The organism is Microbulbifer pacificus, from assembly GCF_033723955.1.
Classification (GTDB): Bacteria; Pseudomonadota; Gammaproteobacteria; order Pseudomonadales; family Cellvibrionaceae; genus Microbulbifer; species Microbulbifer pacificus.
In genome coordinates, this window is sequence record NZ_CP137555.1 from 3,195,758 (window position 1) to 3,253,428 (window position 57,671).

Here is a 57,671-nt window from a genome sequence, read left to right on the forward strand (position 1 = left end):
AGGCCGCCAAGCTCGAGAACATGTTTGCGAACATGGAAGCCGGCGAGAAGAAGGTGCTGCCGGTGGTCCTCAAGACCGACGTTCGCGGCTCTCTGGAGGCAATCCAGTCCGCACTGATGGATATCGGCAACGAAGAAGTTTCCGTAACCGTGGTGTCCAGTGGCGTTGGCGGTATCGCCGAGAACGACGTCAACCTGGCGCTCACCTCCGGTGCCATCATTCTCGGGTTCAACACCCGTGCCGATGTGGCCGCGCGCAAGCTGGCGGAAAACGAGGGTGTGGAAATCCGCTACTACAGCGTGATCTACAATCTGTTGGACGAAGTGAAGCAGGCGCTGTCCGGCATGCTGGCTCCGGAAGTACGCGAGGAAATCGTGGGCATCGCCGAGGTGCGCGACGTGTTCCGTTCGCCGAAGTTTGGCGCCATTGCGGGCTGTATGGTTACCGAGGGTATCGTGCACCGCAACAAGCCGATCCGTGTACTGCGCGACAACGTAGTGATCTACCAGGGCGAGCTGGAATCCCTGCGCCGCTTCAAGGACGACGTTTCCGAAGTCCGCAACGGCATGGAGTGTGGTATTGGCGTTAAAGACTACAATGACGTCAAACCTGGTGACCAGATCGAGGTCTACGACATCATCAAGGTAGCCCGCGAACTGTAACTGTTCTCTCTTCCCCCTGAATGCGGACTTCCGTGTTCAGGGGGAATTGCCATTCTCAATAGGTAATCAATGGCCAAAGAATTCCACCGCGCCGACCGGGTCGCCGACGCTATGCGTCGCGAGCTGGCCCAGCTGATTCAGCACGAAGTGCGCGACCCACGGGTTGGCATGGTCAATGTCAACGACGTGGAAGTGAGCCGTGATCTCACCACCGCCAAGGTGTATGTGACCCTGGTTGGCGAAGACGATCCCAGCAAGATTGAAATTTCCATGACGGCGCTTAACAAAGCGGCCGGTTTTCTGCGCAGCCAGCTGGCGAAAGAGATCCAGATTCGCACCATTCCCCGTCTGCACTTCCGCTATGACGAAACCTCCGTGCGCGGCCAGCACCTCTCGGCGCTGATCGACAAGGCGGTGAAGGCGGACCAGAAGCACTCTGAGGCAGGCGACGATCAGGTCGATGAGGATCGTGGCGAAGATAAAGGCCACCGAGAAGAAAGTAACGACTGATGGGCCGCAGACCAAAATGGGGCCGGCAGGTCGACGGCGTGCTGTTGCTGAACAAGCCCGCCGGGATCTCTGCCAACGATGCCCTGCAGAAAGCCAAACGTCTCTTCTTCGCCAACCGCGCCGGCCACACCGGTGCGCTGGATCCGCTGGCGACCGGCGTGCTGCCGATTTGCTTCGGCGAGGCGACCAAGTTCTCCCAGTACCTGCTGGATGCGGACAAGCGCTACCGCAGCACCTTCTGTTTCGGTATGACCACCGAGACAGGCGACGCCGATGGCAATGTGGTTTCCACCACGGATGCCTCAGGAATTACCGAGGCCCAGGTGCGCAAGGCGATGGAGGCCTTCCGCGGCACCATCAGCCAGGTGCCGTCGATGTACTCGGCGCTCAAGTACAACGGTCAGCCGCTGTACAAACTGGCGCGCCAGGGCATTGAAGTGGAGCGGGAACCTCGGAAAGTGGAAATTTATTCCTACGAGCTGCTGACGTTCATCCCCGCGGCGGACTCTCCCGACAAGCTGCCCCGGGCGGAAGTAGAGGTGCACTGTTCCAAGGGCACTTATGTGCGCAGCCTCGCCGAGGATCTGGGCAAGGCGCTGGGCGTTGGTGCGTTCGTGGAGAAGCTCCACCGCAGTGCCGCCGGTCCCTACCACGAGGACGATGCGGTCACGCTGGAAGAGCTGGCAGAAGAGCGGGGGGAAGATCGCGCAGAATTGCTCGATCACCACCTGTTACCGGCGGATTCTCCCGCCTCCGCGCTGCCCAAAATGATCCTTACAGACGACTCGGGCTACTATCTGCGTCAGGGGCAGCCGGTGATGGATCTGCAGGTCTATCGTTTGGGCGATGAAGGTGATATGGTGCGCCTCTTCCTGGAAAGTGGTGAATTTCTGGGCGTTGGAGAAATTACTGATGACGGGCGGGTCGCCCCCCGCCGGTTGGTGAAATAATCGTTTCTTTATCTCGTCATTCCGGACTTGATCCGGAATCCATCTGGATACCGGCCTGCGCCGGTATGACGGAGTGAAGGCGAGCGCCGCGGGTTAGCCCGCAAACGTAATTAGCTGATCTGTAAACATGCACGGGTCAGCCGAATTTTCAAAGCATGTTACGAACGAGGTAATTCGTTATGGCACTGTCTGCATCTGAAAAAGCAGCCATCCTGAAAGAGCACGGCCAAGCTGAAGGTGATACCGGTTCTCCGGAAGTTCAGGTTGCCCTGCTGACCGCCAACATCAACAAGCTTCAGGGTCACTTTGCTTCCCACAAGCAAGACCACCACTCCCGTCGTGGTCTGATCCGCATGGTAAACCAGCGTCGTAAGCTGCTGGACTACCTGAAGCGCAAGGATCTGAACCGTTACGCACAGCTGATCGCCAAGCTCGGCCTGCGTCGCTAAGACCCTGCAATGCCCGCCTCTGGCGGGCATTGTTCTTTTTAGCTGTAAAGAATTAACGAATTTTCAGGGGATAGCGATGTTTTTCCCCTGGGAACGCCGAGCGGCCAAGAGCCTTGGCTCGGCAAACTCGTCTGCGTGTGCAGGCGAACACAGTAGGGGCTGTTGGAATGGGCCAGCAGCCGTAAGGAAACAGGAAAGATACTAGTGAATCCAGTAACCAAAACATTCCAGTACGGAAAAGACCAGGTCACCATCGAAACCGGCCGCGTCGCGCGCCAGGCTACCGGTGCGGCGCTCGTCACTGTGGGCGAAACCGTTGTTCTGTGTACCGTTGTCGGTGCCAAAGACGCCAAAGCCGGCCAGGATTTTTTCCCACTGTCTGTGCATTACCAGGAAAAGGCCTACGCGGCTGGCAAAATTCCCGGTGGCTTCTTCAAGCGTGAAGGCCGCCCGTCTGAAAAAGAAACCCTGACTTCCCGTCTGATCGACCGTCCGATCCGTCCGCTGTTCCCGAAAGGTTTCATGAACGAAGTACAGGTTATGTGTACCGTTCTGTCTGCGGAAAAGGACGTTGATCCGGATATCGCCGCCATGATCGGTACCTCCGCGGCACTCGCCATTTCCGGTATTCCGTTCAGTGGCCCGATCGGCGCGGCGCGCGTGGGTTACACCGAAAAAGACGGCTACATCCTGAACCCGGGATATAAAGCACTGAAAGAGTCCGAGCTGGACATGGTGGTCGCAGGTACCAAAGACGCCGTACTGATGGTGGAATCCGAAGCCGCCGAGCTGCCGGAAGACATCATGCTGGGTGCGGTTCTGTTTGCGCACCAGGAAATGCAGGCGGTGGTTAAAGTCTGTGAAGAACTGAAAGCCGAAGCTGGCAAGCCCACCTGGGACTGGCAGCCCGAAGCCGCCAACGAAGAACTGAAGTCCGCACTGGAAGGCCAGTTCGGCGAGCAGGTGAAGGAAGCGTACCGCATCACCGACAAGCAGCAGCGCACCACCCGTCTGGGCGAACTGCGCAATGCCGCTGCGGCTGCACTGGCCACCGAAGAAGTGGACGAAGCTACCGTAAAAACCTACTTCGGCAAGCTGGAGAAGAAAATCGTACGCGGTGCTGTGGTGCGCGGTGAGCCCCGTATCGACGGTCGCGACACCAAAACCGTGCGCCCGATCAGCGTGGAAGTGGGCGTGCTGCCGAAAGGCCATGGCTCTGCGCTGTTCACCCGCGGTGAAACCCAGGCGCTGGTTGTTGCCACCCTCGGTGCCACCCGCGATGCGCAGATCATCGACGCCCTGGAAGGCGAGCGCAAAGACTACTTCATGCTGCACTACAACTTCCCTCCCTACTCTGTAGGTGAAGCGGGACGTGTAGGCGCAACCGGTCGCCGCGAAATCGGCCACGGCCGTCTGGCCCGTCGCGGTATCGCCGCTGTGCTGCCGAACCCGGAGAGCTTCCCCTACACCCTGCGTGTAGTTTCCGAGATCACCGAATCCAACGGTTCCAGCTCCATGGCTTCCGTGTGTGGTTCCAGCCTGGCGCTGATGGATGCGGGCGTACCGCTGAAAGCACCGGTTGCCGGTATCGCCATGGGTCTGGTGAAGGAAGAAGACGGTTTTGCGGTTCTGACCGACATCCTGGGTGACGAAGACCACCTGGGCGACATGGACTTCAAGGTAGCCGGTACCGCTTCTGGTGTGACTGCGCTGCAGATGGACATCAAAATCGAAGGTATCACCGAAGAGATCATGGAGACTGCTCTCGAGCAGGCACTGCATGCCCGCCTGCACATCCTGGCGGAAATGAACAAGGTGATCGGCGCTTCCCGCGAAGTGGTGAACGAGAATGCTCCGCGCTACGCGACCCTGAAGATCCATCCGGACAAGATCCGCGACGTGATTGGTAAAGGCGGCGCGACCATCCGCTCCATCACCGAAGAAACCGGTGCTTCCATCGATATCGAAGACGACGGTACCGTAAAAGTCTTTGGTGAAGACGGTGTAAGCCTGGAAGCGGCGGTTACCCGCATCGAGGAAATCACCGCGGAAGCCGAGATCGGCGCAATTTACGAAGGTAAGGTTGTGCGCATCGTCGACTTCGGTGCGTTCGTGAACTTCCTGCCGGGTAAAGACGGTCTGGTACACATCTCCCAGATCGCCGAAGAGCGCGTCAATGCGGTTACCGACTACCTGAGCGAAGGCCAGCTGGTCAAGGTCAAGGTGCTGGACGTAGACCAGCGCGGCCGTATCAAGCTGTCCATCAAGGAAGCGACTGCCGATCAGGCGGACGAGGCCACTGGCGAAGAGTAATCCTTGTCAGAAGCAGCCAGCCCGCTTGCGGGCTGACGGAAACGGTGGCTATATGCCACCGTTTTTTTTTATTAAATCTGGGGGAAGGGCGTGGAAGTCTTATTGCTCTATTTACTGGTGGGTATGGGGGCCGGAACCATCGCCGGACTGTTCGGTGTTGGCGGCGGGCTGATTATCGTACCTGCACTGGTGCTGATGTTCTCCGCCCAGGGTATCGCCCCGGAGATTCTCACCCACATGGCGGTTGGCACCTCGCTTGCCACGATTATCGTCACCTCCATCAGCTCCGTGCGCACCCACCACGGCAAACGCGCGGTGGACTGGAAAATCTTCGCCACCATGGCGCCTGGCATATTGCTCGGTTCCTGGCTCGGCGGTATGACCGCGGACTGGCTCTCCGGCGCCTGGCTGCAGTTCCTGATTGGTATTTTCGCCGTGGTCATCGGGGTGAAAATGTGGATCGACGGCCTGCGCAAGGTGCAACTGCCGACCGATGGCAGTCGCCTGCCTGGCAAGGCCGGGCTGACCCTGGCTGGAGCGGTAATCGGCTGGGCGTCGGCGATCTTCGGTATTGGTGGGGGCTCACTTACCGTGCCGTTCCTGTCGCGCTGCCATATCGTCATGCAGCGTGCGGTTGCCACCTCTGCTGCGTGTGGCCTGCCGATCGCGATTGCGGGTGCATTGAGTTTCGCGGTGCAGGGCTGGAATAATCCCCAGCTGCCAGCGTGGAGCACAGGCTACATCTACTGGCCGGCCTTTGTTGGCATCGTGCTCGCCAGTACCTGGTTCGCCCGCCTCGGCGCGAAGCTGGCCCACAGGCTCTCGCCGCAACTGCTGAAAAACTGCTTTGCCGGACTGCTGTTTGTAATTGGTGTGCGCTTTATCTGGCAGAACTACACCGTGCTATTCAGCTGATTGGCCTGGTGGCAGTAATAAAAAAGCCGCTGTGGTTTCCCGCAGCGGCTTTTTTTGTGCAGTCAGTTTCCGCGATTAGCGAATACCGCACATACCTTTTTTCAGCAGCGGCGAGATGACAATCATCAGCGCACCGACGCCGAGACCCCACCACATTAGGTACTCGTAGAGACTTGTGTAAGTGGCCAGGGTGGAGGCCATATCGCTACCGCCTTCCTGAGGCATGGCCGCCATCTTGCCGATGCGGGTCGCCACGGTTTCAGACAGGGCAGTAGCCAGGAACCAGGTACCCATACTCACGCTGACGACCTTGCCGATAGACAGCTTGGTTACCGCAGACAGGCCCACCGGAGAGAGACACAGCTCACCGGTGGTGTGCAGCAGGTAGGCCAGTACCAGCCAGATCATCGCGACCTTGCCGGCTTCGGTGGGGAAGGCCGCGCCCAGAACCAGTGCGCCGAAGCCGAGACCGGCCTGAATGATGCCGAGGCCGAATTTGACCGGAGTGCTGGGTTCCCAGCCGCGCTTGCCGAGCCACACCCACAGGGCAGCGAACGGAATCGCCAGCAGCATGATGAAGCCGGCATTCAGGGAGCCGAACATGGAAGCGCGGATCTCGCCGTCACCTACGGTGCGGTCGAGTACGCGGTCCGCGTACAGGGTCATGGAGCCTGCGGACTGCTCGAACAGTGCCCAGAACACGATGGTGGAGGTGATCAGCACCATCAGCACCACGGTGCGGGAGAACTCCTCGCTGTAATGGCGGGCAAAGCCGTAACCGATGAAGGCAACCAGGCCGAGCAGCATGCAACCGAGCCATACATCCACGTTGGTGAAAGCCCAGATCAGGCCGAGAGCAGCAGTGGCCGCGGCCATGCCAATGGCAATCATGTCCTTGCCCTTGCTGTCTTTATGCAGCATGGAGAACAGGATCAGGCCAACAATGGCCACAATCAGCAGGCTGTTCTGCGCCAGGTGCACCACCGGCTCGCTCTGAACCAGGAACCATACCAGCGCCAGGGAGGCGATACCGCCCAGGTACACGGCCCATTCCTTGTTGATCGGGCCGACGGCCTTTTCCTTCAGGACTTCAGGGCGGCTGGGCTCGGCCAGGCCATCCAGGTATTTCTGTCCCCAGGTGAAGGTGATCAGGCCGACTACCATGCCGATACCCGCCAGACCGAAGCCGTAGCCCCAGCCATAGGTTTCTCCCAGCCAGCCACACAGCAGGGTCGCCATGAAGGAACCGACATTGATACCCATGTAGAAGATGGTGAAGCCGGCGTCGCGACGGGGATCATTTTTGGCGTAGAGCTGGCCGACGATGGTGGAGATGTTAGGCTTGAGGAAGCCCACACCCACAGTGATCAGCGCCAGTGCCATAAAGAACACTTTGAGGGCAACGACGTCCTGGATGATCACACCTTCGGTGAGCGTGGTGCCGGCGGCGATCACGCTGCCGTCGTTCAGGGTGATGGCTTCGCTGAGCACAGTGCCAGCGGCATAGGAAATGGCGGCATGGCCTTCCACCGCCATCAGCAGGTGACCGAGGCAGAGCAGGATGCCGCCGAACAGTACGGCCTTGCGCATGCCCAGATAGCGGTCGGCCAGCAGGCCGCCGATCAGTGGGAGTGCGTAAACAAGGCCCGCGTAGGCACCGAGCACGTCATAGCCGGCGCTGTCGGTGAACAAGTGGTATTTGGTCAAATACAGCAGAAGCAGGTACTTCATGCCGTAGAAAGAGAATCGCTCCCAGAGTTCGGTAGCAAAACAGATGTAAAGTCCTTTCGGATGGCCGAGCAATTCGCCCGAGCCAGCACGGGGGGCCGTCGTAGTGACGTCTGCGACATTTGATGTCATATCTGCAATCCCGGTTGTTATAGCTTTAATGAAAAGTCTCCGGCAGTGTAACAGTCGTCTTAAAAACTGGCGAACAGTTACAGGTGAAACAGGAAATGCGCCTGCAAAAAGGATTCCTTTGCGACAGGAATCGTGGAAAATCAGAAATCCAAAACACTAAATGGGGAAAATAATGATGAAAACCCCGAAAAATTCTGACCTGGCGGTGCCAGTCTGGTCACAGGCGCCGAGTCTCCGCACGGCGATGAGTGTTGGTTTTCTGCTGTTACTGCTGGCTGGATGCGGCGGTATGTCGCCTGCGCCGGAGTCCCCTATCGATCTGCCCTGGCTGCTTTCCGGGGAAGCGCTTTTTGCCGAGCCGGTAGAACCTGAGTCCCTGCCTGACGACGACATTCTCGGGCTCGAGCCGCAATTGCGCGGGTATCTGGCGCAGGTGGCACCCGGGGAAAGCCCCCAGCAGCGATTGGTTGCCTTGCTACGTGGTTTTGAGAATCGCGATTTTACCGTGCAGTATCAGGCCGACAGGACCCTTACAGCCTCTGAAACCTATTATCAGCAACAGGGCAACTGCATGGCGTTCACGGTAATGATGGTGGCCATGGCCCGGGAGCTGGGGGCGGATGCCTATTTCAATCAGGTAGAAGTGCCGCCGGTATGGGAGCATGCGGAGTCACATACATTTGTTGTGTACCGGCATATCAACATGGTGTCGGAAACCAGCCGTGGGCGCAGAGTGGTGGACTTTAACCTCGCCGCGTATGACCCGGTTTACGACCAGCGCAAACTCACGGACACGGAAGCCTTCGCCCAGTACTACAGCAATCGCGGCCTCGAGTGGATGCAGCAGGGGGATATGCGGCAGGCCTTCCTTTATTTACGCAAGGCCCTGGTGTTGCGCCCACAAAGCAGCGACCTGTGGGCAAATCTCGGTGCTTTTTACAGTCGCAACCGGCAACAGCTGGCTGCGGAGCAGAGCTATCTGCAGGCACTGCAGCTGCAGCACGACCACACCATTGCCATCAGTAATCTGGAGCGACTCTACCGCCAGCAGCAGCGCTTTGTTCTCGCGGATCACTACGCAGACAAGGCCCGTAGACACAGGGAACAAAACCCCTATTACCTCTACTACCAGGCGCGCAATGCCTATGATCACGGGGATTACAAAGTAGCAAAGCGGCAACTGAAGCGGGCTCTGTGGCAGTACCAAAATGATCACCGCTTTCATTTCCTGATGGGGCTGACCAGCTATCGCCTTGGTGACATAGAGGATTCTCGCGAGCATTTCACCGCGGCATTCTCCCTCGCGGAAAACCCCGGTACGCAGCAGGCGTACAACCGTAAACTCGAGTACCTCAAAAACCATCCATAACAAAAAAAGGGGGATGCCAATGGCATCCCCCTTTTTGCTTGCATCGACTGAACGTCGGCAACTTAGAACTGGTAAGAAGCACCAGCCCAGAAGTAGCGACCCTGGAAGTCGTAGAAGCTGTTCCAGTCGCCGTACCCAGAAGTGTCTTCCGGCTCTTTGTCGGATACGTTGTCGATACCGGCGGACAGGCGAGTCGCTTCGTTGAGGTCCCAACCAGCGCGCAGGTTCAGGTAAGTCATGGACTTAACCGGCTTGTACGCGCTGTAGCCATCGTCGAAGTACTGCATTTCAGCGCCCAGATCCCAGTCGTTGCCGTACCAGGTTGCGCTGGCCAGGCCGCGCCACTTCACGTACAGGCCACCAGTGGTGCCAACGTATTCGAGGTAGTCAGACTCGGTGCCGGACTGCTCGTTGAACTCGTTGTACTCCAGCAGGCGGGAAGCCTGAGCACGCAGGCCCAGACGGCCAGCATCGAAGTGCAGGTTGTGCACGATGTCAACGTCGACGCCGCGGGTATCAACCTTACCGATGTTCATCTTCGCACCTTCCAGTGCAACGATCTGATCGCCAGCACCGCGGGTAACGAACTGACACGCGCTCGCGATACCGTCGCGGAAGCAGTCATCCAGGATGCGCTGCAGGTCCGGAGAAGTAATGGCGTCTTCGATGCTGATATCGTAGTAGTCCAGAGTGATAGACAGGTCGTCTACAAAGCTCGGGGTCCACACGATACCGGCGGTGAAGGTTTGCGCTTCTTCCGGGGTCAGCTCTTCGTTACCACCGATGTTGGTGGGAACCTGGTTGCCAGCCTGGGTGAAGTTGGCGCCAACCATGTTGCAGTAGTCGCCCTGGCCTTCCTTGTTGGAAGTGCTGGTGTCACACGGGTCGATCAGGTACTCGTAGCTCTGAGCGGAACCGCTGAACAGCTCGTAGATGCCCGGCGCACGGAAGGAAGTGGAGTAGCTGGTACGGAAACGCACGTCTTCAACCGGTGCGTATACCAGGCCCACTTTACCGGTGCTCTGGCCACCGAAGGTGCTGAAATCGGAGTAGCGAACAGCAAAGTCAGCGGTTAGCTCTTCTGCAAAACGCGCACCCTGCAGGATCGGCAGGTTGAACTCGGCAAATACTTCAGTTACGTCGTACTCACCACCGGTAGCGTCTTGCTGGTTACCGAAGGTTTCGCCACTCTGGGTTTCCGGAGACGGGTTGAACTCACCGGATTCTTCGCGGTACTCGACACCCGCCGCAAAGCCCAGGGTACCGCCTTGGAATTGGATCGCGTCGATATCGCCAGAAATAGCCGCACCAACGTTCAACAGCTCGTAAGAGTTGTTTTCACGATCGTCGTAGCGGAAGTAGTCCATGATTTCCGGGCTCATACCGCCCGCGAAATTGAAGTCCAGGCCCGCTGCGCCGCTGAAGATCTCTTCCAGCTTGGTCTTGTTGTAAGAGTTCAGGGTTACGTTGTCGCCTTCGTTCTTGCCGTAGCTCGCGAAGGTGTCCCAGCTCCAACCGTTGGAGAAGTCACCGCGGAAACCTGCCGCAACGCGGTAGGTATCGGTGGTCTGCTCGTAAGAACGGGTGCCGCCGGATACCGGACGGATGCGGAAGTCGGAGAAGCCGTCAACCCAATCGGTGCCGTGAGAGGCTACCGGTGCAGTTGGCTCCAGGCCTTCCGGGCTACCCTGTGCTTCCCACTCGGCAACAGCAGCGTTGTACGCAGCCAGCTCGATCTGGTAGGCGTCGTCGGCTTTTTGCCAAGCGTCCTGCAGCTGGGTTTTGATCGCTTCCGGCAGGTGCTCTTCCGGGTTCAGCTCAAAACCGTTACCAGCGTACATCGGCTGTGCAGCCAGCTGCTGGTTGGTGGTTTTGGTGGTGTAGCTCGCCTCACCCCACAGCTCGACGCTGTCGGTGACGGAGAATTTGCCGGAAGCGGTACCGGAAGTACGCTCCATGGCGCCAGACAGCCACATGTGCTGGCCGATGTCGTAACCGGCGTATTTGCCCAGGGTTACGCCGTCTTCACCAACGCTGAAGCTACCGTAGTTGGTGAAAATATTACCGTTCGGACCCATGGAGCTGGTCAGGCCGGCCCAGTCGCGGTCGTTGTAAGTAATCTCGTCACGCTGGCTGTGGCTGATATTCGCGATAAAGCTACCGCGCTCACCTTCGCTACCGAAAGTGAAAGAGATATCGCCGTTCTCACCGCCGCCTTCAGAAGTGGCGCCAGCGCGCGCGTTGATGCGCAGGCCGTCGAAAGAATCTTTCATTACCACGTTGATAACACCGGCTACCGCATCGGAGCCGTAAACCGCAGAAGCACCATCGGTGAGCACTTCGATACGGTCGATCATTTCAACGGGAATGTTGTTCATATCTACTGCAGAGCTTACGCCGGAAGCAGAGGATACGAAGCGGCGGCCGTTGACCAGTACCAGGGTGCGTGCAGAGCCCAGGTTACGCAGGTCAACGAAGGACAGGCCCTGGCCGCCGTTGTTGTCATTGGCGTTGATACCAGTGGTACCCATGGACGGCAGCTGGTTCAGCAGCTCGTCGATGGTGCCCACGCCGGAGCGCTGGATGGCATCGGAATCTACGATAGTGATAGGGCCAGTGGTGGACAGCGGATCACGCGCAATACGTGAGCCGGTAACAATTACTTCTTCAACAACCGGACCAGCGGCGGTTTCTTGAGCGGACACCGCAGCAGCAGCCAGGGTACCGAACGCAGCAATAGCGATACTCAACTTGGTCTTGATCATAAATGCATCCTTTATGTCGTTAGAGGCACTTTTATTGGTTTGTTGTATTTTTAGTGCGAGCTGACTTTAAAGGATCATTTTTAATAGTGGAACTAACCTGACAATTTGGTATCTCAGTACTAGTGAAAAATCTGTTTGTTATTTGTTCGTTGGGTTTATTTTTTGAGCGTAAAGAAGTGTAACCGTCCGTTACATTTCTTCAATTTAAATACGTTATCTTAAATTTCGTATTTATTTAGGATGTATGTAACTAAAATAAAAAAATTATGACTCCCCATTTGCTGGGGTAATAATTTTGCGTGGTGAAAAAATAATCAATACTGGGTGTCTGATGTTTTTCTTGAAGTGAACTATCGAAAGAAAAGTCTGTGCCCGACAAAAGCTCTGAATAGTTGAGAGTTACCAGATGAAATTGTCGGGCAGCAGCGTTAGCGGTGTTTAACCCAGGCTCTGCTTGATGCCGTCGAGGAACAGCTGGACCGCCAGCATCACCAGTACCATTCCCATCAGACGTTCGACCGCAATCAATCCGCGATTGCCCAACAGTCGCGCAAGTGGCGACGACGCCAACAGAATCACCGCAGAAACCGCCCAGGCGCCGAGCAGCGCGAGGGTCCAGTTCCATAGCTGCTCCCCTTCGCTGTTGGTCATCAGCATAAGAATCGCCATGGTGGAAGGGCCGGCCACCAGCGGTACAGCCAGTGGCACGAAGAAAGGCTCTCCCTCCAGACGCTCACCCATGATCCCTCCCTCCATGGGGAACACCATACGAATGGCAATCAGGAACAGGATGATCGCCCCGGCAATCCGTATCGCTTCCTGCGATAGCCCCAGCCACGCAAGTACGAATCGTCCGCCGTACAGGAATACCAGCAGCACAATCAGCGCAAAGATCAGTTCGCGCATGATGACGAATAGCTGCCGTCGCTGCGGCACGTTCTTCAGTGCCGCAAGGAACACCGGGATATTGCCCAGTGGGTCCATGACGAAGAGGAGGGTAAGGAAGGCGGTTAAAGTATCCATTTGATATCAGAAATCCGGGAGTTAAGTTGCAGAGAGACTGGCCTGCGCCTTGTTCGAGAGTGTAGTGCCTTTGTGCGGGCAGTGGTCTGTGATTCCGCTAAGTGCGTCGTCCGGGCAGAAAATAGCTGGCACATAGATTGCCTGTTAATGGTGCCGGTTTTTCATTCGCTGTCGATTACCCTCAATGTTTAGTGACTTCACGATCAGTAGTGCAAGACCGGCGCATTGTAACGTGGCCGCGGAGATAGCGCATAAGGCCTGTTGAATGAATCCATAACTCTTTCTCAAGAGGTGTGACCAGCGTGAATCAAGTGCTCTCGGCGACACAGGCAACGCAGTTCCAAAAAGCGATGCAACACCTGATAGCCGGTAAATCTCAAACTGCTCTGGGTATGGCCCGCGATTTGGCCAGTGAGCAGCCCGGCGCTGCAGATGCTCATCAATTATTGGGAATGTGTCTGGGAGAACAGGGGTTTCCTGCCGAGGCGAGTTCAGCATTCGAGCGCGCATTATCTCTGCTTCCCGGGAATCGGGTGGTCTTGAAAAACTTCACCGCCTTTCTTGTCAAGCAGGGAAAGTTGTTCAGGTCGCGGCACCAATTTGATGCTGCCACTGCATTTTTGCAGCGGGCCGTAAAGCTAATGCCTGACCACCGGTTTGCCTGGGCTGAGCTCGGAATGGCACTGCGACTTACCGGTGATATCGATGGGGCTTTGTCTGCTTTTGACAAGGCAGTAAAGCTAGGTGGTGGTACACCAGCCTTAAGAAATGCGATTAACGGCACGCTGCAGGATGCCGGTCAACTGGAAACCGCAGTGCGCGGTGCGCAGCAGTTGGTAAATGAGAATCCGGGTTATGCCGGCGCGCAGGAAACTCTCGCAAATATTCTTTGGGAAAATAGACAACGCTTGCCCCGAGAAGATGATCCTTTTCGTCTGTTTAGACGCGCGGTAAAACAGCAGCCTGAAAATACGGAATTGCATATTAGCTTTGTGCGGATGTTGTTGTCGGCTAAATATTGGGATGAAGCACTAAACGTGTTATTGCCATTGCGTCTGCGGCAGCCGGATAACCCGGTTTTGTCCTGGTATTTCGCCGAGGCGCTCGAGAATACAGGGGAAGTTGAAGCAGCATCACGTCTGTTTTCCAGTATTGCATCAAAATGGAACAACAATGCAGGGTTTCTCAATGCGTACACGAGGCACGCTTTTCGGCGAAAGGAGATTGATCTCGCGAATGAATGTGCCAGTCGTGCAGTAGTCGTGGATCCGGGAAATCAGGAGGCCTGGGCGAATCTCGGGATTTTCTGGCGACTGCAAAATGATGCGCGTGAATACTGGTTGTTCGATTATGAAAATCTGATTGAATACATACAAATTGCCCCTCCATCTGGATATGCCAGCAACGAAGAATTTCTCACCGTACTTCAGAAAAAACTGGAGTCAATGCATCAGGTATCTGGAGAGCCTATTAACCAAAGTGTTCGCGGTGGCTCCCAGACTCCCGGCCGATTGTTCGGCCGCAAGGATCCCGTGCTCAACGAGCTTTGGCTGGCTTTACAGTCGGCAGTGGAAAACTGGCTGGGTACACTGCCAAGAGATGCAAAGCACCCGTTTTTGTCGCGCAATTTGAAGGCGGTGCGCTCTGTGGGTTCATGGTCGGTGCGGCTCGCATCCGCAGGTCGTCACTCCAACCACATTCACAACCAGGGTTGGTTGAGCTCGGCATTCCACGTGTCATTACCGCACGAAGTTCAAATCGGGGATAAAGCACAAAATGGCTGGCTGCAGTTTGGCTCACCATTGGAATCCCTGGGGCTTGAGTTGCCCGCCCGACGACTAATCCAGCCTAAAGCGGGTTGCCTGGCATTGTTTCCATCTTATATGTGGCACGGAACTGTGCCATTTACTGGTGAACAGGCACGGCTCACCATCGCTTTTGACATGCAGCCGACTGCTGGAACAAAATAACGCTTCCCTTCTTTAAATCACTTGCTTAACAGGATAATAAAATGAAGCGGAGTACTTTGGTGGGATTGCTTGTGCTGGCGTTGTCTCAATACGCATGTGTCAGCACCGAAACGGAATCTTCGGAGTCGCTGGCAGCCTCAGCCAGCGATGAAGTGTGCAAGATTACGGAAGTTACAGGAAGCCGTTTTAAACGCAGATTGTGCTATTCGCAAGCTGAGTGGGATGCGATCGATCGCGCACATAAAGACAAGATGCGAGAGATTGACAGTCAGCCTATTTCGCAGCGTGGAAACTGAATTTCTGTTGCGCCAGTGGAAAATTTCTTTTCTTGAAAGATGATTCTTTAGACATCATTACATGGCTGTTGTGAAAAGCCGGAGCTGAAAAGTTCCGGTTTTTTTATGTCTGCAGTTTCGCAATACAAAACTAATTTACAAAAAAAAGCCGGCGGGCTTTGGCCCGCCGGCTTTTCAGACTAAATGTCTACCAGGCTTAGAAACGAGCGTTAAAGCTGGTGAACATGTAACGGCCAGCTTGGTCGTAACCGCCCAGGGCGTTACCGTTTTCAGACAGGTTTACGCCAACCAGCGGCGGCTCCTTATCCCAGACATTGTTGATGCCCAGGGTCAGAGTACCGTAGGTGGTTTCGACTGCTGCGGACAGGTCCAGGTAGTCATAGGAGTCCAGACCGCGACCGCCACTGGAAAGGTAGGGGTCTGCCGCATAGCCCAGCAGTTCGCCGCTGTACTGATCCTCAAACGCGGCTCCACCGATGTGGCGCCAGCGCATGCCTACGCTCCAGCTGTCGAGGTTGTAACGCAGGTTGGCAATGTGGCGCCATTCCGGAGAGTGGCAGGACACGTTAACCAGGCCGGCGCAGTCATAGGAAGAGCTCTCATCACCGGGGATCGGCTCAAAGTAGTCTTTCAACACGTAAGTGGTGACAAAAGAAGCAGTCATGCTTCCTACGCCCATATCGAAGCTATAGCTGGCGCTGAGGTCGATACCTTCACGCTCCATGATGCCGTTGTTGCCGATCTGGTTGAAGATCATACCCGCGGTTGCAACCTCGGTGCTGTTGCCCACCCACAGGTCGCCAGTACCGGTACCTTCTGTGTCGCGACGGATATCGCTACAGAACAGACCCTGGCTCAAACAGGCGTTCAGCTTGGTGGAGGCGCCAACGGTAGAGATTACGTCTTCCACTTCGATGTTGTAGTAGTCAATCGCCAGGTTCAGATTGTCAACCGGGGTAGCCGCAACACCAAAAGTGAAGGTGGTGGCATCTTCCGGGGTCAACTCGTCATTACCGCCGGAGAACATGTTGTACTGGCCAGCCGGGCTCGGATCGATGTTGCCGTACATTTCGGCGGTTACACCGGTACGCGCACACTGTTCGAATGTGGCTTCAGGATCCTCGCCAGCGCAGGGATCGGTACCGCTCCACAGTGCCATGGTGGCCGGGGTGTACAGGTCGTTCAGGGTGGCGGCGCGAATTGCACGGTTCCAGCTGGCGCGTACCAGGTAGTCCTCGGCAAAGCGTGCGCTCAGGCCCAGCTTGAAGGTGCTTACACCACCGGAGGTGCTGTAATCGGAGTAGCGGTAGCCAAGCTCTGCACCAAAGCTGTTCAGTGCGCCCATATCTGCCAGCAGCGGAATCGAGGACTCGAAGAACACCTCGGTTACATCGATACTTGCATCCAGGTTGGTGTCGGCACCACCCGCGCCAGCGAACTCACCGGCCAGGGAGTTGGCGTCGGACGCGCGCGTGAAGGTATTTTCACGGTATTCAACACCCGCTACCAGGCCAATGGTTTCGCCTTTGGCGGACGGCAGGCCAAAGCCCAGGTCGCCGCTTGCGTAAGCCTGCAGGACGGTGAAGGTGGTATCGATATTCTGCCAGCTGACTGCGGCCAGTGCGTTGGCGGCTTCAACAGAAATGTTGTTGTTCCAGATGTCGTAGGGCAGACAGCCTTCGAAGGAGCCTGCCTGACATCCGGTGGCTGCGTCGGCGATACGACTGAACAGGAAGTCGTTGTAGCCCTGGCTTTCGGCGCTGTTTTCGCCGTAAGTCAGAGAAGCATCGTAGGTCCAGTTGTCATTGATTTCGCCGTTGCCACCGATAACGAAACGGTAGCTTTCGTTCTCGTCGTTCCACAGGCGCGGGCCACCCTCGGTGTTGCGCTTGTACAGGCGAGCGGTGACGGTTTCATCGGTGATGCCCGCGTCGGCACAGAGGCTGCCGATCAGGGCGCTGTCACACGGTACGGTAACCGCGGCGCCGAAGGTGCCGGATTCTGCGATCTGCACACCGCTCTTGCGCTGTACATACATCAGCTCGGTGTACGGAGTGAAGTGTTCGTTCACTTCATACTTGGCGATAAAGCCAGCGGTGTAACGCTCATCCGGGCGCTGGTAAAAGTTGATCGGCGCGTAGTTGTATACGTTACGGCCAGGGGTGAAGCTGCCGTCACCGTCAGCGGTGTACCAGCTGCCATCAACCAGGAAGTTACCAGGATTCGCGGTAGCTGAGCCGCCACAGTACTCGGTGCGAGATGTGGAGCTGTGACCCAGGGCACAAGAAGAGTAGTCGCGGTCACCCTGCATCAGGGCTTCGTTTTCACGATAGGTAACATAACCAACAAAGTTACCTTTCTCGGCAAAGCTGGTGCCAAACATTACATCCAGGTTGTTGCTGCCACCATCGACACCGCTGCCGGTGGGGTAGTCGTAACCCGCGTCATCCAGCAGGCCCTGCATGTACTTGTTGTCATTTTTGTGCTGGTAGCCCTGCCAGCCAACATTCACGCCAACGCCTTCAAACTCGTCGTCCAGCTCAAAGTTCACAACGCCAGCAACGGCGTCCGCGCCGTATACGGCAGATGCGCCGCCGGACATTACATCAACGCGCTTTACCATGGCTGCCGGGACGATGGACAGGTCGGTGGTCTCGTAAGTACCGGACGGCAGGCGACGACCGTTTACCAGGGTCAGGGTACGCTCAGCACCAAGGTTACGCAGGGATACAGACGCGTAGCCGTAGGAGCCGTTGTTCATGAAGTTGTCGAAGTTCATGTCCAGCTGCGGATACTGGTTCACCAGATCCTCAACGGTAGTAGCACCGTTGATCGCGAATTCTTCGGCGTTGATTTCAGTCACCGGGCTGGTGGCGGTCTGAGTCTGGCTTACACGCAGACGGGAACCGGTAACAATCACCTCTTCAACTGCTTGCGCCTCGTCTTCCTGCGCAAAAGCCGGCATAGCCGGAACCATGATTGCAGCAGCGGTCAGGCCCAGTGCGCCTTTAACTGCCAAAGACAGAAGGTTCTTTTTCATCGTAAATCCTCTCTTGATCGTTGGATTTATAGTGTGTTGCCAGGAACTGGCGATTGATCAGAATGACTACCCCCAAGTGGTCATTCTCCTCCCAACGATCATTTAACGGATGGGGTAAAAGTTCCCTCAGTGAAAATTAAAAAAATAATTTCAGAAAATTTCTGTGTAACCTGAATGTAAGCACTTTTGTTGACTTAAATGACTTTTGCGGATAAGAGTGCAAAAAAAAAGCCCCGCCCAATGGGCGAGGCTCGCTGGATCATGCCAGGAAATGTTAGAACTGGAAGGTCACACTGCCGTAGAAGAAGCGGCCGACGGTGTCATAGCTTCTCATCAGGGTGTTCATGTCATCGTAGTTGGTGACGTAGGGGGGTTGCTGGTTCCACATGTTACGGATACCACCGGTGATCTTGATGCTTTCCCAGCGGAAGTAGTTGAAGTTCACGTCCTGGTACCAAGTGGTATCAATATGGGTCGCCAGATCTCCGGGGGACGGATCGAAGTCGTCTACATCGCCGAGCATACGCACGGTGGTAAACGCACTCCAGCAGTCATATTCGTAGCCGAAGGTGGCGTACACCTTCCACTCGGGGAAGGCCACGATCGCGGTGGTTACCGGGTCGGCACCGTAGAAGCCTGCCAGATCGATCTCCGGGTCTGCCTCACTACCGCGGTATTTCCACTCGTTCAGGTAAGTGGCGCTGGCATTGACGCTCAAGATACCGGGACCTGCCTGCATGCTGTAGTCAAAGCCGAGGTCGACACCAGAGGTTTCAAAGGTGGCGACGTTCTGGCTGTTCAGCAGCTGTCCCGCAATAGTCAGGTCAGATGCGCGGTAAGGGCTGGTCGCTAAAGGACTGGTACCCACTGCTGCAGCGCCGGTGATCAGGTCACACAGTGGCGAACTGAAGTTGGCACTTTCGTAACAACCCTGGACGATGGTGTCGGTGGTAAGGGTGCCGATGGCATCGTCGATGCTGATGTTGAAGTAGTCGAGGGTGAAGCCCATGTCATCGGTAAAGGTCGGCGTCCATACAATACCCAGGGTCCAGCTTTCTGACTTCTCTGCTTTGAGGTCGGGGTTGCCGCCGAACAGGCCGGTGGCCTGGGTTGAGGCGATGGTTGTGCCCGGGGCAATGCCATCTGCAAGACAGTTGGCTTGTACGTTGGGGTTATCGGCTGCACCATATTCGTTACAAGGGTCCGCATAAGATTCGGCAGACACTGTCGACGTCAGGTATAGATCATCGAGGCCCGGTGCACGGAAACCTTCGGAGTAGGTACCGCGGAAGCGAAGCTGATCCAGCGGGGCATATTCAAGGACAGCGCCAAATGTGGTGTCGTCACCGATGGTGCTGTAATCGGAATAGCGGAAGGAGGCTTCAACGGCCAGCACTTCAACCCAGGGGCTTCCTTCCATGATCGGGATGCGGACCTCACCATAGAATTCGTCAACGCTGTAGTTGCCGCCCCAGGCATCGCCATTCACGAAATAGATCTGACCGATTTGAGCGGCGCCATCGGGGACGATATCGGTGCGCTCAGCGCGGTTTTCGTAGCCAATGGCCCAGGCAGGTGCTTCGCCGGTTAGCGCCCACTCTCCGAAATCGCCGACCAGGTTGGCCTGAACGCTGCGCAGGCTCGAGCGCTCGACCGGAGAGTTGGTAACCAGCGCATAGGCCTGCATTTCTGGTGTCAGGGTACCTGGGGCGAAGGGATTCCAGGCAGTTACACCTGATGCTTCAACAGCGGCCAGACATGCAGGGTCTTCGGCACAGGCTACGGGATCCAGCAGGTTTTCAAAGCGGACGGTGTTGCCGCGGCCACGGTCAATCTGGGAGTCGACCCAGCGGGAGTAGTTGTAAGACAGATCCCAGGTCCACTCGTTGCAGAACTCACCTTCTAGTCCAATCACACCACGCCAGGTATTCAGGTCCTGAGTAAATGAACGGCCCCCGGTTTCTTCCAGGCGGCGACCAATCGTTACGGTCTCATCCAGCGGGTTGTAGGGGTTGGTAGTCGGTACCTCGGGCGCCCAAAAAGTACCTTCTGCGGCCATTAACTGGTCGGAGCGGCGGTTGACGAAAGAAAGCTCACTGAAACCCCGGAAGGTGGTAACGTCTTTCCAGTCATACAGCTCGTAACTACCGTATCCGTAAATCGACGCAACCTCCTGGGGTGTTGCCAGATAGCTGGCGGTTGCGAAGTTATAGGCGTCGGTTGCCGCGTTAAATGCCCGGACCTCTCCGGTAACCGGATCGACAATCAGCTGGTCGGCGCTGGATTCGGGAGAAAACCGCGCGGGGGTGGTGGTAGAGCTGCCACCGCAAACAACGTTGCCGCCAATTTCGCGTAGTGGGCAATCTGAGAAGTTGCGATCCCCCTGCCAGATATCATCGCGCTTGGTGTACTGGGCGTTCGCCATTACATGGCCTTTGTCGTTTCCGGTACCAAAGGTCACTGCGGCAAGATATTCGTCGCCATCACCTTCGGTCGATGAGCCGTAATCTACAGTCAGCTCCGCGCCCTCAAATCCTTTCTTGGTGATGATGTTGATAACCCCGGCGATGGCGTCGGAACCGTAAATGGTTGAAGCGCCGTCGCGCAGAATTTCCACGCGCTCGATGATGGAGGTGGGAATGGTGTTCAAATCCACCACGCCGGTGGCGCCACCGGAAGAGCTTAGGCGGCGGCCATTCATCAGGATCAATGTGCGGGAAGAGCCGAGACCGCGCAGCGACGCAGTTGCGAGACCACCACTACCGTTGTTTACGGAAGAGCCCAGCTGGCCACCGGTCATGGATGGAATATTTTGCAGGAAGTCTTCCAGAGTGGTCTGGCCTGACTGCTCAAGTGCTGCTGCATCAAACACGCTGATAGGGGTGGCGCTGTTGGCATCAGTCGCACGTTGAATCCGTGAACCGGTTACGACAATTTCCTCAACCTCTGCCTGAGTATCTTGGGCAAAAGAAACAGAGGAAAAGCTAGTTGAAACCGCGGCTGCCGCGATCGCGCCCTTGATTGCCCGAGAAAGACGGGTTCTGTCCATGGTGTACCTCTCCTGATACCACTAAAGTTCGCCGAATTTGGCTGCGCCCTCCCTGACAACTGCTTACTTCTATCAACAGAGGCTTGCTAACAACCCTAGAACAATTTTTCTTTCTTCAAGTGATTTCGTGAATGAAATTGCGCCTTTGGTTCGGGCGTACCAATTGCGACGTCAGGAGATGAAAAAAAATACGAAATTTTTGTGCGCGAGTTTTTACTGGGGACGGGTAAGAGGCGTCAGGTACAGGGCAAATTTCGGTGAAAAAGCGAGGGTCGGTTTGGCACCGGCAGCATCACATGCTGAAGCTGAGTGTGGTGTACCAGTAGCGCCCCGAAAGGTCGTAGGTGCGCGCATCGAAATTGTCATTAAAGGCCGACGCCGCAAATGGCGGTTCCTGGTCCAGCAGGTTGTCGATACCCACGGCAAATCGGAATCCGCCGGGCACGCCGTAAGCCAATTGCAGGTCATGAGTAGACCAGCTGTCGATGGTGCGAGTGATGGTTTGATCGTTGAGTGCGAAGCTCTCTTCAAGCTCGCTTACGTAGTGGATGGTGTAGCCACCCTCCCAGCGTCCGCGCTGCCAGTACAGTCCAGTATTGGCCTTCCATTCCGGGAGTGACCCGGCACCACCACTGGCGGCATCGGCAAACGTGCCGGCAAGGTTTTCGATGGGGCTGCCGGGCGCCAGCTGATTCAAATAGCTCGACATATGGCTGCTGTTCAGGGACCAGCGGAGCAATCCAATTTCCCGGCTTTGATATTGGTAACGCATGCTGGCATCCACGCCACGAACATCGCGCGCACCAATATTTAATCGCGTGGCAATCACACGGGTAATGTCGCCCTGGCTGTCGCGTTGCACGCGATCGTCAAACAGACCGTTAAACGCATTCTGATTGATCAGGTACTGAGGGCTGGTATCAATCACGTCGTTCTGGCGGATTTCATACAGGTCTATGCTGGCATGGAATCCGGTGAAATCGCCCGGTGTCCACACGATACCCAGTGAGCGGTTGTCGGACGTTTCCGGCTGCAGGTCCGGGTTGCCACCGAACTCTGTCAGATACTGGATGCGGTCCTGGTCTGCGCGCCCGTTGCAGCCGGGTAACTGGGCAGCGTTGCTGTTGGTGCAGGGGTCGAACAGGAATTCCTGGCTCTGGTGGCCGGTCTGGTTCATGTCGACGAGGGTTGGTGCCTTAAACCCGGTGGCATAGCTGGCTCGCAACAACAGGGAGGGCCAGGGGCGCCAGCGCAGTGCCATTTTGGGGTTCGCGGTATTGCCAAAGTCACTGTATTCCGAATAGCGCACGGCGCCATCGAGCCACAGGCTGTTGGCCCTCAGTGGCAGGGAAATTTCCGCAAATGCCTCGCCGATCAGGCGGTTGCCCTGGGCCGCACCGGACGCCGCACCGCCGATCAGCGAGAGGCCGTCGGAGTCGGTGGAGGTGAAATCGATCGCCTCGCGCCGTATTTCAATACCGGCCGCTGCGAGAATATCGCCGGCGGCACTGGTGCCGAGCGGGCCGTTGGCAATGTAGGTGACCGAGGACATACGGCTGGCACCGCTAACCCGGTTTTCACCGCGGATATAGTCCAGCTGTGTGTCGTCGATGCTGCCGGGAGCGCCGAGCAGGTTAACCGGTATGCAGCCTATGGCATCGCTGCAGGCGTCCGGCCCTTTAAGGCTAAGAGACAGGCGATTCGGATCGATCAGGTTGTTGAGCGTCTCGCTGGCCTGGGTGTAATGGGCGGCGGCGGTAAGTTCCCACTGCCAGTCATTGACCTGGCCTTTGAGGCCGGTGTTCAGGCGCCAGGTATCGGTTCCATTGGACTGTACCCTCGGACCGAGCTCCAGTACCCGCTTGCGCACGTCGGTGATTTCTTCGCCGAAAGGGTTGTAAACCTGGTTGCTGGCGATACTCAGGTCGCCGTTATCGAAGCGGGTAAAAACCGGGGTGGGCGCCAACGTCGATTCAGAGCGCGTCCGTACTGACATTATTTCGGCATAAGCATCAATCGACTCGGAAACGGTCCGGCTCAAGGCGACATACAGGGACTGCCGGTCGGAGGGCACCAGTGCCGAGGTGTATTCGCGAAAGTCGTAGAGGTCACCGCTGGTCCACGGGCGGATACCGTCGACGGTATTGGTGACGACACTGTCGCTCAGGGCGATATAGGCCTGGGGCGATGCGGAAGAGCGCAAGTCAGTGCCGCCGCGGGCGCGGTTGTCTGCGGAGGCAGAAAGGTCCCGGTCGCGGCTGAGGATTTCTCCCTGGCGGTAGTGGGCCAGGCTGAACATCAGGTGACCGGTCTCACTGCCGGCGCCCCAGGTGATGCTGTAGGAATTGGTTTGTTGGTCGCCGCGCTCCGCCTGGCCGTAATAGCTGCTTACGTCCAGCCCGTCAAAATCCCGCCGCAGAATAATGTTCACTACGCCGGCAATGGCGTCGGAGCCATACACTGCCGAGGCGCCATCTTTCAGTACTTCGATGCGGTCCACGGCGGAGAGAGGAATGGTGTTCAGGTCTGCTGCCTCACCGCCGAAGCCGTTGCTCACGATGCGCCGGCCGTTGATCAGCACCAGCGTGTTGCTCTCGGGCAGGCCGCGCAGGGTAACGGTGGCGGTACCGTTGCCGCCATTGGTGACCGAGGTACTGGTGGAATTGCCAGAAACGGCAGGCAGAAATTTCAGCAGCTCGGCGATCGTCTGCGCACCGGTGATTTCCAGTTCCGGCTGCGCGAGCACGTCGATGGGCGCGTAGCTGTCGAGCTTGAGGTGGCGCAGGTGACTTCCGGTCAGGCTCTGGCCGGTGACCGTGATTTCTTCCGCGGGGAGTAGCTGTGTCTTCGAGGACTCCTGATCGGCAGGCTGCTCCGCGCGGGCGACGATCGCCACCGCATTGGTGCCGGTGTGGGTGAAGGTCAGCGCCGTGTTATCCAGCAGCCGGCGAAGTGCCGGGGCAATGCTGCCATCCGGGGTTTCCAGATGTTGCTCGCGAACCTGGATGCTGGAAACGTTGTTGGCCTGTACCACCAGCGATACGCGGCATTGCTTGCCAAGGGAGATCAGTGCCTGGGACAGCGGGCCGGAGGGAAGTTGGACGCCGGATTCCGGGCAGGCGGACAGGGCACTCTTTGAGAATGCCAGCAGGCCTGTCAGTGACAGCGTTGCCCAGTGCCGGAAATCCAATGCTCTCGTCCCACCCCTGCAGTCAGCGCGATCAGCGGCCGAATCTGCGTTCGCTCTGATTCTTTATGTGGTGTGGGTGACGCAAGCTTTTGGCTAAAAAAAGTACGATCACCCAAAGAGAGTTTTATATCTCAGTTACGCTTGGGTGACAAGAGAGTCAGGTGAGGATCACTGCGATCCTGGTCCAGGCCCAGTGCCGCGGCAATGGCGGACAGGGTGCTTTCCGGATCGGTCAGTTCGAAGGTGCCGGACAGGGTCTGGTCGCTCACTGCGGGTGCTGCGGCTGCGGGTACCTTGAGATAGCGGTTCAGTTCTTCCAGTGCTTCAGTCAGCGGTGTCTCGTCAAATACCAGCTGGCCCTGGGTCCAGTCGAGGGCTTCTTCCTTTGAGGTGTGGCCAACTTCCGACAGGCCACTGGCTGACACGCTGACTTTCTGGTTGCGGGTCAATTTGACCGATTCCGGTTGCAGGCCTTTGGCGGCGCGGGCCTCACTGACAGCCACAGTACCGCCAGTGACGGAAACCCGGGTGTTTTCAGGGTTGCGCTCCACATTGAACTGGGTACCCAGCACGCGGATGTTGGCGCTGCCGGCGCTTACTGTGAATGGGCGCGAGGTCTGGCGGGCCACATCGAAGTAGGCCTCACCGCGCAGCAGCTGGGTGCGGCGCTCTTCGCGGCTGAAATTGACGATCAGCTCGGAGTTTGTGTTCAGTTGCACGTGAGAGCCATCGGGCAGATCGACGGTGCGAATTTCACCGACTGCGGTGGTGTACATCTGCTGTTGGGTCGGGGCCTGCTGCAGCCACTGATTGCCGATCCAAAGCGCGACGGCCAGGCAGGCAGCGACGGCGCTCCCGCCCATCAGCCACTGTGGCAGGTTCCAGCTGCTGGTGGCAGATTCTGCGGCGGCGGATGCGGCGCGCGTGCGGCTCGATGGGCGGCTGGCGGACTGGCTGTTGTTGCGGTGACGGGGTGCGGGCACGCTCTCCGGGTAGATCTCATCTAGCGGCAGGTGCGAGAGCACACCCAGGTCGCCCCAGAGTTCGGCCATTTCGTCGAAGGCTTTGCGGTTAGCCGGAGACTCGGCCATCCAGTGGGCAAAGGCGCGGCGGTCGGAATCGCTGAGCGCATCGGAACGCAGGCACGCGATCCAGGCACACGCCTGATCAAGCCTGTCTTCCGTTGGTACGTCTTGTACTTCCTGAGGGTTCACCGCACTAATACCTTGTTTTCCGATAACCTGTTGAACTGCCTGTCAAAGTTGTCATTTGGGTGGTTAGTGCCTTTCCTCAAGCTTCGACTGCTTTCTTGCACCAATATGGTGCTACGGGAAGGCGCTCAAATCAACAACCGAGAACGTCCTGTGCAATTTTTGCGATAAAACGCTAAAAAATTTAGCACAATTTTCTCACGGGATCCGTTTTTTCTCGTTTGGATACCGCTGCTCATAAGTAAGACGTGTGACCGTCTCAGCCCCTCAAACAAATTTCAAAAAACTTGCTGCACGGCGGTGCATTCGTCGGTCGACGTGCGCCAGTCTGGTTCAGAGGCGCCAATACTGGGCGAAACGCCGCCGGACTCTCTAAAGGTGCTGGGGCATTCGAGCCGTGTGTATCGAGACTGAGAGTAGTAACGGGATCAGAAGTTTCCGGTCTTCTGTCGGCAGACCTTCAACGCCTGCAGTATGTACTTCTCCACACTACTGACGGATATGTTCATGTCTTCCGCAATTTCGGTATAGGAAAGGCCGCGGTTGCGGTGCAACAGGAAGGCCTGGCGGCACTTGAGCGGCAGGCTGTCCATGGCTTCGTGGATTGCCTGTAGTTGTTGCCGCGCAGCGAGTACCCGCTCCGGCGACTGGTGGTCGGCTTGGTCGTCTTCACCGGTACTGTCGACCGGTAGCTGTTGGTTGATGTAATCGATATGCAGTTTGCCGCGGCGCAGTTGATCCAGGGCGAGGTTGTTGGCGATCTGGAACAGGTAGGCGCGCGGGTTCTCCAGATCCTTCTCGTCAGTGAGGTTCTGCAGGCGCAGGTAGGCATACTGCGCGATGTCTTCGGCGTCTTCGGGGCTGCGCACGATGCGAGTGACAAAGCGCACCAGTGCCTGGCCGTGTTCGGCAAACAGCTTCTCCAGAAGTGTCTTCCGGGTGTTATTCATCGGTAAGAGGATTCCCCGTACTGCGCTCATTGTGATAGTTGTGGTTGCTTTGAGTCGGGCCCGGCAAGTTATAACACAGGCGTATAGCAATCGACGAGAGGTCGTTTTGGCACGATAAGCTGACCGATTGGCCTTGTCGAGGCCCATTACTTGGTACGGTCGTTCCTATATGGTGGACTAAAAGCGACTTCTGGCGGGTGTCTATTCCTGTGCGGTGATGCCGGTATAATGGCCGACTTCTCGAATGCCGGTAGCGGCATGTCCGTCCAAACCAGGGCACCTCAAAGGTGCGGAGAGCGAATGAGTTATCAAGTACTGGCGCGCAAGTGGCGACCGCGGTTGTTCCGGGAGATGGTGGGCCAGGAGCACGTGCTTCAGGCACTGATCAACGCTCTGGACAACAACCGCCTGCACCACGCCTATCTGTTTGCCGGTACCCGCGGGGTGGGCAAGACCACCATCGCGCGGATTCTCGCCAAGTGCCTCAACTGTGAAACCGGTGTCAGTTCCGAGCCCTGTGGCCAGTGCTCGGTGTGTACCGAGATTGCCGATGGACGCTTCGTCGACCTGATCGAGGTGGATGCGGCCTCCCGCACCAAGGTGGAGGACACCCGCGAGCTGCTGGAAAACGTGCAGTACGCGCCGACTCGGGGCCGCTACAAGGTGTACCTGATTGACGAAGTACACATGCTGTCCAACAGCTCGTTCAACGCGCTGCTGAAAACGCTGGAAGAGCCGCCGCCCCACGTCAAATTCCTGCTTGCGACGACCGACCCGCAGAAGCTGCCGGTAACCGTGTTGTCCCGCTGCCTGCAGTTCAACCTCAAGAACATGAGCCCGGAGCGGGTGGTGGAACACCTGCGCTTCGTGCTGGAAAAAGAACTGGTGCCGTTTGAAGAGGCGGCCCTATGGCTGCTCGGTCGTGCCGCCGACGGCAGTATGCGCGATGCCATGAGCCTTACCGATCAGGCCATCGCCTTTGGCGGTGGCAAGATCAGCGAGGCGGAAGTGCGGGCGATGCTCGGCACCCTCGACAGCACCCTGGTGTGGAAGCTGGTGCAGGCACTGGCGGATGAAAATCCTGCGGCGCTGTTCGCCGCGGTGGATGACCTCTCCCAGCACGCGCCGGATTACAGTGCTGCGCTGGCGGAGCTCGCCTCCATCCTGCACCGCATTGCCATTGCCCAGGTTTTGCCGGACGCGATCGATAACGCGCTGGGCGATGCCGAACAGCTGCAGCGCCATGCGGCCTCCATCGCCGGTGAAAACATTCAACTGTTTTACCAGATGGCGCTGCTCGCCAGACGCGACCTGCCGCTGGCACCGGATCCCCGCGGTGGTTTCGAAATGGCACTGCTGCGGATGCTGGCATTCAAGCCCCAGGGTGTGGCCAATATCCCCACCGCGCGTCTCGCCGGCGCGGGACAGGCCGCGGTGAAAACTCCGGCGCCGCAAATCGCCGCGCCGGTGCCAGAGCAGGCTGCTCCCGAAGTACAGGCCGCGCCCGTTGTGAACGAGCCTGTTGTGCAGCCTCATGTGGAATCCCCGCAGCAGCACAGTGCACCGCCGGTCGAATCGACCCCGCCAGTGCAGCCGTCCGCGCCGCAGGACGACACGCCGCCCTGGGACGAGGAGCCCGAGGATCGAGCGCCTGAGTCGGTGCCGTACGAGCCGGACTATCCGGGCACCGGGGGTAACAGCGAAAAAAAGCCCGCAGTTGAAGTGGCGCCGCAGTTTTCTGCGGCGGACCCCGTCGCGCCTGTGCCGGTAAGCGAAGCCGCTGCTGCGCCTGCGCTGGAGTCGGTAACTGAAACTGCAATTGCCGCGGTGCCTGAAGCTGCCGCGCCGGCCGCAACCACCGATGACCGCGCCGCACTGCGCGAGCGGCTGCGACAGCAGGTGGCGGAAGTGGAAACTGCGCCGATACCAGCACCCGTAGTGGCACTGCAGAAGGCGCCCGTGCAGGCGGCGCCCGCCGTGCCACCGGCGCGCCTGGACGCACTCTCGCCGGGCAGCTGGCCGGCCATGTACCCGCAGATCGGGGTGAGCGGTATCCTCCACTCCATTGCTTCGCACCTGGAGTTGCAGGGGCGGCAGGACAATATACTTTCCTTTACCCTGGATCAGTCTTTCAGCAGCCTCTATGACGAGGGCCACCAGCGCCGTCTCGCCGATGTGCTGGGGGACTTTTTCGGCCAGCCGGTAGTTGTGCATATCCAGGTGGGCGCCGTACACGGCGGCACCCCCGCGCGACTGGTGGCGGCCACCCGCGAGGCGCAGCTGCTGTCTGCGCGCGATGCCCTCAACAAAGACCCGCTGGTACAGGATCTGCAGGCGGAACTGGGCGCGCGGCTGGTGCCTGAGTCGGTGGAATATATCGGCTGACCCAGCAATGTGATGGCTGTCCGGAACGTAAACGTTGAATGAATTGATGGAGCGGTGATTCCCATGATCAAAGGTTTGGGCGATTTGATGCAGCAGGCCCAGAAGATGCAGGCCGACATGCAGGAGCGCATGGAAAAAGTCCAGAAAGAGCTGACGGACCTGCGCGTTACCGGTGAATCCGGCGCGGGCATGGTGAAGGTCACCATGAACGGGCGTCACGATGTGGTGGATGTGAATATCGACCAGAGCCTGCTCGGTGAAGACAAGGAAATGCTGGAAGACCTGCTGGCCGCCGCGGTGAACGATACCGTGCGCCGGGTGGAGGAGGCCACACAGAAGGTGCAGAAAGAACAGATGGGCGGGCTCGCCGCGGGTATGAATCTGCCGGAAGGATTCAAGTTTCCGTTCGGCTGATACGCCGCTGCCGAGAGCCTCTGAGCTGCCTAGAGCCCCCTGAAAAGTATACCGGGCCCCGATCGGGCCCTTTTTGTTAGCGAACACACGTACCCGACCCTCATGTTCAGTCCCCTGATTGAAGACCTGATTCGCGCGCTGCGCTGCCTGCCTGGTGTCGGACCCAAGTCCGCCCAGCGTATGGCCATGTACCTGCTGGAAAAAGACCGCGATGCCGCCGGCCTGCTCGCCCATTCACTGCAGCAGGCGGTGGAAAAAGTTGGCCGCTGTGGTCGCTGTCGCACCCTTACCGAGCAGGTGGTGTGCGCGTTGTGCAATAACACCCGGCGCGATCACTCCCTGTTGTGCGTGGTGGAAACACCGGCGGATGTACTGGCCATCGAACAGGCGGGTAACTACCACGGTCTCTATTTCGTGCTGCACGGTCACCTGTCGCCGATCGACGGCGTGGGGCCGGCAGACCTGGGGCTCGACCTGCTGGGTGAACGGCTGGGTGAACGGGAAAATGGCGGTATTGTTGAGCTGATCATCGCCACCAACCCCACCGTGGAAGGTGAGGCTACCGCCCAGTTCATCGCCGAGCGCGCCCGCACCAAGGGAGTTGCCGTGAGTCGAATTGCCCATGGTGTCCCCATCGGTGGCGAGCTCGAATACATCGACGGCGGCACCCTGGCGCATGCCTTCAACAGCCGTACCGTCCTTTAATCTGGTTTTCTGATGTCTGAGCAAACGAAAAAGCAACTGGTCGACACCACGCCCATCTGGGTCGACAGCGCCGAGCAGCTGGCGGAGCTCTGCGCCCGCTGGCGAACCCAGAGTGCGGTGGCGCTGGATACCGAATTCATGCGCAGCCGAACCTTCTATCCGCTGCCTGCGCTGGTACAGGTGGGCGATGGTAAGCAGTGCTATCTGATCGACAATCTCGCCATCGACAACCTGGAGCCGCTGAAGGAGCTGCTGCTGGATACCCGCGTGGTGAAGATCATGCACTCCTGCAGCGAGGATCTGGAAACCCTGGATCGCCTGCTCGGCGCGGTACCGGAGCCGATTTTCGATACCCAGGTGGCCGCCGCCATAACCGGTATGGGCGCGGGCCTTGGGTACGCCGCTACGGTACAGCAGCTGTTGCAGATTGAGTTGCCCAAAAGCGAGACCCGTTCCGATTGGCTGCAGCGTCCCCTGAGTGACTCGCAGAAAAATTATGCCGCACTCGATGTGGCGTGGCTGCCGCTGATTTACGGCATGCTGCTGAAAACACTGCGTGAACAGGAGCGCTTGGAATGGCTGCGGGAAGATTGCGATGCAATCATCCAGTCCGCGCGGCAAACCGAAGCGCCGGAGCTTTACTATCTCAAGGTGAAGGGGGCCTGGCGTCTGCGGCAGAAACAGCTGGCGGTGTTGCAGGACCTGTGCGCCTGGCGCGAGCGCGAAGCGCGCGCGCGGGATATGCCGCGCAATCACCTGCTGAAAGAAAATGTCTGTTTCGGCCTCGCCCAGTCCATGCCCAAGCACCTCGCCACCCTGGGGCAGCCCGGGCTCGAGGGCAAAACCATACGCAAATACGGCGAGATTTTGTTGCAGATCATCGCCAGCGCCAGCGAGCGCCTGGATCTGCCGCCGCGCATGCCCATGCCGCTGAACCGCGAGCAGGGCGAGGAGCTGAAACTCCTGCGGCAGAAAGTCGCGGAGCTCGCCGAACAAGCTGGAATGCCGCCGGAAATCCTGGTGCGCAAAAAAGAATTGGAAAACCTGGTGCAGGCCGCAGCCCCGGAGCTGGAAGGCCGCCTGCTGGGCTGGCGCCGCGCCGTTGTCGGCGAGCCGCTGCTTGAAGAACTGAATCGATTGAGAAAAGCCTGATGAAACTCCTTTGCGATATTTACCGCAGTCCGCGCAAGGATGAAATGTACCTGTATGTGCAGAAGCAGGACGGTGTGTCCAGGGTGCCAGAAAACCTGCGGGAACTGTTCGGCACACCGGTGCACGTCACCACCATGCTGATTACCCCCGAGCGCAAACTGGCGCGCGCGGATGTGCACAAGGTCATGCACGCGCTGCAGGAACAGGGCTACTATCTGCAGATGCCGCCGGTGCAGGACGATGAAATGCGGGCAATCGCCGCGCAGAACAGTAAACTGCCTCGCGGCTGAAAACCGGAGTTGTGTACGTGGTAAGCCAACGACCGTTCTGGCAGCGCAAGACCCTCGCAGAAATGACCAAAGCGGAGTGGGAATCCGTCTGCGATGGCTGCGGTCGCTGCTGCCTGCATCGGCTGGAAGACGAGGACACCGGTGAGGTCTACACCACCCGCGTGGCCTGCAAGCTGCTGGATATTCACAGCTGCCGTTGCAGTGACTACCCGCACCGCAAACAGAAGGTGCCAGACTGTATCCAGTTGACGCCGGAGGATGCCGCCAACTTCAGCTGGCTTCCGGCCACCTGCGGCTATCGCATACTGGCCCAGGGGGGGCAGTTACCGGAGTGGCATCCGCTGGTTTCCGGCGACCCGGAATCGGTGCATAAAGCGGGGATCTCGGTGCGCGACCAGGTGATCAGCGAAGAGCAGGTGCACCCGGAGGATTATGAAGATCACATCGTGGTCTGGATCGGCGACGATTGAGTAAAACCCATTCGGCAATACTAACGAAAGATCAATAAGCGAAAAAATGGCAGAAGAATTCAAAATGGCCTGGGCGATTTACGCCGGCGGTGTGGTGGTACTGCTGGCTGCGGGCTGGTGGTTTATGCGTAACTGGCGCTGGTCCTGGCTGCGCCAGCTGTTTTTGCTGGAGGCCGCTGTGGTATTGCTGGTTCCCGCCCGTGGCACCATCGAAGGGGCGCCGCTGACGCCGATACTTCCCCTGTTTGCGTATCAGACCGTGTTTGAGGATAACGGCGCCAGTCCGGAAGTGGCCGCAAGCCTGGTATTCACCGCCGGCGGTGCGTTTGCAGTGATGCTGATCATCGGCATCATTCGCCTGATGCTTCGCCGTCGCAAAGACCGACCCATGACAGAAAGTGACCAGTACTAACCCTGGATGTCATTGAATGGGCGCCGGAAATAACCTCGCGAGGTAACCGGCGCCAATCCCTTCTCCCCACTCCACTCTGCTGCCGCGAATTTTCCCGGTAACTGCTATATCTATTAGAGCCCGCAACAATCCGTCCCGGGAATGGGACTGCGTGATTGCGTGGCGCCGAATGGCACATTGACGGGCCAGGACGCAGGATCCAAAAAACTAACAGAACGACAAAACACCACAGAACACGTACAGTGTCTGCGCTGTGCATGGAATGAAGGGACAGGGATGCTCGACCACCTGCTAATTCTGACTGCGGTCATGCTGGTCTCCGGTATTCTCGGGGGCCTGGTCAACTACTATCAGATGCTGTTCACCGAAGAAGACCCCGCTGGTCTCGCCCGCTGCCTGATCATGGGCCTTTGCGGCGCTTTGATGGTGCCTATCTTCCTCAAATTCACCCAGAGCGACCTGCTGATCGAAATCCAGGGCGATCCGTCGCGGCTGCTGATTTTTACCGGCTACTGCCTGCTCGCCGCCATCGCCTCGCGCATGTTCGTGTTCAATGCCGCGCGCCGCCAGCTGCGGGATGCCAGTATCGCGCGCGCCCGGGTGGAAAACCTGGAGCAGGAAATCCGCGCGATGCAGCTGGAAATGATGCCGCTGCTGGAGCACGAGATCGAAGGGGACCCGGAGCAGGGGCCGACGCTGGATTTCAACCAGATCCGCAAGCTCGACGACAACGCCCTGCATGTACTCGGCCTGTTGAACAACGGTGACTGTGTGTTCCGCTCCCTCGCCGGCATGGTGCAGGAGGGCAATATGGAAACCAACTCCGTGGCCCGCGCCCTGAACAGCCTGCTGGTGCTGGAAATGGTGGGCAAGATCCACAGTCACCTGGGCATCCGCTGGTATATCACCGACAAGGGCCGCCAGGTGGTGCGCCGCCGCCGCGCCCAGGTCGCGTAATCAGAGCGCCTAAACAAGCGCACCGGAGCAGATCGCCGCAATTTCCTGACTCAATTTCAAATATTGGTCGCATCCAGTGCGGGTGCGGCCACTGCCGTCATCCAATCTGACCGTTTCCGCCTTTGGCCCATTTCCGGGCTTCCTTTACCATGAGTGCTTTTCGATCCTTGAGAATTCGGAGCAGCCATGAAATTCACCGGAACCGACAGTTATGTCGCCACCGACGACCTGCAGATGGCGGTGGACGCGGCGGTTACCCTGCAGCGCCCGCTGCTGATCAAGGGCGAGCCGGGCACCGGCAAAACCCTGCTGGCCGAGGAGGTGGCAAGTAGCCTCGGCCTGAAGCTGATCCAGTGGCATATCAAGTCCACGACCAAAGCGCAGCAGGGATTGTACGAATACGATGCGGTGTCACGCCTGCGGGATTCCCAGCTGGGGGTGGACCGGGTGCACGATATCGGCAATTACATCAAGAAGGGCAAGCTGTGGGAGGCCTTTGCGGCGGACGAGCGCGTTGTGCTGCTGATTGATGAAATCGACAAGGCGGATATCGAGTTCCCCAACGATCTTCTGGTGGAGATCGACCGTATGCAGTTTTTTGTGTACGAAACTGGCGAGACCATCACAGCCAAGCATCGGCCGATCGTGATCATCACTTCCAATAATGAAAAAGAACTGCCGGACGCGTTCCTGCGCCGCTGTTTTTTCCATTACATCAGTTTCCCGGACCGCGCGACCATGCAGAAAATCGTGGATGTGCATTATCCGGATATCAAGAAGGAGCTGGTGGCGGAAGCGATGGATATGTTTTTCCAGATTCGCGAGATTCCGGGGCTGAAGAAAAAGCCTTCCACTTCTGAACTGATCGACTGGCTGAAGCTGTTGCTGGCGGACGATATTCCCGAGGAAGTGCTGAAAAATCGCGATACCACTTCCGCGATTCCGCCGCTGTATGGCGCTCTGCTGAAAAACGAGCAGGATGTGCATATGCTGGAGCGGTTGGCGTTCATGGCGCGTCGCGAAGGGCGCTAAGTCCAATGCTTATCGGCTTTTTCCTGAATCTCCGCCGCTACCAGCTCCCGGTTTCCATTACCGAGCTGCTTTCACTGCTGGAGGCCCTGCAACAGCGCCTGGTCTATGCCAACCTGGACGAGTTCTATTTCCTCGCCCGTACCTGTCTGGTCAAAGACGAAAAACACTTCGATAAATTCGACCGCGCCTTCGCCGCCTATTTCAAGGATCTGGAAACCCTCGACGATATTCTCGAGCAGATGATCCCGGAAGACTGGTTGCGGGCGGAATTTATCAAGCAGCTGAGCGAAGAAGAAAAAGCCAAGATTGAATCCATGGGTGGGCTGGAAAAGCTGCTGGAGGAGTTCAAGAAAAGGCTGGAAGAGCAGAAGAAGCGTCACAGCGGTGGCAACAAGTGGATCGGTACCGGCGGTACCAGTCCGTTTGGCAACAGCGGCTATCACCCCGGCGGCATTCGCGTCGGCGGCGAGAGTCGCAACAAGTCGGCATCCAAGGTCTGGGAAAAACGCCAGTTCCGCAACCTCGACGACAGCATCAGTCTCGGCACCCGCAATATCCAGGTAGCACTGCGCAAGCTGCGCAAATTCGCCCGCACCGGTGCCGCGGAAGAGCTGGACCTCAATGACACCATCCGCTCCACCGCCCGCAATGCAGGCCTGCTGGATATCAAGATGGTGCCGGAGCGGCACAATGCAGTGAAGGTGCTGATCTTCTTCGACGTGGGCGGCTCGATGGACCCCTACGTGAAGCAGTGCGAGGAGCTCTTCTCGGCCTGCCGCAGTGAGTTCAAACACCTGGAATATTTTTATTTCCACAATTTCATCTACGAACACGTGTGGAAAGACAATGTGCGCCGCTACAGCGAATCTACCCCGCTGGTGGAGGTGTTGCGTACCTACGGTAAAGACTACAAGGTAATTTTTGTCGGCGACGCTTCCATGGCGCCCTACGAAATCACCAGCCGCTTCGGCAGTGTTGAGCACATGAATGAAGAGCCCGGTGCGGCGTGGATGCAGCGGGTAACCAACACCTACGAAAAGCTTGTCTGGCTTAACCCGACTTCAGAAGAATACTGGCAGTACACCGCAAGTATCGGCATGGCCCAGCGACTGGTAAACGGGCATATGTATCCGATGACGATTGAGGGGTTGGATAAGGCGATTGCCTATCTGGTTAAAGGCCGGTAGTTGTTTTAAGTCCCGATAAGGGTGCTCCGAAATTCTATGGTGGCGGCAGGGCACCGGGTGCGGGTTTTCAGGACCGCTGTGAACCCATCCCTGGGCGCTGCGGCGCAAACATCCTGTTTGCGACGCTCCTGAAAACCCGCACCCGGCACCCTGCCTTCAAATCAAAGTGTTGGACTTCGAATTAATTGCTTTTTGTATTGAAATTGGACCGAAGTAATTCAGGTCAAGTTGAAGGTGGCGATGCCGGGTACAGCTTTGTGAGACCTTCCGCGAGAGGGACCTCGCGGAAGAGCCCCCATGGATGGGTTCACGGCGTGTCTCACAAAGCTGTACCCGGTAGCGTCACCGCCACAAATCAAAATTCGTAGCGCCGAATTTACCCCCTGAACTTCTGTTTCGGCGCAACATCGTGATCCGCGGTGATACCGAATTCCTCTTTGGTAGTATCCTTCAACACAGTGTGATCTTCCTCGGCACCGTGCATCCAGTCCACCAGCTTCTCACGCAGGAAGAACAGAATAATCCCCGCAATAATCGCCGCCGCGGCCACACCGCCGAAGGTAGCCAGCGGACCTGATTCGCCCACCAACTTACCGATCTCCGCCGCGCCTTTGTTGGCAATACCGATGAACGCAAACCACAAACCCATCATCAACGACAGATAGCGTACCGGTGCCAGCTTCGTCACCATGGACAAGCCGATCGGCGACAGACACAACTCACCCATGGTGTGGAAGATATACGCCACCACCAGCCACCAGGGACTCGCTTTTACGGTTTCTGAATCGCCAATTTGCAGTGCCGCGCCCACCATGGAGACAAAGCCGAGTCCCAGGAAAATAAGGCCCATGGAAAATTTCGCCGGAGACGTCGGCTCGCGGGAACCGAGGCCTACCCAGATACTTGCCACAACGGGGGCGAGAATGATGATGAATAGCGGGTTTACCATCTGCAGCCAGCTCGCCGGAATTTCAAACCCGAAAATGTGCAGGTCGGTATTGTATTTGGCGAACAGGTTCATGGAGCCCGCGGCCTGTTCGAACCCGGCCCAGAAAATAACCGTAAACAGGCCGAGGATCAGAATCACCTTGATGCGATCCCGCTCCTCCAGTGTCAGCGGGCGCTTCTTGTCCGCGTCCAGGTTGGCACGCAGGCCGAGTTTCGCCGACGGCTGTTTGCCGATTTCACCGAGCAGCCTGTCCGACTGGGTCATCTGCAGAATCAGGCCCAGCAGCATGCCGAGACCGGCCACGAAAAATGCCAACTGGTAATTGACCTTTTCGCCGATCCAGCCAATCACCAGATAGCCGAGAATCGAGCCGATGTTGATCCCCATATAGAAAATCGTGAATGCCGTATCCCGGCGCCGGTCGCCCTCCTCGTAGAGGTCGCCCACCATGGTGGAAATATTCGGTTTGAAGAAACCGTTGCCGATGATCATCAGTGCCAGGCCGAGCCACAGCATGTAGATCTCGGAACCGTTCGGTAGCCAACTGTGCGGGAAACCGAGGGCAAACTGCCCCAGCATCATCAGCACCCCGCCGAACATGATGCAGCGCCGCTGCCCCCACTGGTTGTCCGCCATCCAGCCGCCGATGATCGGCGTCAGGTACACCAGCATCGCGTACCAGCCCAGATAGGTGAGCGCCTTGGATTGCAGCTCCGTGTCGGAAAGCGCTTCCCAACCAAACACCGCCGCGGTGGCCGCGGAGGTGAGGTAGAACACGAAAATGCCGCGCATCCCGTAAAAGCTGAGGCGCTCCCACATCTCGGTGCCGAACAGCAGGAACAACCCTTTCGGGTGCCCCATCATGTCTCCGGCCGAGGCTGGGGGTTTTGGTTTGAGATCTTGCATGGGCGCGCTCCTATAACTAGCTCGCACTGGCGAATACAGGCTGCGGAAGACCGACCTGGGGTTCAGGCATTGGAAATTTGTGGCGCGTCAGTAACGAAAATGGGGTTGTAATGCGCGCCGCTGACCTGAGTATAGGTCAGACGTAACGCCCGCAAGTTTAGGGACAGATTTCTACGCTCCCCAGCGGGTATAATCGCCGGTTTGCAGTATTTTCCCGGATTGCCAGTCACACATGAGTCAAGATTCCGCCAGCCCCCGCTCACCCAAGGCCCTGCAGCCCATCGAGCAATTGTTGCCCCAGTGTATGGGGCGCGATCGCGTGCGCCTGCAACGCACCCTGAGCAACGCCCGTCGCCGCCTGAAAGAGGGCAAGCCCGCGGACCGGATGCTGATGCAGCTGGAAGAGGAAGTGGCCAAATCGGTGGCACTGGCGGCAGCGCGTCGACAAAAACTACCGAAGGTTGAGTGGCCGGAAGGGCTGCCGGTGGTGGCGCGGCGGGATGAGATTGCCAAGCTGATTGCGGCAAACCAGGTTGTGGTGGTGGCGGGGGAGACCGGTTCCGGCAAGACCACCCAGCTGCCAAAAATCTGCCTTGAACTGGGGCGGGGTATTTTCGGCCAGATCGGCCACACCCAGCCGCGGCGGATCGCCGCGCGCACCGTGGCCAATCGCATTGCCGAGGAGCTGGGCCAGGCACTGGGTGACTCGGTGGGTTACCAGGTGCGCTTTACCGACCAGAGCACCGAGCACACCCACATCAAGCTGATGACCGACGGTATCCTGCTGGCGGAAATTCAGCGCGACCCGCTGCTCAATAACTACGACACGCTGATTATCGACGAGGCCCACGAGCGCAGCCTCAATATCGATTTCCTGTTGGGTTATCTGAAAACCCTGCTGCCGAAGCGCCCAGACCTGAAAGTCATTATTACCTCCGCCACCATCGACCTGGAGAAGTTTTCCCGGCATTTCGACGATGCACCGATTATTGAAGTCTCCGGTCGCACCTATCCGGTGGATATCCACTACCGTCCGTCGGCGGACAGCGACGCCGACCTGAACGAACAGGTGATCGCCGCGGTGGAAGAACTGCTGCAGGAGGAGAAATCCTCCCCGCGCCGTGGCGGCGACATCCTGGTGTTTATGAGCGGCGAGCGCGAAATTCGCGAGTGCGCCAAGGCGCTGCGGGATGCGCAGCTGCAGCATATCGATGTGCTGCCGCTGTACGCGCGCCTCAGTCTCGCCGAGCAGAGCCGGGTCTTCGCCCCGCACAAGGGCCGTCGTATCGTGCTGGCTACCAACGTGGCGGAAACCTCCATCACCGTGCCCGGTATCCGCTATGTGATCGACCCGGGCACCGCGCGTATCAGCCGCTACAGCTACCGCAGCAAGATCCAGCGCCTGCCGGTGGAGCCCATCTCCCAGGCCAGTGCCAACCAGCGCGCGGGCCGCTGCGGGCGCGTCAGTGCCGGTGTGTGTATCCGCCTGTACGAGGAGAGCGATTACCTGCAGCGCCCGGAATTTACCGATGCGGAAATCCTGCGCACCAATCTCGCGGCGGTCATTCTGCAGATGCTGCAACTGCGCATCGGCGATATCCGCGATTTCCCGTTTGTGGATCCACCGGACCAGCGCCTGATCAACGACGGCTACAGCCTGTTGCAGGAGTTGCAGGCGGTGGACGGCAAGGGGCAAGTCACACAGCTGGGGCGGGCGCTGTCGCGCCTGCCGCTGGACCCGCGTCTCGCGCGTATGCTGGTGGAATCCGGCGCGACCGCCAGCCTGCGCGAGCTGCTGATCATCGTCAGCGCGCTCGCGGTACAGGACCCGCGTGAGCGCCCGGCGGAGAAGCGTCAGGCGGCGGACGAAAAGCACAAACAGTGGGAGCACGAACACTCGGACTTCCTAACCCTGGTAACCCTGTGGGACGGCTACGAGGCCCAGCGCCAGGAGCTGAGCGCGAGCCAGCTGCGCAAGTGGTGCCAGAAAAATTACCTGAGCTGGCTGCGGTTGCGGGAGTGGCGAGACATCCACCACCAGCTGCGCCTCGCCATCCGCGACCTGGATTTGAAGATGAACCGCGAACCCGCGGACTACACCAGTGTGCACAAGGCGATCCTGCCCGGGTTGCTCGGCAATATCGGTGTAAAGGACGAAAACAAGGAATTCCTCGGTTGCCGCAACCGCCGATTCCATATTTTCCCGGGCTCCGGCCAATACAAAAAGCCGCCACACTGGGTGGTCGCGGCGCAGTTGCTGGAAACTAGCCGGCTGTATGCGCACACCGTCGCCAAGATTGAACCGGAGTGGGTGCTCGGTTGTTCCGAGCACCTGGTCAAGCGCAATTATTTCGAACCGCACTACAACCCGCGCTCGGGCGCAGTGATGGCGTTTGAAAAAGTCACGCTGTACGGGCTGGTACTGGTGGACAAGCAGCGTATCCATTACGGCAAGCTCGATCCCACCACCGCGCGCGAGGTGTTTATCCGCGAGGCTCTGGTAGAACAGCGCTACCGCGGCAAGGGCAAATTTTTCCAGCACTACAAAGACCTGCTGGCGGAGCTTGAAGATCTCGAGGCCAAGTCCCGCCGCCGCGACATTGTGGTGGACGATGAAGTGGTGTTCCGCTTCTTCGACGAGCGCCTGCCCGCGGATATCTTCAACCTCGCGGGGTTTGATAAATGGCGCAAGCAGGCGGAGCAAAAAGATCCGCAACTGCTGTTTATCCCCCGCGAACTGATGATGCAGCAGGATGCGGGCCATGTGGGCGAGGCCCAGTTCCCGGATTCGCTCACCAGTGGCGGTATCGAATATCCGCTGAGCTATCACTTCGAACCGGGCAGTGTGGACGATGGCGTGAGTATTCTGGTGCCCGTCGGCGCCCTGCACCAGGTGCCGGCGGCGCGCCTGCAGTGGGTGGTGCCGGGCATATTGCGCGACAAGTGCATCGCGCTGGTGAAAAACCTGCCCAAGCAGTACCGCAAACATTTTGTGCCGGTACCGGCGGCGGTCGACAAGGCGCTGCCGCGGCTACAGGCCGCAAACACACCGCTGTGGCAGGCGCTCGGCCACGAGCTCAAACGGCAGACCGCGGTGGATCTGCCGGATGACGCGTGGAAATCTGCGGAGCAGGGGCTGGAGGATTTCTACCGCTTCAATATCCAGGTGCTGGATGAGAAGGGCAAACTGCTGGATCAGGCGCGGGATCTGGAAACCCTGCAATTGCGCTATCGCGACCGGGTTCAGCAGGAAATCGCCAGCGCCGGTGACGATTTCGAGCGCGCCGGAATTACCAGTTGGGACTTCGGCGACCTGCCGGAAACCCACCAGTTGGACCAGGGCGGGCTCAAGGTGCGCGCCTATCCCGCGCTGATTGCTGGCAAGGAGAGCGTGGACCTGCGTCTGCTGGACAACCCGGAAGAAGCCCGCCGTCTCACCCGTGCGGGCATCTGTCGCCTCGCCATACTGCATCTGCCGGAGCCGGTGAAATACCTGCGCAAGGAGCTGCTCAAGGGCAAGGAACTGGGCCTGAGTGCCGCAGACCTCGGTCGCCGTGATGAGGTGGCGGACGATATCCTGATGGCGGCCGTGCGCGAGTGCTTCTGGGCCGATGAACACTGGCCGCGCAGTGAGGAGGAGTTTCTCGCCGCGCTGGAGAAGCGCGAACAGCTGGTGGCGACCGCGCAGGAAATCGGCGAATTGCTGGTGAAAGTGCTGGCGCAACTGGTGCCGCTGCGCAAACAGATCAAGCAGCAGAAAAATCTGGTGGTGGCCCTGGCGGTGGCGGACATCAATCGCCAGCTCGGCGGACTGTTCTACCGCGGCTTCCTGTTCCACACACCGCTGGAATGGCTGCGCCAGTACGGTCGCTACCTGAAAGGGATCGAGTTGCGCCTGGAGAAGGCCGCCCTCGACGCCAACCGCGATCGCCGCCTCATCGCCGAGTACCAGGAGGCGGAAGAGCCCTACCAGGCGGAGGCCAGCAAGAGCGAGCCCCTGTTACTGGCCGGCGACCCGGCACTGGTGCAGTACCGCTGGATGCTGGAGGAATTTCGTGTCTCGCTGTTTGCGCAGACTCTGAAAACCTTGATGCCGGTGTCGATCAAGCGCCTGCGCAAAATGTGGGCCGACAGGCAGGCGGGCTGATGTCAGTTTGGCGCGCGCTGGTTCACAACTTTGGCAGCGCATTGGGTTTCCGTTGAACCTTGCGTGTGAACCGTTGGTCTGACTGAACTCCCAAGTTGTTGACGGGAAACTATAATCCGGGGGCGGCGGTTTACGCGCCGCCTTGGACATTTGTTTCACTTATCCAGATCAACTCACCGAGACCAAGGCTTTGGTCTACAGGAGATCGTCATGAACAAAAAGAGCCTGCCACTCGCCGCCGCCGTAGGTGCGGCATTTGTGGCTTCCGCCACCCTGAGTGTTTCCACCTCGGCCAATCCATTCAGCGCCACCGAACTTTCCGCTGGCTACAACCTGAAATTTGTGCAGGACGACAAGCAGAAAGAGGGGAAATGCGGAGAGGGCAAGGATAAAGAAGGCAAGTGCGGGGAAGGGAAAAAGAAAGAGGGAACTTGCGGAGAAGGTAAAAAGAAAGAGGGAACTTGCGGCGAAGGTAAAAAGGACGAAGGCAAGAAAAAAGAAGGCAAATGCGGTGAGGGCAAGTGCGGTACCGATCCCACCTGATATCTCACTGTGCCCGGCAATCCCCGCTGTGATCGGATTGCTGGGCGCTCCGCAACCCGCAAAATAAACAAATTCCAGGCAAGCATGTCGAACAATGCGCGCGAATATCCGGTAACTGGCGCAGGCCTGGGCCTGCGGCGCTCGATGATGGGCGAGGAGCTTCTGCCTGCGCAGGTGGACTTCCTCGAGGTGGCGCCGGAGAACTGGATCGGTGTGGGTGGCCGCTACGGCCGCTGGCTGCGCGAGTACACCGAGCGCTTTCCCTTCGTGATCCACGGCCTGTCGCTCTCTATCGGCTCGCCGGCGCCGCTGGACGAGGCACTGGTGCTGTCCATCAAGGCCTTCATGCGCGAGCACAACATCCGCTGCTACAGCGAGCATTTGAGCTACTGTTCGGATCACGGTCATCTCTACGATCTGCTGCCCATCCCGTTTACCGAAGAGGCGGTGCACTACGTGGCAGGGCGTATCCGCCGGGTACAGGACCTCCTCGAGCAGCGCATTGCCATGGAAAATGTGTCCTACTATGCGGCGCCCCGCGTCGGTCCGGAGCCGGAACTGAGCGAGCTGGAATTTCTGAACGCCGTACTCGCGGAGGCGGACTGCGACCTGTTGCTCGACGTTAACAATATCTATGTCAACGCCATCAACCACCGCTACGATCCGCTGGAATTCCTGTGCGGCCTGCCCGCAGAGCGAATCCGTTACGCCCATGTGGCCGGGCACTTTGACGAGGCGGACGACCTCAAGGTGGACACCCACGGCGCCGCGGTGATTGACCCGGTGTGGCAATTGCTGCAGCGCGCCTACGAAGAGTTCGGTGCTATTCCCACGCTGTTGGAGCGGGATTTCAATATTCCGCCATTGCCGGAACTGTGCGGGGAAATCACGCGTATCCGCGATTATCAAAATGCAGCACTTCAGGGCACGGTAAGTGCAAACCCGAAGGATCAGGAGCGCGCAGAGGTACCCGTTGGCCGATAACACCGGGGCGAATACCGATACCTGCACCAGCGCGGACTTCCGTGAAACCCAGCGGAAATTTGCCGCCCACCTGCGCAAGCCCGATGAAAACCCGGCGCCGGCGTCGATTGAAGACCGCCGCATGGGTATCTATCGGGATCTTATTTACAACAACATCGAATCCTTTATCGCCAGCGGTTTCCCGGTGCTGCGCAGTATTCTGGATGACGAGCAGTGGCACGCCATGGTGCGGGACTTTGTGCACCGTCACCAATCCCACAGCCCGTATTTCCTGCAGATCAGCGAGGAGTTCCTGCACTACCTGCAGGAGGAGCGTGCGCAGAGCCCCGCGAGCGCGGATGACCCGCCCTTTATGCTGGAACTCGCGCACTACGAATGGGTGGAGCTGGCGCTGGATGTGAGCGAGGAGGAATTCCCCGCGGGGTTGCAACGCAATCCGGACCGCACACAACTGCTCGACTGGGTGCCGGTGGTGTCACCACTGGCGTGGAGCCTCAGTTACCAGTTTCCGGTGCATCAGCTCGGGGCCGATTTCCAGCCGCAACAGGCGCCGCCATCACCGACGTTCCTGGTGGTTTATCGCAATCGCGCAGACCAGGTGGGCTTTCTCGAAGCCAGTGCCGCCACCGCACACCTGCTGCAACTGGCCGCTGGGGCGGACACGGGTGGGGCGAATACCGGGCGCCAGTTGTTGCAGCAGCTGGCGCGAGACATGCAGCACCCCGATCCGGATCAATTGCTGGATTTCGGCGCTGAACTGCTGGGAAAGTTGCTCAGCTTGGACATTATTGCGGGATTCAGGCCATCCTGAGCCCCGCCTTGCCGCACAAATTGCGTCGTCCGGACGTGGCTGAGCGTTCAATACCATTGGCCAAAAGTGCCAGCTGCTATGCTGCCATAACGGCCAGTGCTAAAATCGCGCGCAAATGGAAACTAAGATCCTGGTTTGAACAATCGAAATTATCTTGCGAGGAGCAGGGATTTGCTTGAACGCACACAGCTTACCACCTGGGCCCTGACCGCACTGCTGTCGGCTCCGCTGGCCATGGCGCAGGATGCGTCAGACCCTTTCGCCGAGCAGCCCGATGAAGCTCCGGCCGCCACTTCACCCGCGAACAGCGCGACCGACAAGGCCGATTCGGCTGCCGTTGACAGCGCCGCGGCCGCATCAGACACCGCGCCCGCATCAGATGTAGAGTCGGAGAGTGACCCCTTTGCGGAAGGCGGCGCCCCTGCGGCCGCTGGCGAAGCGTCGGACGATTTCGGCTCAGAGCTGGAGGACGAGTACGGCTTCGACCCGGCGGATGAATTCTCCAGTGCGGAAGAGCCGGAAGATCGCGACCCCTGGGAGGGGTTCAATCGCGCGATGTTCCGTTTCAACGACACCGCCGACCGCTGGTTCCTGAAGCCTGCGGCCACCAGTTACCGCCAGATCACGCCGATCTTCATGCAGACCGGTGTGTCCAACTTCTTTTCCAACCTGTCCGAGATCAACAACGTCCTCAACGACGTGCTGCAGTGGAAATGGGGTCAGGCGGGGAATGATACCGGCCGCTTCCTGGTAAACAGCACCGTGGGGCTCGTCGGCCTGTTTGACGTGGCCCAGCACATGGGGCTGGAACCCAGTGACGGCGAGGATTTCGGCCAGACCCTGGCGGTGTGGGGTGCCCCATCCGGTCCCTATGTCGTGGTGCCGTTACTGGGTCCGTCCACCGTGCGGGATTTTCCCGGTGAGGTGGTGCAGTGGTACACCAATCCGCTCAGCTATGTGGACGAAAACTCCGTTGAATACACATTGAAAATGGTGGATGTGGTGCAGACCCGCGCCAGTCTGCTGCAGGCGGAATCCCTGCTGCAGGGCGATCGCTATGTGCTGTTGCGCGACGCCTACCTGCAGCGCCGCGAGTTCCTGATCAACGACGGTGAACAGGAAGACGACTTCGGCGGCGATCTGGATGAATACGATTTCTGACGCCCGCACCCAGGAACCGGCCGCCGCAACCGCGGTTGCCGGCCGCCATACCCTGTTACTGAGCGACCCCGGCGAACCGTCCTACGAAGTGATGTGCGCCACGCTCAAGCGCCTCGGTTACACCGTGATCCATGAGGAGAGCGGTGTCGATGCCATCGGCCACTTTTCCCCGGATAAATACGACCTCGTCATTACCGACCTGCACCTGCCGGACATGGGCGGGCTGGAAGTGCTGCGCAAGATAAAACGCCTGTCGCCGGATACGCCGGTGGTAGTGCTCGCCTGCAACAGCGAGGTGGACGACGTGGTGCAGGCCCTGCGTCTGGGAGCGAGCGACTACCTGCTGAAACCCTTCACCGATGAAGACGTGATCGAACACGCGGTGACACGGATTATGGAGGCGCGGGATCTCGCGGCGCAGAACCGCGAATACCGCCACCAGCTCGAGGAGCGCAATCGCGAGCTGCACGAGCACATCGAGCTGTTGCAGCGGGACCACGAAGCGGGCCGCCAGTTGCAGCAGCATTTGCTGCCGCGCACCCCCTTCCGCTACCCCGCCGGTATCGAGGCGGCATTCCGCCTGTTGCCGTCGCTCTACCTGAGTGGCGATTTCGTCGACTACGGCCTGTTCGGCGAGCGCTTTGTGGCGTTTTATCTGGTGGATGTCTCCGGTCACGGGGTGTCCTCGGCACTGGTGACCGCGCTGATCAAGCACAGCATCATGCACCTGTTGCGGGAGCGCACGCTGTTCAGCCAGCTCAACAGTATCGATACGGACATCACCAGTATTCTGGAAATGATCAACCGCGAATTGAATTCCACCGCGCTCGACAAGCACGCCAGTATGTTTGTGGGAGTTGTGGACAGCCGCGCGCGCCAGCTGCACTACGCGGTGGCGGGGCAGGTACCTATGCCGGCATTGGTCACCAGCGACGGCGCCCGCTGGCTTACCGGCAAGGGCCGGCCGCTGGGGCTGTTCAAACAGGGTGAGTGGGAGGTGCGCCACTGCAGCCTGCCCGCCAGCTGGCGCCTGGTGGCCTGTTCCGATGGTGTACTCGAGCTGCTCAGCGGCGATCTGCTGCAGAAGGAGGCGAAACTGCTGGAGGTCATCAACCGCAGCCGCGGAGACCTCGACAGCCTGTGCGCGGCACTCAAGGTGGATACCGCGGAGTCTTTCCCCGACGACATTACCATTCTCACCCTGCGCCAGGACAATCCCTGAGTGTCAAATACTCTCCGATAGTTCCGATTCGGCCTGATTCTTGCCTTGTTTTTCGCGATGACAGCCAGTTGCTGTTCACGGTGGGTTCATCGACGTTGCCTGAGACTGGTGCGGTAAACGGGATTTTCGGGGGCCCGGAAAGGAATCGGGGCGACAAAGTCCGGACTTTCCGGTCAAACCTGCTAACCCGTTCACACCGGTCTTGTCAGCGCTAGTGGGCAGGAGTAAGCTCCGCCCACTTCATGCCCGGTAGGCGCACGCTTTTTCATCAGTGTCGCCGGGCCTGAGTTGCACAAGGAACTGTGCCGCGGTTAATGCCGCAAATTTTCCATCTCGCACCCGCACCCGGGAACAGGGTAGGGCGCGTTTGAGGTTACTATGCAGTCCGGGCAGATAATGGTTGGTGACCACCAGGGCATTTATGTCGTCAAACTGGTGGGAGATGTGCGCCTCAATCTATGTACATCGTTCGATAACTATATCGGCAAGATGTTTTCCCACGACGATTTTCGCGGCGTGGTGTTCGATATGCACGATACCCAAGGGGTCGACAGCACCACGCTGGGTTTGATGGCCAAGATCGCCATTCGCAGTGCAGAACACAAAGGCGGCAAACCCCTGGTGCTGTGTGAAGACCGCGGTCTGCTGCACCTGCTGGACTCCATGGGCTTTGACGAACTGATGGAATTCTCCTCTGACGCGGATAACGATGCCTACCGGGCCGAGCCCGCGCCGCTCAAGTGCAATGCCCCCGATGAACACAGTGCCCGTGAAATGGTGTTGGAAGCCCATCGTGTGCTGATGAGCCTGAACGAGAAAAACGCAGATACCTTCCGCGATCTGGTGCATGTGCTGGAGAGCGAGCAGGGCACCTTGGAACACAAGGCCCAGGAAAACAAGTCAGTCGCCAGCCACTGAGCCGGCTGCGCGGTCTTTTTATTTCGCCAGGTTAACCTGGTTGCACGGGGGGCAAGGCGTTACTCGCCGTTGCTCCCGTCCCTCGCCTCGGCGCGGGCGCGGGTAAACAACCCGTGGGGCAGGTAGATCAGCTCCGCCACCCGCCGTATCAGGTGCTCTTCGAAGGCATCAATCTCGCCATCTGCAAACGCCACCTGCCACATCTGCTTCACCAGCAGGTACTTGTCCCGCTCGCTGAAATTGTCGTTGACCGTCTGGGTGAACTCGTACAGGGACGTGGCCTCGTGGCGCTCTAACAGCGCCCGCTGCATGAGTTCCTCTGCGGTCTCGCTGTCCAACTGGTAGTGATCCATCAACAGGCGCACCAGCACCTGTCGCTCGCGCTCGTCTACCTTGTGATCCGCGGTGGCGATTTCCGCCATCAGTGCGGCGCTGATCATGCGCACGTCTTTTTCCGGGTGCACTTCCACACTGTCTCCGCGGCCGATCTGGTCGAACAGCTTGCGTATCTGATGCAGCATGGTTGTGCCCCTTGTGATGTTGTCGTTAATGAAAGTGACGGCGCTCAGCGCGCGTTTTGTAGCAGCTCTTCCAGCTTCAGCTGGTCCGCCACAAAGTTGCGGATACCTTCCGCCAGCTTCTCCGTCGCCATGGCGTCGGCATTCAGCTGGTAGCGGAACTCGGCTTCGCTGAGCGGTGCTGCAGGGCGGGGCTGGCTGGCGATATCGCTGCCGAGGCCGCTCGCCAGTTCACCTTCATCGTCCTGCAATTCCTGCAGCAGTTGCGGGCTGATGGTGAGCTTGTCGCAACCCGCCAGTGCCTCGATCTCGCCGGTGTTGCGGAAACTGGCTCCCATTACGATGGTCGGGTAGCCGCGGGACTTGTAGTACTCGTAAATACTGGCCACCGACAGCACGCCGGGGTCATCTTGGGCAGTGTAGTCATCGCGCCCGGTGCTGGCCTTGTACCAGTCGAGAATACGGCCCACGAACGGCGAAATCAGGGTAACACCGGCTTCCGCACAGGCCACGGCCTGGCACTGGGCGAACAGCAGGGTCAGGTTGCAGTGGATACCCTCGCGCTCCAGTACCGAGGCGGCGGTAATGCCCTCCCATGTGGAGGCGAGCTTGATCAGCACGCGCTCGCGGCCTACGCCGGCCTGTTCGTACAGCGCGATCAGCTTGCGGGCGTATTCCACACTGGCGCTGCTGTCGAAGGAGAGGCGCGCATCCACTTCGGTGGAAACCACACCGGGAACGATCTGCAGGATTTCACCGCCGATAGCCACCGCGAGCTTCATGGAAGCCTCGGCGATCACATCGCCACCGCGCTGCTCCGCCCACGCCAGGGCGTCTTTCAGGTGTTGTTGGTATTGCGGCAGCTGTGCCGCCTTTAAAAGCAGGGAGGGATTGGTGGTGGCATCTTGCGGGTGGTAGCGGCGGATCGCCTCGATATCACCGGTATCCGCAACCACCAGGCTGCGCCGTTTGAGTTGTTCCAGTTTATTCATCTTCCCCACTTCCTTATTCAAATTCAGGTTCGATTCTTTTGTCGATCAGGCGGCGTCGGTCACCAGCGCCAGTGCCTGCTCAAGTACCTCCGGCCCCGCGCCCGCGGTATGTGCATGCTCACTCAGGTATCGGCGGAACCGCCGCGCCCCGGGCACGCCCTGAAACAGGCCCATCATATGCCGGGTAACGTGATTGAGCCGCTGGCCCTTGCCGAGCTCGCGCTCGATGTACGGCAGCATATCGCGGATCACCTGTGCCGGGCTCGGCCCCGGTGCGCCGCCAAACAGTTCCGCATCCACATCCGCGAGAATGTTCGGCGTTTGGTAAGCCGCGCGCCCGAGCATAACACCATCGAGCTGCTGTAAATGCTGCCGGCACTCCTCCAGCGAATTGATGCCGCCATTCAGCACAATTTCAAGGTCGGGGTAATCCTGCTTCAGCTGGTACACCATCTCGTACTTGAGCGGCGGCACCTCGCGGTTTTCCTTCGGGCTAAGGCCATTCAGCCACGCCTTGCGCGCGTGCACGATAAAGGTGGTGATGCCAGCGCGGGCCTGGGCTTCCACAAAGCGCGTCAGTCCCGGGTAATCCTCCATGTCGTCGATGCCGATACGGTGTTTCACCGTCACCGGAATCGAAACCGCACTGCGCATGGCGCCCAGGCATTCCGCCACCAGGTCCGGCTCCGCCATCAGGCAGGCGCCAAAGCGGCCCTTGAGGACCCGGTCGCTGGGGCAGCCGCAGTTCAGGTTCACCTCACTGTATCCCCACTGCTCGGCAATCTCCGTACAGCGCGCCAGATCGTCCGGGTCGCTGCCGCCGAGCTGTAGTGCCAGCGGTTGCTCCGCCGCGTCAAAATCCAGGTGGCTCTCGCGGTCGCCAAACAGAATGGCACCGGTGGTGACCATTTCGGAGTAGAGCAGCGCATTCTTGCTGAGCAGGCGCCAGAAATAGCGACAGTGACGGTCGCTCCAATCCATCAGGGGGGCGGTACAGAAGCGGTGGGACAGGGGGTTTGGCATAACTACTTGATTTTACAGCGGTTTCTCTGAACTCGGCCCATTATGGTACCTCTCCGGTACAGCAAATGGCTTGTGCCAGTTGGAATCCTGGCAACCATCAGGGCGCGTAACAACGCGACGGGTGGGGTGCGCTATACCGCGCAGATCCGCCTATTTCAGAATGGAAGGGTAGTTTATACAGAAGCGGCGACGTTCGGCAAAAAGGCTTAAGCAAAAGCACAGACCGTTAACAGCGACCTGTAAGTGGGTTGTCCGGGCGGTTGGGTCGTTGCCAACCGCCCGGAACCAACTGCCGCCTGTCAGGTGCGGTTCACCAGATCAGAAACGGTAACCAACACCGGCTTGCCACGCGTTGGCTTTACCGAAATCAATCGCAAGGCCATCGCTACCATCAAGCTTTTGCTTGCCAATGTCGTACTGCAGGTACTCGATGCTTGCGCGCAGGTGCGGGGAGAAGTCGTAGCGGAAGCCGGCGCCCCAGTGCGCGTAGCTGGCATCGGTGGAGTAACTGTAGAGTCTGTCGCCGTTGTAATAGGCGTCAGCGCTGAGATCGGCCAGGTTGTATCCGGCGATCAGGTAGGCACAGGCTGCACGACAGTCCCAGCTGAGATCCAGCTTGCCGGAGACACCCCAGTTGTCGATAGTGCCGTCGTATTTTTCGTCCTCGACCAGTACATCGTTCTCGAAGGACTGGTAGTGGTAGCTGTCCTGCAAGTTGTAATAGCTCAGCTCAACTTCTACCGGCAAACGATGAAAATCCAGCGCCACAGATACGCTGTGCATATCCTGATTCCCATCCGAATGCTCCAGATCTGCCTTGCCCGTGGCCACGGATACTATCGTGTCAAAGGCGAATTCACTCTCCTGGTACGTGTAGCCCTGTGACCAGGCCGAAGCAGAAACCAGTCCCCCAACAATAAAAGCGCTCAGCTTTTTCACGGCAATCCCTCGTTTGTGTTTATTGGAAGGATGATTCTAGTCACATTGAGGCTGTGACGAAATACCGATGTGATCGTATGTAAAATCCGAGTCCCCGCGGAAATTCATCGCCAGTTGGCCATGCAGTGGCATATCTGAGGCGCCTAATGTTTTGATGCCGGGTTCAGATATTGCGCTCTTTGGCATCCACGGGTGAAGTGGCGGTCTGGGTGCTGGCATTGGGTGACCAGTGGTCGCTGGCGGCCAGGTGCGGGCGCAGTTTTTTCAGCACGCTGCGCGCGGTGGCGCGGTAACTGGTGAGCTTGCCGCCCGCGACCGCCACAATGTGCGGTTGCTTGTCGTCGTCGCAACAGATCATGGTTTCGCGACTGCGGGAAAAGGGGTTACTGCTGGCGTGGGGCAGTACGCGCAATCCGGCGAAGCTGTCGGAGAGTTCGTTCAGTTGCAGTGGACGGGTTTCGGGGAAGTACTGCTTCAGGGTGCGCAGCAGGTACGCCTTTTCCTCCAGGGTCGGAGCAACTTCCGACGGATCGCCGTGGTAGGGGCGCTCGGTGGTGCCGACCAGGGTCTCGCCCTGCCAGGGCATTACAAACACTGCGCGGCCGTCTTCCGCTTCCACGTAAAAAATCTTGTTGGCCAGTTTTAACGGCACCTGGATATGGGTGCCCGCCACCAGCTCCAGTGGCGGCAGTTTGGCCCTGGGGGTGCACTTGCTGTTGGTGTCCTCGATCCACGGACCGGTGCAGTTCACCAGTGAGCGGCAGTGCAGGGTATTCAGCTTGCCCTCGTGGAAATAATCCACGCGCACAAACTTGTCCGTTACCTCCGCACCAACCAGGCTGGCGGGGCAGATCAGTTCGGCGCCACCGCGCAGGGCGCTGCGGATTACCTCCTGGGTCAGTGCCGCGTCATCGGTCTGGGCGTCGTAGTAGCGGTAGACCGCGAGCAGGTCGTCGCCGTTAAGGCCGTTGAGTGCCTCGTAATCCTGCACGTTGATGGAGCGAAAGCGGGACTGTGAGGAAAACAGCCCGGCCAGCAGTGCGTAAATGGTGAGACCGAGGCGGATTTTCCACGGCGGGCGGCGGCTGTGGCGGTAAACCGGGATCAGGAACGGCACCATGTGTACCAGATCAGGCTTGTTCGCCAGTAACCATTTGCGCTCTTTCAGGCACTCGTACACCAGGGAAAACTGTCCGCTTTCCAGGTAGCGCAGGCCGCCGTGAATCAGTTTGGAGGAGCGGGAAGAGGTGCCATAGGCCACGGATTCCTGCTCGAGAATCGCCACCCGGTAGCCGGCCGCGGTCAGTGCCTCCGCCACACCGGCGCCCTGAATGCCGGCACCGACGACGAGAACATCATATTCCATAGACATTGCTGGCCTCCCGGGAGCGCATCAACAGCGGCAGATTCCCTGTCAGAATATGATGCGCGCCGCGGTGATGCCAGTGCACCGCGCCCTGCGCGGTGTTGATTTCGTGGACCACCCACTGCCAGGGGCCGGGAGGCAGCTCCTGGCAGTCCACCGAAACCTGATCGATGAACAGGTAATCCGGCGCCAAGGTGACTACTTCCATGGAAAGACAGCGGGTAACACTCGGCACTTTCAGCGCCACCAGATCAAAGCCGAGGCTGCGGGCAAGGCGCAGGCTGCGAAGATTGTCCGCCACCAGCACAAAATTGTCCGCAGGGCTGAAAATTTCATCCCGTAGCCGGCGAATTGCGGCCTCTGCGCCCACCATCTGCAGCGTCTGCGGATTCAGCTCGATAAACCATTCCAGGTGACGGTGCCGGTTAGCCCAGTCCACCAGCTGGCGAAAGGTGCAGAGGGGCAGGGTCCTCAGGTCGCGGTCCTTCAACTTGTGCAACGGTGCCGAGATCCCGGCGGGGAAAAAATCCAGTGCATTGCCGGCACAACACCAGGGCGTGCGTTCCTGGCTGAACTGCACTTCGGTGGCAATTGCACAGGCGCCGAGACCATGGGCAGCCTCAAAAGCCGCCAGGGTATTTTCGGGATGGTGGATTTTGTCGCCTGAATGCGCAATCAACATCTAAGTGGAGTCCTGCCGGGCCAGCTTTATTGTATGGGGAAGGTGGGGAGATACCGCAAAATCTCTATTTGAAAATAGTTGCTGTACAGCGGCTTGCAAGAAGGTGGTGGCGTTAAAAGATACGCGGCTTTTTTCCCTGCCGCGGACCGAATAAACCGGCGGTCTATGCTGAATGGATCGGAAACAAGGTGTTAGAGGTTGGCCCGTTGGTACAGGGAAATTTGCCGGGAATTTTTTCGGAATCCCTTTCGCGAAAAAAAACGGGAACGACGGTTATTCACATGATTGTGAGTTTGCTGTTCCTGCTGCAGACAGACGCGAGCCGTGCACAACAAATTGACCAAGAATCTGCAAGCCGCGTCGCGAGCGCTTCAATACGAATCACCCTGAATATCCCCCCCAGAACACAGTTGGTGGAAGCCACCGAATCCGCCGGCAAACTCTGCCTGAGCCGGATACCAGCAAGTCAGTTAGTCGTCAGTTGGTTGCGACAGGGCACGCCAGCGCCGGGATCTGCACTGGCCAGCCTCGCGGGTGACACCAGTGTGCAGAGCTGTGTTGATCTCGGCACTCTGCCACAGCAGAGCGGGTCCACCGCCACCGTTCTGATCGCCGCGCAATAGTAAAAACTGACAACCGTTCAATGCCCCGCAGGCTGGTTGCTTATCCCTTCCTTGCCCTTAAAATGGCGTCAGTATATTCCTAGACGCTGCGAACGGATTATGAAGCACATTTTTGCCACCGCGCTGCTCCTGCTGGCCCAGCCTGTGTTTGCCGCCATGTCGCTGGACAAGATCATTCTTTACCTGAACGACCAGCCCAATTCCCGTGAAGATATCGTGGTGACGAATCCCGATGCGGAAACGCTTTATCTGCAGACGGAAATCTACCGTGTGGATAACCCGGGTATGCCCGATGAAAAGCGGGTGCGGGTGGTAGACCCGAAAGAGTTCCGCTTGCTGGTAAGCCCGTCAAAGGCGGTGATTCCCGCGGGTGAACAAAAACGCTTTCGTTTGATGTCCCTGGAGCAGGGGCTGGATAAGGAAAGAGTCTACCGGGTGACGTTCAAGCCGGTGGTGGGCGATCTGAAAACCGACAAGACCGCGCTGAAAATCCTGGTGGCTTACCAGGCGCTGATCTTCGTGCAGCCAAAATCGGGAAGCTTCCACCTGCAACTGGAGAAGACCGCTCCGGATGCTCTGGCGATCGTGAACAATGGCAATATCAATGCGGAAATAAGCGGGTTGCAATACTGCCAGCGGCAAGATCAGTGTGCGCCGCTGGAGCAAAAGGGCCGGATTTACAGCGGCGCAAAGTTGCAGCTCGAGGGTGATTTTGCCGCCGGTGGCTATATCGAACTTGTCGCCAAAGGCGCCCGCGAATCAGAGAAAATCAGGCTGGCACTTTAATTATTCCGCTGCGGTTTTCCGACGTCGGTCAGTTCATTTCCACCGTAAGCGTTAGGGTGTCCATGTACTGATAATCCTGCGGGTTAGCCAGGTTGGCCGCAGGAATCGTCAGCTCCAACAGCATGTTTTCGTCGCTGTAGCCGGTGCAGTCGAGGGAGGCGTGCCCCTTCCAGTCCTTCTTGGTAAATACACCTTCCGTCAATTTTGCTTTTTTCTTCGGCGGGATTTCACTCAGGATATTGATTTCATAGGCAATGGTGTCGCTGCTGGAAACCCCACCCAGCAGGAACTCGCCATTTCCATTCAGGCTGTCGGCCCGCAAACTGAAATCCGAGTTTGCCGTGGTGTACACACAGAAATGTTGCTCGGCGGTAATGTCGGCAAGCGGATTGGGCATCTGCAGCACCATATCCTCAAGCCCGCTGATGCGGATACTGGAGCCAACAACCAGGGCAATATCCAGGGTAAGCGGCGGGTTCAGCTCGGTACGGTTATCCGACGCCGTCGACCCCTTGCAGATAATCGGGTCGTAGGGATTGTTTGGATCGCCCCACGGATTGCACTGGTACAGGTAAAGCTGCAGTGTGCCGCGGTAGATACCCGGCGCCGGGGCCACCGTTGAATCCGGGGTCAGCGAAAAATACACCGGGGTCTGCTGGCCATTGGCGGCACCACGAAAACGCGTGCTGGTCACCTGGCCGGGGATAATCGTGGTCGCGGTTGTGGATGGATGGTGGAATTCCAGCGTCACCGCCACATTCCCGCTCGGTCCGCTCAACAGGAATTTCTGCCCCTGTGCGGGCCCGATAACCTCCATGGTGTAATCGCGGGATTTACTGCAGTACGCGGTAGACCATTCATTGCCCTCCCAGTCCGCCCAGCAGCTGCGGATACTGAACGGAATCGATAGATCCCCTTCGTAAACCACCGCCTGCTCGGTGTCGTCGAGACCGCAAACGCCCAGAGACTTGTCCGCTACCGGCATGATGCCGGAGCCATCACCGCAGGGATCCTGATTGGAGGATTGCGCGCTGGCGGCGCAGGGCATCAGCGCGGCCGCTGCCAGGGCGAGAACGCACAGGCAATTTCTGAGAAGCGTGCGGAAATTACTGGCGCGCATAGCTGGCTCCCTTTATCGGGCATTGCGCCTTGGCCAGGTCGACGATACCGATATTGATCCAGTCGTCCGCGGCGGACTGCTCCGGGATATCCACACGGCAGTCGCCCCACTGCACGGGTGGTACCCGCAGGGTTTGCGGCGTACCGTGGATTTCGATCTGGAACACGCCATAGTCGTCGGTTACCGCGGAATATTCGCCAATGGAGATCCGTGTGTTGCGCAGCGGAGTATCGCCGTTCACCAGGCGGCCGAGCACCACGATCAGCGTCTGCACCTGATAGTCGGTAGTGGCGACATTGCCGGGATACAGGGTGATGGTCTCGCGGGATTCCCGGTAGTCGTAAAAACCGTCGGCAAGCGGGCGCAGCGAGAGTTCATAGGTGCGGAATGATGGCAGGCTAATAACCGACTGGCTGCCGCCTTTCGCATAGCCCCGGCGGGTGCCGTCTACCAGAATTTCAAAATCCTGCCCCTCGGAGCCGTTGATATCCACGATTACCGCACTGTTGAGGGTGCGTTCACCGCCCCAGGAAAACGCGTCTCCCGAGGTCATCAGCGAGGTACTGAAACTGCCGAGATAGTTGGTGGTGCGCAAATCCGAATCGCGATTGTTGCGGTGGGCAAGGGTAGAGGTGAGGTAGCCGCGGCGGCCGGCCACACGCGTCTGGCTGCCGAGGTAGTAGTCATCCTCCGCCGCTTCCGCAGAAAACTGTTGCGACACATCGTACGCCCACAGGTCGCGGTCATTCCAGCTGCTGTTAAGTCCCGCACGGGCAACGCCGTTGCCGGATTCATCGCGGTCGTAGCGCAGGGTACTGCCGCTGCTCCAGCGCTCGCCGCGGTACCGGAACTGGAAGGTGAGCGCCGTCAGCTGCTGTTCGCCCTCGGCAATGCTGTGGGAAAAACTGAAGTCGCCGTACCAGAAGCGGCTGCGCAGCATGCTGCGCTGGAACTCGAATGTGGTCAGCTTGTCGGCGCTGCCAACATCGTCGTCCAGGATAACGCCCGCTGAATCCAGCGATTGCTGCCGGTTGCTTTCACTGTGGCGAATGGCGGCGCGGCCACCAAACATTTGGCTGCTGAGGGTCAGGCTGCGATTGAAGGTGTCGCGATTCAGGATGCTGTAAGGCGCCGCCGCAACGGAATCCTCCGGGGTACCGGTGATTCTGGTCTCACTGGCACCGAGATCGAAATACGGCGTGTGCAGCTGTGCCAGTACACGGTAACCGCGGCTGCCGGTGCTGCCATAAATGGCGCTGGGGGAAAGTTCGAAATTCTCCTGTATCCAGCGCGTACCCACTTCCAGAACCTGTTCGTGATCCGTGGAGGCCGCGGTGGTAAACACTCCGGCGTTATCCGATACCCGGCGGGCCAGGCTGCCCTTCAGGTAATAGGTATCCGCGCGGTCGGGAAGGGTATCTTCTTCCGTGCTGCTGGCGGGCTTGCCCGCCAGCAGCTCCCAGCTCCACTCGCCCGAGGGGGGAAGCAGCGCATCTTTGGCAAAGAACTGAGTGAACCGGTTCAGCGGCCGGCCGCCTTCATCAAAGGTGAGTATCTCCACCTCATAGGCACCGCCCGGCAGGTTGCTGGTGTCCAGAAGCTGGTTGCCGGCTTCGACGAGACTGCTGTAAATCAAGCGGTTGTCGCGGTGGATTTCAACCCGCCCACGGGTGGGCATATTGATCTCTAGTGGCGTGCCTTCGCGGTAGAAATTGTCGGCGCGGCTGTTGTTGGAGCTGCGGTATTCCACCCCATAGATATAGGGCGACGGAATAAAACTGCTGAAGTAACTTTCCGGCTGCAGCAAGCCGATGGAATAGGCCTTGCCTTGGTAATCGCGGGTCCAATGCAATTCATGGATAAACGGATTGCCTTCATCGGTGGCGGACCACTGGCTGTGCAGGCCGCTTTCGCCAAAGCTCAGAATGGACGTGCCGAACAGCGAAGCACTCTGGCTCGTTGGCCCCAGATTGGAATCCACACCAGACCAGGTACCGGTCAGGTTCTGGATAAACGAAAACTCGCTGGTGGCATCGGGAAGATAAGGGGAGGCGATCGCAGATTGCTGGGGCAGCAGCGAGGGTGCGATAAAGATATCCACACGGAAACGGCTGTCGTCGTAGATCAGACCGACAGATTCCGGAACCAGATAACCGCAATCCAGCTGGCTTTTGAGCCGGCAGACCTTGTTGGAGTTGCGCGGCTGTGCCTCGCTAAGCGCAGACAATACAGCGTCTGGTTGCAGCGTTTCCGGCAGCAGTTTGAAAACGGCTTCGGGGTGGGAAAACTGCACCGTATGCAGGTCAACGCTGATCTGGGCCGTGCCCACAGGGCGGCCACCGAAATAAATATCGGCAACCAGGCTTTCCGGCTCGGTCAGGTCTTCAAAACCGGCGGGCGCAGAAGTTTCGAGCGTAAAGGCGGCTGCTGCACACAAAGCTGAGGGACTTTGTGT

At 58.5% G+C, this 57,671-nt stretch carries 45 protein-coding genes (1 of these 45 cut by a window edge); 28 read left to right on the top strand and 17 right to left on the bottom strand.

Annotated elements, in window-relative coordinates; translation table 11 throughout:
* The 6 genes from infB to R5R33_RS13675 all read left to right on the top strand — a co-directional run.
* Nucleotides 1-662, top strand: partial view of a translation initiation factor IF-2 gene (gene infB, locus R5R33_RS13650; protein WP_318953252.1) — the end only. It extends 2,149 nt beyond the left edge of the window; only the last 662 of its 2,811 coding nucleotides appear in the window; its start codon lies beyond the left edge, outside the window; the stop codon is at nt 660-662.
* A gap of 69 nt (nt 663-731) precedes the next feature.
* A complete protein-coding gene (rbfA, locus tag R5R33_RS13655) occupies nt 732-1,172 on the top strand; it encodes a 30S ribosome-binding factor RbfA (protein ID WP_318953253.1) in 441 nt (146 codons plus the stop codon).
* Nucleotides 1,172-2,122, top strand: coding sequence for a tRNA pseudouridine(55) synthase TruB (gene truB, locus R5R33_RS13660; protein ID WP_318953254.1), 951 nt, complete (start codon nt 1,172-1,174; stop codon nt 2,120-2,122). The genes rbfA and truB overlap by 1 nt, the downstream gene beginning before the upstream one ends.
* 179 nt (nt 2,123-2,301) lie before the next feature.
* Nucleotides 2,302-2,571, top strand: coding sequence for a 30S ribosomal protein S15 (rpsO, locus tag R5R33_RS13665; protein ID WP_318953255.1), 270 nt, complete (start codon nt 2,302-2,304; stop codon nt 2,569-2,571).
* A gap of 204 nt (nt 2,572-2,775) precedes the next feature.
* Complete coding sequence (gene pnp / locus R5R33_RS13670; protein ID WP_318953256.1) at nt 2,776-4,884, top strand: polyribonucleotide nucleotidyltransferase; 2,109 nt, start codon at nt 2,776-2,778, stop codon at nt 4,882-4,884.
* 90 nt (nt 4,885-4,974) lie between these two features.
* A complete protein-coding gene (locus R5R33_RS13675) occupies nt 4,975-5,799 on the top strand; it encodes a sulfite exporter TauE/SafE family protein (protein WP_318953257.1) in 825 nt (274 codons plus the stop codon).
* A gap of 75 nt (nt 5,800-5,874) precedes the next feature.
* Here R5R33_RS13675 and R5R33_RS13680 read toward each other — a convergent pair whose 3' ends face one another.
* Nucleotides 5,875-7,659, bottom strand: a complete 1,785-nt coding sequence (locus R5R33_RS13680; RefSeq protein WP_318953258.1) for a peptide MFS transporter — start codon at nt 7,657-7,659, stop codon at nt 5,875-5,877.
* 175 nt (nt 7,660-7,834) lie between these two features.
* On the opposite strand from R5R33_RS13680, the gene R5R33_RS13685 reads away from it, so the two are divergent.
* Nucleotides 7,835-9,028 carry a tetratricopeptide repeat protein gene (locus tag R5R33_RS13685; RefSeq protein WP_318953259.1) on the top strand — a complete coding sequence of 398 codons (1,194 nt, stop codon included), beginning with the start codon at nt 7,835-7,837 and terminating at the stop codon, nt 9,026-9,028.
* A gap of 62 nt (nt 9,029-9,090) precedes the next feature.
* Here the strand turns inward: R5R33_RS13685 and R5R33_RS13690 are convergent, their stop codons facing one another.
* Nucleotides 9,091-11,793 (bottom strand): TonB-dependent receptor plug domain-containing protein, encoded by a 2,703-nt coding sequence (locus tag R5R33_RS13690; RefSeq protein WP_318953260.1) that lies wholly within the window; start codon nt 11,791-11,793, stop codon nt 9,091-9,093.
* Nucleotides 11,794-12,231: 438 nt separating this feature from the next.
* The gene (locus tag R5R33_RS13695; protein WP_318953261.1) at nt 12,232-12,816 is read right to left on the bottom strand and encodes a MarC family protein; all 585 of its coding nucleotides are present in this window, start codon (nt 12,814-12,816) and stop codon (nt 12,232-12,234) included.
* Between the two features lie 302 nt (nt 12,817-13,118).
* Here R5R33_RS13695 and R5R33_RS13700 point away from each other — a divergent pair, with 302 nt between their 5' ends.
* Nucleotides 13,119-14,786 carry a putative 2OG-Fe(II) oxygenase gene (locus R5R33_RS13700; protein WP_318953262.1) on the top strand — a complete coding sequence of 556 codons (1,668 nt, stop codon included), beginning with the start codon at nt 13,119-13,121 and terminating at the stop codon, nt 14,784-14,786.
* Between the two features lie 41 nt (nt 14,787-14,827).
* Nucleotides 14,828-15,082 carry a hypothetical protein gene (locus R5R33_RS13705; protein WP_318953263.1) on the top strand — a complete coding sequence of 85 codons (255 nt, stop codon included), beginning with the start codon at nt 14,828-14,830 and terminating at the stop codon, nt 15,080-15,082.
* A gap of 196 nt (nt 15,083-15,278) precedes the next feature.
* On the opposite strand, the gene R5R33_RS13710 is transcribed toward R5R33_RS13705, so the two are convergent.
* The 5 genes from R5R33_RS13710 to R5R33_RS13730 all read right to left on the bottom strand — a co-directional run bounded on the left by R5R33_RS13710 (nt 15,279) and on the right by R5R33_RS13730 (nt 26,522).
* Complete coding sequence (locus R5R33_RS13710; protein WP_318953264.1) at nt 15,279-18,122, bottom strand: TonB-dependent receptor domain-containing protein; 2,844 nt, start codon at nt 18,120-18,122, stop codon at nt 15,279-15,281.
* Nucleotides 18,123-18,396: 274 nt separating this feature from the next.
* Nucleotides 18,397-21,171 carry a TonB-dependent receptor plug domain-containing protein gene (locus tag R5R33_RS13715; RefSeq protein ID WP_318953265.1) on the bottom strand — a complete coding sequence of 925 codons (2,775 nt, stop codon included), beginning with the start codon at nt 21,169-21,171 and terminating at the stop codon, nt 18,397-18,399.
* A 292-nt stretch (nt 21,172-21,463) separates the two neighbouring features.
* A complete protein-coding gene (locus R5R33_RS13720; protein WP_318953266.1) occupies nt 21,464-24,361 on the bottom strand; it encodes a TonB-dependent receptor in 2,898 nt (965 codons plus the stop codon).
* A 131-nt stretch (nt 24,362-24,492) separates the two neighbouring features.
* Complete coding sequence (locus R5R33_RS13725; protein ID WP_318953267.1) at nt 24,493-25,575, bottom strand: FecR family protein; 1,083 nt, start codon at nt 25,573-25,575, stop codon at nt 24,493-24,495.
* A gap of 425 nt (nt 25,576-26,000) precedes the next feature.
* Nucleotides 26,001-26,522 (bottom strand): RNA polymerase sigma factor, encoded by a 522-nt coding sequence (locus tag R5R33_RS13730; protein ID WP_318953268.1) that lies wholly within the window; start codon nt 26,520-26,522, stop codon nt 26,001-26,003.
* A gap of 300 nt (nt 26,523-26,822) precedes the next feature.
* Between R5R33_RS13730 and dnaX the strand changes: the two genes are divergently transcribed.
* The 10 genes from dnaX (at nt 26,823) to R5R33_RS13780 (ending at nt 35,526) form a co-directional block, all read left to right on the top strand.
* Nucleotides 26,823-28,907, top strand: coding sequence for a DNA polymerase III subunit gamma/tau (dnaX, locus tag R5R33_RS13735; RefSeq protein ID WP_318953269.1), 2,085 nt, complete (start codon nt 26,823-26,825; stop codon nt 28,905-28,907).
* Nucleotides 28,908-28,970: 63 nt separating this feature from the next.
* On the top strand, nt 28,971-29,321 hold the full coding sequence (locus R5R33_RS13740) for a YbaB/EbfC family nucleoid-associated protein (RefSeq protein ID WP_318953270.1): 351 nt from the start codon (nt 28,971-28,973) through the stop codon (nt 29,319-29,321).
* Between the two features lie 102 nt (nt 29,322-29,423).
* Nucleotides 29,424-30,026, top strand: coding sequence for a recombination mediator RecR (recR, locus tag R5R33_RS13745; protein WP_318953271.1), 603 nt, complete (start codon nt 29,424-29,426; stop codon nt 30,024-30,026).
* A gap of 12 nt (nt 30,027-30,038) precedes the next feature.
* On the top strand, nt 30,039-31,178 hold the full coding sequence (gene rnd / locus R5R33_RS13750; protein ID WP_318953272.1) for a ribonuclease D: 1,140 nt from the start codon (nt 30,039-30,041) through the stop codon (nt 31,176-31,178).
* The gene (locus R5R33_RS13755; protein WP_318953273.1) at nt 31,178-31,468 is read left to right on the top strand and encodes a YcgL domain-containing protein; all 291 of its coding nucleotides are present in this window, start codon (nt 31,178-31,180) and stop codon (nt 31,466-31,468) included. Before rnd ends, R5R33_RS13755 begins: the two co-directional genes overlap by 1 nt.
* Nucleotides 31,469-31,485: 17 nt before the next feature.
* Nucleotides 31,486-31,938 carry a YcgN family cysteine cluster protein gene (locus R5R33_RS13760; RefSeq protein ID WP_318953274.1) on the top strand — a complete coding sequence of 151 codons (453 nt, stop codon included), beginning with the start codon at nt 31,486-31,488 and terminating at the stop codon, nt 31,936-31,938.
* Between the two features lie 46 nt (nt 31,939-31,984).
* Nucleotides 31,985-32,350 (top strand): hypothetical protein, encoded by a 366-nt coding sequence (locus tag R5R33_RS13765; RefSeq protein WP_318953275.1) that lies wholly within the window; start codon nt 31,985-31,987, stop codon nt 32,348-32,350.
* A 276-nt stretch (nt 32,351-32,626) separates the two neighbouring features.
* Nucleotides 32,627-33,307 (top strand): YEATS-associated helix-containing protein, encoded by a 681-nt coding sequence (locus R5R33_RS13770; protein WP_318953276.1) that lies wholly within the window; start codon nt 32,627-32,629, stop codon nt 33,305-33,307.
* 186 nt (nt 33,308-33,493) lie between these two features.
* Nucleotides 33,494-34,339 carry an AAA family ATPase gene (locus R5R33_RS13775; protein WP_318953277.1) on the top strand — a complete coding sequence of 282 codons (846 nt, stop codon included), beginning with the start codon at nt 33,494-33,496 and terminating at the stop codon, nt 34,337-34,339.
* 5 nt (nt 34,340-34,344) lie between these two features.
* Nucleotides 34,345-35,526, top strand: a complete 1,182-nt coding sequence (locus R5R33_RS13780) for a vWA domain-containing protein (protein ID WP_318953278.1) — start codon at nt 34,345-34,347, stop codon at nt 35,524-35,526.
* A 376-nt stretch (nt 35,527-35,902) separates the two neighbouring features.
* On the opposite strand, the gene R5R33_RS13785 is transcribed toward R5R33_RS13780, so the two are convergent.
* On the bottom strand, nt 35,903-37,381 hold the full coding sequence (locus R5R33_RS13785; RefSeq protein WP_318953279.1) for a peptide MFS transporter: 1,479 nt from the start codon (nt 37,379-37,381) through the stop codon (nt 35,903-35,905).
* A 232-nt stretch (nt 37,382-37,613) separates the two neighbouring features.
* Here R5R33_RS13785 and hrpA point away from each other — a divergent pair, with 232 nt between their 5' ends.
* From hrpA to R5R33_RS13820, 7 genes are all read left to right on the top strand, one after another.
* Nucleotides 37,614-41,528, top strand: a complete 3,915-nt coding sequence (hrpA, locus tag R5R33_RS13790) for an ATP-dependent RNA helicase HrpA (RefSeq protein WP_318953280.1) — start codon at nt 37,614-37,616, stop codon at nt 41,526-41,528.
* A gap of 210 nt (nt 41,529-41,738) precedes the next feature.
* Entirely contained in the window at nt 41,739-42,071 is a 333-nt protein-coding gene (locus R5R33_RS13795) for an HvfA family oxazolone/thioamide-modified RiPP metallophore (protein ID WP_318953281.1), read from the top strand.
* An 84-nt stretch (nt 42,072-42,155) separates the two neighbouring features.
* Nucleotides 42,156-43,055 carry an HvfB family MNIO-type RiPP peptide maturase gene (locus R5R33_RS13800; RefSeq protein ID WP_318953282.1) on the top strand — a complete coding sequence of 300 codons (900 nt, stop codon included), beginning with the start codon at nt 42,156-42,158 and terminating at the stop codon, nt 43,053-43,055.
* Nucleotides 43,045-43,866 carry an HvfC family RiPP maturation protein gene (locus R5R33_RS13805; protein ID WP_318953283.1) on the top strand — a complete coding sequence of 274 codons (822 nt, stop codon included), beginning with the start codon at nt 43,045-43,047 and terminating at the stop codon, nt 43,864-43,866. The genes R5R33_RS13800 and R5R33_RS13805 overlap by 11 nt, the downstream gene beginning before the upstream one ends.
* Before the next feature lie 171 nt (nt 43,867-44,037).
* Nucleotides 44,038-45,027 carry an MlaA family lipoprotein gene (locus R5R33_RS13810; RefSeq protein WP_318953284.1) on the top strand — a complete coding sequence of 330 codons (990 nt, stop codon included), beginning with the start codon at nt 44,038-44,040 and terminating at the stop codon, nt 45,025-45,027.
* A complete protein-coding gene (locus R5R33_RS13815; RefSeq protein ID WP_318953285.1) occupies nt 45,011-46,249 on the top strand; it encodes a PP2C family protein-serine/threonine phosphatase in 1,239 nt (412 codons plus the stop codon). The genes R5R33_RS13810 and R5R33_RS13815 overlap by 17 nt, the downstream gene beginning before the upstream one ends.
* 378 nt (nt 46,250-46,627) lie before the next feature.
* A complete protein-coding gene (locus tag R5R33_RS13820; RefSeq protein ID WP_318953286.1) occupies nt 46,628-47,167 on the top strand; it encodes an STAS domain-containing protein in 540 nt (179 codons plus the stop codon).
* Between the two features lie 59 nt (nt 47,168-47,226).
* Here R5R33_RS13820 and R5R33_RS13825 read toward each other — a convergent pair whose 3' ends face one another.
* From R5R33_RS13825 to R5R33_RS13850, 6 genes are all read right to left on the bottom strand, one after another.
* Nucleotides 47,227-47,688: a tellurite resistance TerB family protein gene (locus tag R5R33_RS13825; RefSeq protein WP_318953287.1), complete on the bottom strand. Its 462-nt coding sequence runs from the start codon at nt 47,686-47,688 to the stop codon at nt 47,227-47,229.
* Between the two features lie 44 nt (nt 47,689-47,732).
* Nucleotides 47,733-48,677, bottom strand: a complete 945-nt coding sequence (tal, locus tag R5R33_RS13830; RefSeq protein ID WP_318953288.1) for a transaldolase — start codon at nt 48,675-48,677, stop codon at nt 47,733-47,735.
* Nucleotides 48,678-48,722: 45 nt separating this feature from the next.
* Complete coding sequence (gene dusA / locus R5R33_RS13835; protein ID WP_318953289.1) at nt 48,723-49,700, bottom strand: tRNA dihydrouridine(20/20a) synthase DusA; 978 nt, start codon at nt 49,698-49,700, stop codon at nt 48,723-48,725.
* A gap of 318 nt (nt 49,701-50,018) precedes the next feature.
* On the bottom strand, nt 50,019-50,639 hold the full coding sequence (locus tag R5R33_RS13840) for an outer membrane protein (RefSeq protein WP_318953290.1): 621 nt from the start codon (nt 50,637-50,639) through the stop codon (nt 50,019-50,021).
* A gap of 163 nt (nt 50,640-50,802) precedes the next feature.
* Nucleotides 50,803-52,011, bottom strand: a complete 1,209-nt coding sequence (locus R5R33_RS13845; protein WP_318953291.1) for a glycerol-3-phosphate dehydrogenase/oxidase — start codon at nt 52,009-52,011, stop codon at nt 50,803-50,805.
* Nucleotides 51,995-52,687 carry a PI-PLC domain-containing protein gene (locus tag R5R33_RS13850; RefSeq protein WP_318953292.1) on the bottom strand — a complete coding sequence of 231 codons (693 nt, stop codon included), beginning with the start codon at nt 52,685-52,687 and terminating at the stop codon, nt 51,995-51,997. Before R5R33_RS13850 ends, R5R33_RS13845 begins: the two co-directional genes overlap by 17 nt.
* Nucleotides 52,688-52,875: 188 nt before the next feature.
* Here R5R33_RS13850 and R5R33_RS13855 point away from each other — a divergent pair, with 188 nt between their 5' ends.
* Together R5R33_RS13855 and R5R33_RS13860 are read left to right on the top strand one after the other, a co-directional pair.
* Nucleotides 52,876-53,310, top strand: a complete 435-nt coding sequence (locus R5R33_RS13855; protein WP_318953293.1) for a hypothetical protein — start codon at nt 52,876-52,878, stop codon at nt 53,308-53,310.
* A 99-nt stretch (nt 53,311-53,409) separates the two neighbouring features.
* A complete protein-coding gene (locus R5R33_RS13860) occupies nt 53,410-54,096 on the top strand; it encodes a fimbrial biogenesis chaperone (protein WP_318953294.1) in 687 nt (228 codons plus the stop codon).
* A gap of 28 nt (nt 54,097-54,124) precedes the next feature.
* On the opposite strand, the gene R5R33_RS13865 is transcribed toward R5R33_RS13860, so the two are convergent.
* Both R5R33_RS13865 and R5R33_RS13870 read right to left on the bottom strand, forming a co-directional pair.
* On the bottom strand, nt 54,125-55,216 hold the full coding sequence (locus R5R33_RS13865) for a hypothetical protein (protein ID WP_318953295.1): 1,092 nt from the start codon (nt 55,214-55,216) through the stop codon (nt 54,125-54,127).
* Nucleotides 55,203-57,653: a TcfC E-set like domain-containing protein gene (locus R5R33_RS13870; protein WP_318953296.1), complete on the bottom strand. Its 2,451-nt coding sequence runs from the start codon at nt 57,651-57,653 to the stop codon at nt 55,203-55,205. The genes R5R33_RS13865 and R5R33_RS13870 overlap by 14 nt, the downstream gene beginning before the upstream one ends.
* Between the last annotated feature and the right edge of the window lie 18 nt (nt 57,654-57,671).

Coding starts and splice junctions, on each gene's coding strand:
- rbfA (WP_318953253.1), top strand. CDS start 732: ATGGCCAAAGAATTCCACCGCGCCGACCGGGTCGCCGACGCTATGCGT.
- truB (WP_318953254.1), top strand. CDS start 1,172: ATGGGCCGCAGACCAAAATGGGGCCGGCAGGTCGACGGCGTGCTGTTG.
- rpsO (WP_318953255.1), top strand. CDS start 2,302: ATGGCACTGTCTGCATCTGAAAAAGCAGCCATCCTGAAAGAGCACGGC.
- R5R33_RS13680 (WP_318953258.1), bottom strand. CDS start 7,659: ATGACATCAAATGTCGCAGACGTCACTACGACGGCCCCCCGTGCTGGC.
- R5R33_RS13685 (WP_318953259.1), top strand. CDS start 7,835: ATGAAAACCCCGAAAAATTCTGACCTGGCGGTGCCAGTCTGGTCACAG.
- R5R33_RS13690 (WP_318953260.1), bottom strand. CDS start 11,793: ATGATCAAGACCAAGTTGAGTATCGCTATTGCTGCGTTCGGTACCCTG.
- R5R33_RS13695 (WP_318953261.1), bottom strand. CDS start 12,816: ATGGATACTTTAACCGCCTTCCTTACCCTCCTCTTCGTCATGGACCCA.
- R5R33_RS13705 (WP_318953263.1), top strand. CDS start 14,828: ATGAAGCGGAGTACTTTGGTGGGATTGCTTGTGCTGGCGTTGTCTCAA.
- R5R33_RS13710 (WP_318953264.1), bottom strand. CDS start 18,122: ATGAAAAAGAACCTTCTGTCTTTGGCAGTTAAAGGCGCACTGGGCCTG.
- R5R33_RS13715 (WP_318953265.1), bottom strand. CDS start 21,171: ATGGACAGAACCCGTCTTTCTCGGGCAATCAAGGGCGCGATCGCGGCA.
- R5R33_RS13730 (WP_318953268.1), bottom strand. CDS start 26,522: ATGAATAACACCCGGAAGACACTTCTGGAGAAGCTGTTTGCCGAACAC.
- dnaX (WP_318953269.1), top strand. CDS start 26,823: ATGAGTTATCAAGTACTGGCGCGCAAGTGGCGACCGCGGTTGTTCCGG.
- R5R33_RS13740 (WP_318953270.1), top strand. CDS start 28,971: ATGATCAAAGGTTTGGGCGATTTGATGCAGCAGGCCCAGAAGATGCAG.
- recR (WP_318953271.1), top strand. CDS start 29,424: ATGTTCAGTCCCCTGATTGAAGACCTGATTCGCGCGCTGCGCTGCCTG.
- rnd (WP_318953272.1), top strand. CDS start 30,039: ATGTCTGAGCAAACGAAAAAGCAACTGGTCGACACCACGCCCATCTGG.
- R5R33_RS13755 (WP_318953273.1), top strand. CDS start 31,178: ATGAAACTCCTTTGCGATATTTACCGCAGTCCGCGCAAGGATGAAATG.
- R5R33_RS13765 (WP_318953275.1), top strand. CDS start 31,985: ATGGCAGAAGAATTCAAAATGGCCTGGGCGATTTACGCCGGCGGTGTG.
- R5R33_RS13770 (WP_318953276.1), top strand. CDS start 32,627: ATGCTCGACCACCTGCTAATTCTGACTGCGGTCATGCTGGTCTCCGGT.
- R5R33_RS13775 (WP_318953277.1), top strand. CDS start 33,494: ATGAAATTCACCGGAACCGACAGTTATGTCGCCACCGACGACCTGCAG.
- R5R33_RS13780 (WP_318953278.1), top strand. CDS start 34,345: ATGCTTATCGGCTTTTTCCTGAATCTCCGCCGCTACCAGCTCCCGGTT.
- R5R33_RS13785 (WP_318953279.1), bottom strand. CDS start 37,381: ATGCAAGATCTCAAACCAAAACCCCCAGCCTCGGCCGGAGACATGATG.
- hrpA (WP_318953280.1), top strand. CDS start 37,614: ATGAGTCAAGATTCCGCCAGCCCCCGCTCACCCAAGGCCCTGCAGCCC.
- R5R33_RS13795 (WP_318953281.1), top strand. CDS start 41,739: ATGAACAAAAAGAGCCTGCCACTCGCCGCCGCCGTAGGTGCGGCATTT.
- R5R33_RS13800 (WP_318953282.1), top strand. CDS start 42,156: ATGTCGAACAATGCGCGCGAATATCCGGTAACTGGCGCAGGCCTGGGC.
- R5R33_RS13815 (WP_318953285.1), top strand. CDS start 45,011: ATGAATACGATTTCTGACGCCCGCACCCAGGAACCGGCCGCCGCAACC.
- R5R33_RS13820 (WP_318953286.1), top strand. CDS start 46,628: ATGCAGTCCGGGCAGATAATGGTTGGTGACCACCAGGGCATTTATGTC.
- R5R33_RS13825 (WP_318953287.1), bottom strand. CDS start 47,688: ATGCTGCATCAGATACGCAAGCTGTTCGACCAGATCGGCCGCGGAGAC.
- tal (WP_318953288.1), bottom strand. CDS start 48,677: ATGAATAAACTGGAACAACTCAAACGGCGCAGCCTGGTGGTTGCGGAT.
- dusA (WP_318953289.1), bottom strand. CDS start 49,700: ATGCCAAACCCCCTGTCCCACCGCTTCTGTACCGCCCCCCTGATGGAT.
- R5R33_RS13845 (WP_318953291.1), bottom strand. CDS start 52,011: ATGTCTATGGAATATGATGTTCTCGTCGTCGGTGCCGGCATTCAGGGC.
- R5R33_RS13850 (WP_318953292.1), bottom strand. CDS start 52,687: ATGTTGATTGCGCATTCAGGCGACAAAATCCACCATCCCGAAAATACC.
- R5R33_RS13860 (WP_318953294.1), top strand. CDS start 53,410: ATGAAGCACATTTTTGCCACCGCGCTGCTCCTGCTGGCCCAGCCTGTG.
- R5R33_RS13865 (WP_318953295.1), bottom strand. CDS start 55,216: ATGCGCGCCAGTAATTTCCGCACGCTTCTCAGAAATTGCCTGTGCGTT.